Origin of the sequence: Pseudomonas sp. BNK-15 (assembly GCF_047456105.1) — a bacterium.
Taxonomy (GTDB): Bacteria; Pseudomonadota; Gammaproteobacteria; order Pseudomonadales; family Pseudomonadaceae; genus Aquipseudomonas; species Aquipseudomonas putida_E.
Window position 1 is genome coordinate 5,588,766 of the sequence record NZ_CP179898.1, and the last position, 56,773, is coordinate 5,645,538.

Below are 56,773 nucleotides of genomic sequence, written 5' to 3' on the forward strand. Positions count from 1 at the left end.
GATTCTGCGTACGTGCATCGTGGTTCCTCTTGGCAAACGGCTGCCCGGCGAGGGCCTGCGCCCCCGCCGGTACAATCAGGGGCGAATGACGAAATTGCCGAAACCACCTTTGCGGTTCTCGATACCGCTGATCGCTTCGTTCACGTCCTCTAGGGCAAAAACGCTGTGTTCGAAGAACGACAGATCCAATACACCAGACTCGACCATGTCAGCCATGGCTTGGCCCTGGGCAGTGGTAAACCAGGCTGAACCGCTGATCTGGATGTCGTTGTCCATGATCCAGTGCAAGTCGATCGGGACGTCGCCGGCGATGGCGCCGATATTGACCAAGTGACCACCCCGGTGCACCGACTTCAACGCTTGCAACAAGCTCTCGTGCGGAGCACCAGGGCCCAGTGCATCGATGGCCACGTCAACGCCCTCCCCCTGAGTGATTTCGTGTACCCACTGTTGGGTGGGCACGGTACCCAGGGTATGGATTTCGATACGACCTGGCGAAGCCAAGTCTTTGACTTTCTGGAACAGTTCCTGATTGCGGGCGGTGCCGAGGATCTTGCGCGCGCCCATGGCCAATGCCAGCGCCACGGCTCCTAGGCCCAGGGTACCGCTGATACCGTTGATCAGCACAGTGGAGCCCGGGCCGACGTTCGCCCGCTGCAAGGCCTTGTAGGCAGTGCCGAGGTAACCTAGCCGCGCAGCGGTTTCGAAGCTGAGGTTGTCAGGCAGTTTCACCAGACTGTATTGGGGCGCCGGGATGTACTCGCACAAGCCACCATAAGGATAGTCCTCGAACATGCGCGGACTTTTCGGGGTGAAGCCGAAGTAGCCGTTGAAGGTGTAGGCCGTACAGCCGATGGAGTTCCCGGCACGGCAGGCCCGGCACGAACCGCAATGGCGCCCGGGGTTCACATAGACCCTATCGCCCACCTTGAAGTCGTACACCTGCTCACCCACCGCCTCAACCACACCGGCCGGATCGAGGCCAAATACGGCCGGCAGTTTGGGCAGCGGATTCTGTGGGAACCACTTGACCCAGTTGGTCAGGATGTTGTGCAGGTTAGGCACGATGCCACAGGCCTTGACCTTCACCAGCACTTCAGTAGGTCGAATCTGCGGCACGGGCAGTTGCTCGATGAGCATGGGTTTGCCGCCTTCGTACAGGCGCGCGGCGCGCATCGTTTTTGCAGTCATGCTGTTCTCCAACACGTATTGTTTTTGTAGTGGTCTTGAAACTTTGGGCCAACCGTATCGCCAAGGTCTCAGCGCAGTCCGTCCTCGCCCTTCACATCAGCTGCAGCCAGCCCGCCAATCCGCGCGTGGATGCGCCCTCCCGTGGCCATCGCCAGGCCGTAGGCGATCTCATTGCGCCGCGGCCCGTCCCAGATAGTCATCTCCGCCACACCGAAATGGCTGCGTACGTACGCCGCCTGAATGTGCCCCAAAGGAATCATCAAACGCGAACCCAACCCGGCAACGCTCTTGGCAGATGGCACGATCGCCTTAGGGTTACCCATTGCCTCGCGCATGGCCCAGCCTCCCGCTTCATGCCACAGCGCACCGTGCTCGAGCTCGCCATCTTCGCCAACAATCGCACCTTTGCCATAAGCCTGCACACGCGAGACACCGCCCAAGGCTGTCAACAGGCGCTCTGACAGTTCGCTGCCCAGCGCACGCAACTGGGTCATGAACGCCAGCAGGTCCTCCTCATGGCGACCAGCGAAGGGGTTCTCCACCACTGCCGTGGCCACAGCAACCAGCAACGGCTCGGCGGCTACCACCCCACCCTCGTGATGCACTTCCTCGATGTCCAGTTTGATTTTGCGGATTTTCACCAACGACATGCTCGATCTCCGAAAGAGGCCCGCCGGGAAGAAGTTGCTGAGCGGACTTCCACAGTATGCATTTTCTGATGTATGGTGCAAGAAATTATGTTTTATGCACAAAAAAGGAAGCGCTACCGATGAAACTGATCTCCTATCGATACAACCACCAGCCCCACTTCGGGGCGGTGGTGGACGAGCATGTCATAGAGCTGACCGCGCATTTCAGAGGTATCCACGACCTGGCAACGCTGCTGGCCGATGACAAGCTGCTGGCCCAGGCGCGCGCGCATGTTGCGAGCGCCGCTGCGGACTATCCGCTGAGTGCCGTGCAGTTGGAGCCGGTGATCCCCGCGCCTGGGAAGATCATCTGCGTGGGCATCAACTATGTTGCGCATGCCGCAGAAGCCGGTCGCAAGGTCGGCGAGCACCCGGTGATCTTCCAGCGCTTTGCCGAGACCCTACTGGCCCACGGCGAACCGCTGCTGCGCCCCAAGGTGTCCGAAGAATTCGACTTTGAAGCGGAACTGGCGGTAGTGATCGGAAAAGGGGGCGCACACATTGCGCCCGAGGACGCCATGCAGCATGTTGCCGGCTACACCTGCTTCAACGACGCCAGCGTGCGCGACTGGCAGTTCCACACACACCAGTACGGCATGGGCAAAACCTTCCGCAGCACCGGCGCCCTTGGTCCATGGCTGGTGACCGCCGACGAGATTGCCGACTATCGCCAACTGCAGGTTCACGGCATTCTCAACGGTGAACAGATGCAGGAAGGTTCACTCGCCGAACTGGCTTTCGATATCCCCAACCTGATCGCCTATGTCTCCAAGGCTCTGACTTGGAACCCGGGTGACATCCTCGCAACCGGCACCCCCAGCGGCATCGGTTTCAAACGCACGCCGCCGGTGTTCTTGCGCCCAGGTGATGTGTTCGAGGTGGTCATTTCGCAGATCGGTACTCTGTCCAACCCGGTAGCCGACGAAGCCTGAAACGCGCCGACAATTACAATAAGAGGGGAATTTCAATGAACACCTTACCGCGCATCAACTTCACCCATACCGGTACCTTCTGCGCCGACCTGGACAACATGGTCGAGTTCTACTGCAGCAAGCTGGGCTTCATCGTCAGTGACAAAGGTGTCGCCTCTACCGGCCACCGCCTGTTCTTCATGACCCAGAACCCCGAAGTGCACCATCAACTCGTGCTGTTCGATGGCAAACCGGTGGATCTGCCCTTCAACCCGATTAATCAATTGTCGTTCCTGCTGGACACCCTCGAAGACCTGCAACGTTACTACCAGTTCGCGAAGGCCAATGGCATCGGGCCAATCGATCAGGTCGATCACGGCAATGCCTGGTCCATGTACTTCAAGGACCCCGAAGGCAATCCGATCGAGATGTATGTCGACGCGCCCTGGTACACCAGCCAGCCTTGCCGCGAACCGCTAGACCTAGAGCAAGATGCCGACCAGATCAAGGCCCAAACCTTGGCCATGTGCCAGCGGCGCCCAGGCTTCCTTACCCGTGAGCAGTGGATGGCCTCGATCGCCGAGCGCATCGCCGAACAGCGCACCCGCTGGTAATCACCTGGCGCGGCCTGCTCCGGCAGGTCGCTCACTCATGGGTCAAGAGTCACGCCATGCACAAGAATCTGATTGCAGGACAGTGGTACACGGGTAGCGGGGTACGTGGAAACGTCAACCCCTCAGACCTCGACGACACGGTCGGCCTGTACGCTCAGGCGAGCCGTGACGACACCCTGGTGGCTATTGCAGCCGCCCAGCAGGCACAACCGCGCTGGGCCGCATGCACACCACAGCAACGCGCCGATGCACTGGACTTCATCGGCAGCGAATTGCTCGCACGACGCGAAGAACTCGGCCATTTGCTGTCTCGCGAAGAAGGCAAGGTGCGCTCAGAGGGCATCGCGGAAGTGACGCGCGCCGGGCAGATCTTCAAGTACTTCGCCGGGGAGGCGCTACGCATCCGCGGTGAACACCTGGCGTCCACACGCCCCGGCATCGAAGTGGACATACGCCGCCAGCCGGTGGGCGTCGTAGGCATCATCACGCCGTGGAACTTTCCCATGGCGATCCCCGCCTGGAAGATCGCTCCGGCCCTGGCGTACGGCAACAGCGTGCTGTTCAAGCCCGCTGACCTGGTACCAGGTAGCGCCTGGGCTCTGGGTGAAATCATCAGCCGCGCCGGTCTTCCCGACGGCACCTTCAACCTGCTGATGGGGCGTGGCAGCGTAGTCGGCCAGGCTCTGCTGGAGAACCCGCTGGTCAATGCCATCAGCTTTACCGGCTCGGTGGACACCGGTCGTCTGCTGATGCAGACCGCCGGAGCTCGTTTCGCCAAGTTGCAACTGGAAATGGGTGGCAAGAACCCGCTGCTGGTCATGGCCGATGCCGATCTGGATCAGGCAGTGCAGTGCGCTATTCAAGGTGCGTACTACTCCACCGGCCAGCGCTGCACGGCGTCGTCACGGTTGATCGTCGAAAAAGCCATCTACCCCGCATTCACTGCGGCGCTGGTCGAGCATTTGAATCATCTGCGAATCGGCCATGCTCTGCACGCGGACAGTCAGATAGGCCCGGTGGCCGAGGCTGCGCAACTGGAACAGAACCTCGAATACGTGGCGACCGGCCGCCAGGAAGGTGCGCGCTTGATATTTGGCGGGGAGCGGCTGCAACGCGACACCGCCGGTCACTTCATGAGCCCTGCCCTGTTCGTCGACGCCAGCGCCGAGATGCGCATCGCCCGCGAGGAAATCTTTGGTCCGGTGGCCTGCGTCATCCCCGCCGACAACTACGAGCACGCACTGGCTCTGGCCAACGACAGCCCGTTCGGCCTGTCGGCGGGTATCTGCACCACCTCGCTCAAGCACGCCAGCCACTTCAAGCAGCACATGCAAAGCGGCATGGTTATGGTCAACACGCCAACAGCTGGCGTCGACTATCACGTGCCCTTCGGCGGCTGCAAAGGCTCCAGCCATGGCCCGCGCGAGCAAGGTAGCTACGCCGCCGAGTTCTTCACCACGGTCAAAACAGCCTACACCCAGGCCTGAAACCCACAACAATAAAGGTGGAACACACAATGGTTTACGATCTGATCATCGTCGGCATGGGCCCGGTAGGCGCTACGGCGGCCAACCTGGCCGGCCTCTGGGGGTTGAAGACCCTCGCTTTGGACAAGGCTGAAGGTATCTACGAGAACCCCCGGGCTATGGGCCTGGACCACGAGGTCATGCGCGCCTTCGACAACATCGGTCTGGCCGACAGGATTGCCAGCCATGTCATGCCATACCGCGCCTCGCACTACCTGAGCAGCGGCGCGCGCCTGATCAAGCGCATCGACGCAGCCAAGCCACCCTACCTGCTGGGCTGGTCGCCCAACTACGTGTTCTCCCAGCCGCCGGTGGAGCGAGCCCTGCGCGCACGTATCGAAGACTTCAATAGCGTCGAGATACAACTGGGTTGTGAAGTGCTCGAGATCGAGCATGGCTCACCAAGCCAGGTGCGCCTCCGTGATCGGGATGGTCGCGAGCGCCTTTGCAGCGCGCAATACATACTGGCATGCGATGGCGGTACCAGCCCCCTCCGTACCCGGCTGGAACTGCCAATGGATGACCTGGCATTCGACGAGCCCTGGCTGGTAGTGGATGTAATGCTCAAGGATGGTGCCGGTGCCGACTTGCCCGAAACCAATATTCAGTATTGCGAAGTCGAGCGCCCCTGCACCTTCGTGGTCGGACCCGGGCGGCACCGTCGCTGGGAGTTCATGATCAACCCGGACGAATCCCCGGCCGAGATCGCCAGACCGGAGTCGATCCAGCGGCTGATCTCGCGCTGGCTACCGGCGGGTGACTACGACATCTGGCGCGCTTCGAGCTACCGCTTCCACGCCCTGATCCTCCAGCGCTGGCGATACGCGCAAACATTCTTCCTCGGTGATGCGGCGCACATGACCCCGCCTTTCCTCGCCCAGGGCATGTGCCAAGGCATTCGCGACGCCATGAATCTGATCTGGAAACTTGCCTTGGTCCAGCGCCAACTGGCGTCGCCGTCCATTCTCGACAGTTATGAGGTCGAACGCGCGCCCCATGTACGACGCACGACGGAGGTGGCCAAGACGTTCGGTCAGACTATCTGCGAGCGGGATGCCCAACGTGCCGCCGAGCGCGATGAACGTCTGGAAGAGCAATTGCGCCTGCGCCCGAACGGGACCGTGACGCGGCAATCGCTGATTCCAGGCTTAAGTGGCGGCCTTATCGATACCTCGGTAGGCGCAGGCGAACTGTTCCCGCAGCCAAGGGTGCGCAATGCAAACGGAGAAACGGACCTGCTCGACCGATTCACCGGACAGACACTGCGTCTAGTGCTTGGCGCCGAACCGATCGATTCGGATCTGCTCGACTCGCTTCAGCAAGCGTGTGCTCCGCTGCCTGTGAGCGTCATCCAACTTTCGCAAGCACCCGCCACCAACGATGTCCCCAGCCATCACTACAACGAACAGGACGATGTACTGGGTACATGGATGCGCGAGCGCGACTGCAGCGTAGTTCTGGTACGACCAGACCATTACGTCTACGGCACAGCGGTCGATACCGAGCAGGCCCTGGCACTGGTGCAACGCCTGCGCGCAGCGTTGGACGCCTGAAACAAGGGGGCCCCGTGCAGCCACGACCTGCACGGAGCCCCCTCTGGCTGACAGCTTGTCACTGCAGCGTGGAGTGCTGCCCCAGCACCGCATCGGTAACCCGCGCCAGGGTCTCACCGATATGACGCCCCAACAGATTGAGCGCCTTTTCACTTTCACGGGCCAACACCGCGTCCATCAACTGCTTATGCTCGTCGTTCTTGTGACGCTCGACGGTGCGACGCTGGGCCGAGAAACGACGATAACGCTCGGCACGATCGAACAGCGAGTCGATGGTGCGCAACAATAACGAGGACCGGCACGCAGAGAACAAGGCAAAGTGAAACGCCTTGTGCCGCTCGGACCAATCGTCATTCAGCGCCACTGGCAGGCTGCCCAACTTCTTCTCGACCAGGCACAGGCGATGATAAGCCCCCAGCACATCAGCCTCCCAGGCATCGTCGCCGTGAGCGATGGCGTCAGCCAACGCCTCGCGCTCCAGCAGGCTGCGCAAGTGAGTGATTTCCTCGAAATCCTTGACCGTCAATTCAGCGACCCGAAAACCTTTGTTCTCGTTGGCATCGACGATGCCCTCCTGGGCCAGACGGTTGAGCGCCTCACGAATCGGTGAGCTGCTCAGGCCATAGGCCTTGGACAGCTCGGCCACCTTGAGTTTTTCACCAGGTGCCAGTTCGCAACAGATGATCGACTTTTTCATCTGCTGGAGTGCGATCTCGATCAATGATCCGCTGTGATTGCTAAGCATGTGTAAGGTCCAATGAATGTTGCACTATTCAGGATTTTATGCGCAAAAATATCTTTGTGCAATTTCAGTCTGTCCGCTGATCGAGCCTGAAGTACCCGAGAATACTGCGCATCTCTTCGCCGAGGCGTTGCATGTCACGGCTGGCGGCAGCCATCTGGTCGTTGCTGATTTCATTCTGTTGCGCCGTTTCGCGCACATTCAGCATGCTCCTGCCAACCACTTGGGCAATTTGGCATTGCTCCTCGGTCGCAGCAGCGATCTGCTGGTTTAGCCCGTGCATGATCGCCAGCTGCTGCGCAACCTGTGCCAGTGCAGTACTGGCATCTGCCGACAACTGCTGAGCGAACACGGCCTGGTCTCGGGCATCCGCGATTCCGATGACCGCATCCTGCGTCTGGCATTGCAAAGACTCGGTCAGCGTACCGATTTGCGCAGCCGCCTCCTGGGTACGGTTGGCCAGGTGTCGCACTTCGTCAGCCACCACCGAGAAACCACGCCCTTGCTCTCCCGCCCGCGCCGCTTCGATGGCTGCATTCAGCGCCAGCAGGTTGGTCTGTGCGGCCAGGGTATGGATCACTTCGAGTACCGTACCAATACGCAGGCTTTCGGCTTCCAGACGCTGCATGGCCTGGGTCGCACTGTCCATCTTCACCGTCAGTTGTCGGGTTTGGACGGCGACCGCTTGGACATCCCGCTCCCCGGTTTCGTAGCCGCTGCGGGCCGCCTGCGCCGACTGCAAGGTGCTTTGGGTGTGCAGGACAACCCGCTCTAGGCTGGCATTCACCTGTTGCATCGCCTCTGCTGTCCCCCCGGCCTCAAGCGACTGCACGCGGGCCGACTGGCTAGCCTGTTCACTCACCTGCAGCAAGCAGTCGCTGGCCTGGCTCAATTGCTGACTACCAGCATCAATGCGCGAGAGGATGCCATGCAGGCTACGCGACATATCCTGCATGGCCTGTAGCACCTGCCCAAGCTCGTCCCCTCGGCGTACATCGACGCTTCGCCCCAGGGTGCCGGCGGCGACATCGGTAGCCACCGCAGCGGTGTAGCGCAGCGGCGCAACGATGCTTCGGCGGATCAGCACTGCCGCGCCCGCGCCCAACAGCAACGCCAACACCGTCATCGCGGCTAGGCCAACGTACGCTTCCCGCTGCAATTGATGCTGCCCCGCCACCAAATGCGTCTGCCGGGCCTCGAACGCACTCAGCATCTGCCCAGCAATATCATCCATGCGCTGTTCACCGAGACGGCTTTGCTCGGCCAGCAAGCGGAACTCGTCGAATGCCTGACGATAGTCCGAAAGCGACACCAACGCTGCCTCGAGGGTTTCCTTCTGCACACCGCCAGCACCAGCCGCCACAGCCTGAGTGGACGATTGCAGGTCGTTCATCTGCAATTTCCACTGGTCATGGCGTGCCTCTCCCGGGGCGGCGACATAGGCCCATTCGCTCCCACGCACGGCCATCAATTTGCGCATCAACGCCATCGCGCTATCAGCCATGTTGACCAATTCCAGGCTGGCCTGGCCGCCCGCCAATTCCTGCCCCAGCGCCTCCAGCAAGTCTTGCTGCACCGCTTCGAAGCCGACCCGTGCGTCCTCGGCACGCGTCGCCATCACCCCCTGGGCGGCGGCCGCACGTTGCCGAGCGATGCTGAAGGCACGGAACTGCGAGGTGTAGTCCCGGCTTGGCTGAAGCACATCAGCGTCATCCACCAATTCACGCGACAAAGCCTGGGTCACATCCTGCATTCCCTGCTCCACGTTGGCCGTGGCCGTACTGTCGGGGTTAGTGCGATAGGTCTTTTCCGCAACTCGGGATAGCAGCACAGCGACGTGCAAATCACTCACGCCGATCAAGCGCGCCTCGCCCTCCAATACCGTGCGCAAGGTCAAAGTCGCCGTGCCGGCTAGGACAACGGTGAGGCCGCAGAGCAGGCTGAATCCCGTGACCAGCAGGGCGTTGATGGAAAGAGGACGACGTGGAGTGGAAGGTTGAGTCGCTCGCATTGGGGGATTCTCGGCAGATGGTACGGATGCCGCGCATCGTGGGCATCGGCAGGGGCGTGCTTTTTTCTTGACTTTAAAAAAGTACAGATTTAATTTTTGTGCACAAAGTGTTTTTTGAGGCAGAATAAAATGAATCACGCACAAAACAAAAAATCAATCCTTGTTCGCCCCGCCAGTCTCCAGGAGTGACGCCCATGCCCGTCAAAGCCGTACTGGATCGCCATCAAGCGGAAACGCTGCTGGACGCTGCCGAGCAGGAAGCACAACGCAATGACTGGGCGGTGTCGATCGCCGTGGTGGATGACGGTGGGCACCTGCTCGCCTTCCGACGTCTGCAAGGCGCTTCAGCCTCTTCGACGCAGCTCGCAATAGACAAGGCCCGCTGCTCAGCCCTGACTCGCCGCCCTACACGCTTCTTCGCCGAAATGATCAACGCCGGCCATCTGGGCGTGAACACCCTGCTCGGCATCGTCGCGATGGCCGGCGGGGTGCCGGTGGTCATTGAGGGCGATGTGGTAGGCGCGATCGCCGCCAGCGGTGTGAAAGCCGAGTTCGATGCCCAGATCGCCAATGCCGGCATCGCCAGCCTAGCGACAGCGCCTGGAACCGTTTAACCCCCCCTCACTTGCCCTCAGGAGTATCACCTGATCACTGCTGCCTAGCGCCGCCACTGCCGTAAATCGATTCGCGCCAACAACAATAAAAAGCAGAAGAGGTTTCCATGAAAATGCCGCATTGCCGCCCCGGCCGCCCGGTGCGCCTCAACCGTTTGACCGGTTCCATGGGCGCCGCCCTGGCCTTGTGCAGTTCGTTCAATGCCTCGGCGTTCCAGTTCGAGACAGGTATTCCCGAACTCACCACCCGTTGGGACAACACCCTCAAGTACAGCAATGCCTTCCGGCTCAACGGTCGTGACGACAATGTCGCGGCCGGGCCAGGAACGTCAGTGCCCAATCCCAACGTCGACGATGGTGACCGCAACTTCAGCAGCGGCCTCATCTCCAACCGCATCGATTTGCTATCGGAACTGGACATTCGTTACAAGGACGTGGGCGCTCGTCTGAGCGGCGCGGCCTGGTACGACTCGGTGTACAACGACAGCAATGACAACGACTCCGCCGCCACGGCGAACGCGCTGTCGGTGCGTAACGACCACTTCACCGATGACACCCGGAAGCTGCACGGGCGCAAAGGCGAATTACTCGATGCATTCGTGTACGGCGCCCGCGATATCGGCAACACGCGCCTCTCGGGACGATTGGGCCAGTTCACCCAGATCTATGGCGAGAGCCTGTTCTTCGGCGCCAACGGCATTGCCAATGCACAGTCCACGGTAGACCTGGTCAAACTGCAGTCGGTGCCTGGCTCGCAATTCAAGGAAATTCTGCTGCCGACAAAACAGGTTTCGGGCAACTGGCAACTCACCGATACCATCAGTGTTGGCGCCTACTACCAGTTCGAGTGGAACAAGACTCGCCTGCCGGGCTCGGGTAGCTACTTCAGTGCCGGTGACTTCGTCGGCGACGGTGCCGAGAGCGTGTACTTCCCCACCGGCCGCCTGACCCGCGGGGCCAGCATCAACGCCAAGGACTCGGGGCAGTTCGGCGCACAGTTCAAGTTCAGCCTCGACGACTGGGAATTTGGCCTGTATGCGGCCAAGTACCACGAGAAGACCCCGATCTTCTACTTCCGCCCTGCCGCACTGATACCGGGCAACGACGACAGCTACGTCAACGTCTACGCCGAAGACGTGAAAGTGTTCGGCGCAAGCTTCAGCACCCTGGTGGGCGAGGCCAACGTGGCTGGTGAAGTGTCGATGCGGGTCGATACCCCGCTCGCCCCCACTGGCGGCGTGGTAATTGCCGGCATGGGCGCCGACAACGACAGCCATGCGGCCTATCCGGTGGGCAACTCGCTGCACGCGCAGGTGTCGATGATCAACGTCTTCGGCGGCAACGCGCTGTGGGATGGCGCCTCCCTGGCCGGTGAGCTGGCGTTCAATCGCCGCTTGAGCATCAAGAAAAACGCCGACCAACTCGACCCCAACACCACCCGCGATGCCTATTCGCTGCGCTTCACCTTCGAACCGCAGTACTTCCAGGTGCTTCCGGGGGTGGATGTGCAACTGCCGATCACCGTCGGTTACACGCCCTATGGCCGCTCTTCGGTCACCCCGCTGGCATTCGCACCTGAACATGGCGGCGACATCACCCTGGCGCTGAAAGCCGACTACCAGAAGACCTGGTACGCCTCGCTCAGCTACACCAATTTCTTCGGTGATGGCGGCCCGATCATCGACCAGAACAATGCCTACACCTTCAAGCAGACCCTCAAGGACCGAGACTTCGTCGCCTTCTCGATCCAGCGTACGTTCTGATAGCCGCCTTGTACCGGAGACTTACCATGAAACAGCATGCCCCCCTCTTGTCCCTACTGACTGTACTCAGCCTGGCCTGCGGTCATGCCATCGCGGCCGTCAGCGCCGATCAGGCCAACACTCTCAAGACCACACTGACCCCGATGGGCGCGCAGAAAGCCGGCAACGCCGACGGCAGTATCCCAGCCTGGACCGGTGGCCTGACCAAGGACGTGCCTGGCGCCAAATTCGGTGACGTGCCGGCCGACCCATTCCCGGGCGAGAAGCCCGTGCTGCAGATTACCGCCCAAAATGCCGCGCAATACGCCGACAAGCTCAGCGAAGGTACCCGTGCCCTTCTGCAGCAGTACCCCGACACCTTCCGGGTCGATGTCTACCCGACTCATCGCACGGCGGCCGCGCCTGATTGGACCTACGCCAATACCCTAAAGAACGCCACCGACTGTCAACTGATCGAGAATGGCTTATCGGTCAAAGGTTGCTATGGCGGCGTCCCCTTCCCAATCCCGGCCAACGGCAACGAGGTGATCTGGAACTTCCTGCTGCGCACCGAGGCCGAGTCGATCCAGCACGGCTACCGCAATATGATCGGTAATGCCGATGGCAGCCGTACCCTGGCCAGCCGCGGGGTGGAGAACTGGCAGTACCCGTACTACTACAAGGACGGCAATGCACAGAGCTGGCCCGGGCAATACGTACTGCTGCGTTTCCTCACCACCGAACCGCCGTTCAAGGCCGGCGAGTCACTGGTCACCCATGACAGCATCGACGCCGCCAGCCCGCGCGAGGCCTGGCAGTACCTGGTAGGACAACGGCGGGTACGGCGCGCGCCGACTGTGGGCTATGACACCCCAGACTTCGTCGCCTCCGGGGCCAACTACTTCGATGAAGTGCATGGTTTCATCGGCCATCCCGACCGCTACCAGTGGAAGCTAATCGGCAAGAAAGAAATGTACATCCCCTACAACCTCAACGCTTTCCACGCAGCCAAGCCGGACGAGGTTTACACCGAGAAGACCCTCAATTCGGACAAGATGCGCTGGGAGCTGCACCGGGTCTGGGAAGTTGAAGCAACAGTGGCGCCGGGCAAGCGCCATGCAGTGCCTAAGCGGCGCTTCTACATCGACGAAGATAGTTGGACGGTGTCGCTGGTCGATGGCTATGACGCCCAAGGCAAGCTCTGGCGCGTCACCCAGGCACTGCCGTTTGTGGTCCCGGCGATCCCGGCGGTGGTGGTCAAGCCAGTGGTCATCTACAACCTGCAAGCGAAAACCTACAGCATGGTTCAGGGACTTAACGGCGAGACCTACCAGGTCATCGCGCGCAAGCCTGAGAACTTCTTCACCGGCAATGCCGTGGCCGCAGGCTCCGTGCGCTGAGCCTGGCCCCCGCGTTAACCGAGGCGGGCCCCGGCCCGCCTCTACCGTCGATTGTCGAGGTTCAGATGGCTATTACAAAAACGCTCCATGCGCTATGCCTGCGCTTGCCCCTGGCGGCCTCCATGCTGGGCACCCTCCCCGCCACTGCGGCAGCGCTGGACGCCCCGCTGTACCAACGCCCGGCGCTGCACAGCGAACTGGCCGCCCGCTCGCTGATGCTGGATGTCACCCGCGCCGGCCGCGACCTGGTGGCCGTAGGAGAGCGCGGTTTCATCCTGCGCTCACAGGACAATGGCCAAAACTGGCAACAAGTACCTTCGCCGGTCAGCGTCACCCTGACCCAGGTGACCTTCCCTACGCCGTCGCAAGGCTGGGCAGTAGGCCATGCTGGAATCATCCTACATAGCGACGATGCCGGTCGCAGCTGGACCACGCAACTCGACGGCAGCCAGGCCGCGCAACTGGCGCTGGATGCAGCAACCGCGGCATACGCCGAGCACCACGACACCGAGCACCAGCAACGCCTCGAAGAAGCTCGCCAACTCGTGGACGACGGGCCCGACAAGCCCTTGCTGGCCGTGCACTTCTTCGATGCCCAGCGCGGCCTGGCAGTCGGCGCCTACGGGCTGGCATTGGCCACCACTGACGGGGGCAGGCACTGGCGCTCGGTCAGCCAGCAGCTCGACAACCCATCGGCCCTGCACCTCTACGACATCCTCGACCTCGACGGCACGCTGTTCATTGCCGCAGAGCAAGGCCTGCTGTTGCGCTCAACCGACCAGGGCGAGCACTTCAGCGCGGTGCAAATCCCCACTTCCGGCACACTGTTTGGCCTGCTCGCCAGTGAGGACAACTCACTTCTGGTGTTTGGTCTGCGCGGCAAGATTCTGCGCTCCGACGATCGCGGCAACAGCTGGCAGGCCGTCGACAACGACCAACCAATCACCCTCACCGCAGGCGCGCGAGGAAGCGATGGAACATTGCTGCTAGTCGATGAAACCGGCCGCGTGCTCAGCAGCCAGGACCAGGGCCGGCATTTTCGCGCTAGCGGGAGCAACGCCAGCTCACTCACCAGCCTGAGCGAAACCGCAGATGGCCGCTTCATGTTGAGTGGCGTGCGCGGGCTTACCCCTTTCTCCCTGCAAGATGGACAACGGAGCAGTGCCCGTGAACAGTAAAGTGACCGCGCCGCACAACGACGCTCTTATCGACCTCAAGACCTTCGACAAGCAGTCCGGCAGCCTGGTCGAGCGCTTGCTGTTCAATCACCGCGGCCTGGTTGTCGCATTGTGCCTCCTGGCCAGCGCTTTGCTGGCCTGGCAGGCGACCGGCCTGCGCCTAAGCGCGGCCTTCGAGAAGATGATTCCGGTTGGGCATCCGTACATCGAGAACTACTTCAAATATCGCGGCCAGCTCGGCGAAGGTGGCAATACCCTGCGCATCGCACTAAGCAGCAAGAATGGAACCATCTACGATGCCGACTACCTGGATACCCTCAGGCGTCTCAACGACGAACTGTTCCTGCTCGAAGGGGTCGACCGTCCCTACATGAAGTCGCTGTGGACCCCTGCCACCCGCTGGATCGGCGTCACCGAAGAAGGTTTCGACGGTGGTCCGGTCATTCCCGACGACTACGACGGCTCCGGTACAAGCATCGAAGAGGTGCGCCAGAACGTCGAGCGCTCTGGCGAAATCGGGCGGCTGGTCGCAGCCAACATGCGCTCCAGTGTGATTCTGCTGCCCTTGCAAGACACCAGCGGCGAAGGTGCCACGCCACTGGATTACCATGCGCTGTCACAACGCCTAGAACAGTTGCGTCAGCAATACGAAGGCGACAAGTATCAGATCGTCATCACCGGCTTCGCCAAGGTCGTGGGTGACCTGATGGACGGCCTGTTGCTGATGCAAGCGTTCTTCGCCGCCACCCTGGTGATTTGCGCCCTGGTGCTATTCTGGTACACCCGCTGTCTGCGCAGCACCCTGCTGGTGCTGTCCTGCTCGGTGATCGCGGTCGTCTGGCTCCTGGGGTTGCTGCCGACTTTGGGCTATGCACTGGACCCGTATTCGATCCTGGTGCCCTTCCTGGTGTTCGCCATCGGCCTGAGCCATGGTGCGCAGAAGATGAACGGCATCATGCAGGACATCGGCCGCGGCGCCGACAAACTGGTCGCCGCCCGCTTCACCTTCCGCCGCCTGTTCCTTACCGGCCTGATGGCGCTGATGGCCGATGCCGTCGGTTTCGCGGTACTGATGATCATCAATATTCCGGTTATTCAGGACTTGGCCGTGACCGCCACGATAGGCGTCATGGTGCTGATTCTGACTAACCTGGTGCTGCTGCCGATCCTGCTGTCATTCACTGGTGTGAGCCAAGCAGCCGCCAAGCGCGAGGCCGAAGCCGAACAACTGGCCCTGAGCGACAAGCAGCACCGCCGCCACCCGCTGTGGTCGTTCCTGGACCGCTTCACCGAGTTGAAGTGGGCGCGCTGGGCCATCGGGATCGCCGCTTTGCTGGGCACTGCGGGTTTTGCTATCAGCCTGCATGTCAAGGTGGGCGACCTCAGCCCGGGTGCACCGGAGTTGCGCGCCGACTCACGCTACAATCGTGACAATGCCTTTATGGTCGGCAACTACGCCGCCAGCAGCGACAAGTACGTGGTCATGGTAAAAACACCGCCGTTCTATTGCGCCAACTACGAGACCCTGGTCAGCGTGGACGCATTAGAGGCACGCTTGCTGCAGTTGCCCGGCGTAGTATCCACCACCTCTCTCGCGGCCCTGAGCAAACAGGCGGCCGCCGGTATGAACGAGGGTAGCCTGCGCTGGTACGAGATTCCCAAGAACCAGGGGCTGTTAAACGCGATCATCACCCGTGCCCCGCGCGAACTGTTCAACCAGAACTGCGACCTGCTGACCATCAATGTTTTTCTCAGTGACCACAAGGCCGACACGCTGACGCGGGTGGCACAGACCGTCGACCAGTTTGCCGCGCAATACAATACCCCGCAGCTTCAGTTCATGTCGGCGGCCGGCAATGCTGGCATCGAAGCCGCGACCAATATCGTGGTCAAGCGCGCCAACCTGCAGATGCTGCTGATGGTCTATGCCGCAGTGATCGTGCTGTGTTTCATCACCTTCCGCTCCTGGCGCGCCGTAGTGTGCACAGTGCTGCCACTGATGCTCACCTCGGTATTGTGCGAGGCGCTGATGGTGGGCCTGAACATCGGACTCAAGGTTGCCACGCTGCCGGTCATTGCCTTGGGAGTGGGCATCGGCGTGGATTATTCCTTGTACGTGCTGAGTATCACCCTGGCCAATCTGCGCAAGGGTGACAACCTCTCCAACGCCTACTATGCCGCTCTGTTGTCCACTGGCAAGGTGGTGGTGCTGACCGGCGTTACGCTAGGGGTGGCGGTGGCGACTTGGGTGCTGTCACCGATCAAGTTCCAGGCGGACATGGGTATCCTGCTGGCCTTTATGTTCGTGTGGAATATGCTCGGCGCACTCATTCTTACTCCGGCACTGGCGCGGATTTTCTTCAAACCCACTCCGCAAACTGTCTCGGTGTGAGCACTCGACACAATTACTTCCATGGCGCCTTTCTGGGCGCCATATTACTCTCGATTATCCTCCAATGAGCGGTTGCCGATATTGAGGCTAGTAAAGACAGTAGAGATACGCACTGCTCTGACGGCGAGTTTATCGCAGAATTGGCACCCTAGCGAAACGGAGTAACTAAAAAGCATTGCAAGCTCTTCCGAGATGAAGAAATCACCGGGATGGCCCCATAGGTGTTCATACTATATTACAAAGACGAAAAACCTTAAAACTCAAAATATTAATGCAGCTAAAGTGTAGCCATCCATATTAAAGCGTGGGCAAACAGAAACCGTATTTTCCGAAAAACAAGGCCAGACAACTTATACAATCAATTGACGAAAAGCATCAGAAACCTCCTCGAAAAGATAGGTACTTTTTCGAGCAGGGCAGAAGTAGGAGTGTTTTCTGAGATCCAGAATTTCCGATGCCCATAACAAGTCCAGTCACGGTTAGGTGACTGGACTCATTGAATTTGTTTGGTCGGGAGGAAGGGATTCGAAAATTCGCGCCCTTGCTCACTAGCAGGAGAGAGTGGGCAACAGACAAGCTATGCTGATCGTCGCCCTCGCGTCAATGAGGACAAGATTCTCTCAAAATTTTCCGCCTGCACAACATCTACTGGGGCACGCCCTCTCAGCCTATCGTGAGGTTCACTAAGCAGACCGTAGACCTCCCAAGATTCCAGCTGAGGCAAAGACTTGAAGATGGCGAGAACCAGTTTGTGCTTCAGCGGGTCCAGCTGCCAGTCAGGAATACGCTGACCTCGATTACCCAAGCTAAGCGACAGCAGGCGCCGCGCCTTGATATCACGGTTAATTTGATCCCGCGATTTCCCTGCTAGCCGTGCAAAAGTCAGGAGAGGTAAATTGGTCGCGGCTTCGTAGATTTCAAGCATCTCTGCACGCTCTCTTTGGATATCAGAAACCTGCCGAACAGCAGACACCTCCGATGCGCCGAATCGATCTGCTAACGCCTTGTTGCCTTCAACGGCTAGTGAATGCATGCCGCTGCGTACGGGAGCGAGAGGTAAATTCTGCAGCCCAAGCGACAACTGCGATACCCCTTCCAACTGAATAGTTAACGGCGAGCACGCCGCCTTGGCGTGTCCCTGCACCCAGAGATCTAACCGATTGGCCCAGTCCTGCATCATCGTACGCCGTTGCTCGACGTACTCTGCATGGTTGTACGCCGAACTCACCTTGTCCGGATCAGCATGTGAAAGCTGCGCGTCGATCCAGATTTTCGGATAGCCGATCTCGTTGAGCGCCGTTGAGATCGTCGCCCTCACTCCGTGTCCCGTGAGCCGATCAGCAAAGCCCATACGTCGCAAGGCACTGTTCAGCGTGTGCTCGCTGATGCGTTTGCTCAGATCGCTTCGATGGGTGAGTAGATGCCGTTGTGCCGGTACTACCTGATCGAGCAACACCCGCACGACCTCGGCCGCCTGGATAGACAGCGGAACGATGTAGGGCGGCACCTTGGCGGTTTGCCGACGCGTTTTGCGCATCTTGAGCTGGAGCTGCTTGACCACTTCCGGCGGAATGATCCAGAGGCGGCGCTCCAGATCGAACTGATCGGGCGTCGCCAGGCGTAATTCACCGGTACGGACTCCGGTCAGCAACAGCAAGCGAATACCGAGCTGCGTCTGCTGCGAGCCGCGGAACGCACGCAGTTTGCCCAGCAAGTGCGGAAGCTCCTCCATGCGCAGATACGGATTGTGCTCCACCGGCGGCTTGGGCACCGCCACCACATCCAGATCTGCGGCAGGATTGTGCTCAAGGCCCGCTATGCGTACCAGTGCGTAGCGGAACAACTGATTGAGCCAGGTCCGGCACTTTTCCGCAGTCGTGAAGGCCTTCCGGCATTCGATACGACTGAGCAGGTCCATGAGTACATGCCGATTGATTTCATGGATCGACTGCTCGCCGATGTAGGGCTGAATGTCTTTGGCAAAAATGCGCAGGATCTGCGACAGCGTGCTTTGTCGCCCTTCTTTGAGACTCAGCCGGCGAAAGGCAATCCACTGCTCGAACACCGCATCGAAGGTTTGATCATTGGCAAGGCGCACAGCTACACGCTGTTGCTTGCGCTGTTCACTGGGATTGGTGCCCCGAGCAATTAGCGCTCGCGCTTCGTCACGCCGCGTCCGCGCGTCACGCAGCCCCACTTGAGGGTAACTGCCGAAGGACATGCGCTTCTGCTTGCCTTCCCAATAGAAGCGAAAATGCCAGAGCTTTGCGCCCTGGGCCGTGACGTGAAGTATCAGACCATCATTGTCAGCAAGCGTGTAGTCCTTGCCGGTGACTCGGGCATGCCGAATCGCCATTTCCGAAAGAGCCATGGTGACCTCCTGAACCTGCCGGAAGCCAAATGCTCATCTCGTCACCGATCCTGCTCCATCGATAAACCGAATTGGGGTCTATCCCATTCTGGCCTCAAATCTGGCCTTAAAATGCGCGGCTACCCCGGTTTTCGGTGGTTTTCGCTGGAACGAAAAAAGGGCCTTTCGGCCCTTTTTTCAACGACTTACAGACTTCCATGGAACTCTGTAGGTCTATAACTGGAGCGGGAAACGAGACTCGAACTCGCGACCCCGACCTTGGCAAGGTCGTGCTCTACCAACTGAGCTATTCCCGCGTCGTGATGGGTGCCATTCTAGCGATATCTAAAACGGCGTCAACCCCTTGATTCAAAAAAGTTTTATTTTTGTTCCGAACCTTCACGCAGGTGCGGCCAGGCGGCCAACAGGTAATGGGCCATGGACCACAGCGTCAGCGCAGCGGCAACCAGCAGCAACCCGTAGCCCAGAATCACCCAGAAGGTCACCAGCGGCGGGTTGGCCAGCAAGATGATCAGCGCCAGCATTTGCGCTGCGGTTTTCCACTTGCCGAGGTTGGACACCGCCACATGCGCCCGCGCCCCCAGTTCAGCCATCCACTCGCGCAGGGCCGAAACGACGATTTCGCGGCCGATGATCACGGCGGCCGGCAGGGTCAGCCAGAAGTTGGCGTGCACCTGCACCAGCAGCACCAGGGCTACGGCGACCATCAGCTTGTCGGCCACAGGGTCGAGGAACGCGCCGAACGGCGTGCTCTGCTGCAGGCGACGGGCCAGGTAGCCGTCCAGCCAGTCGGTGGCGGCGGCGATGGCGAACACCGTGCTGGCGGCCATATAGCTCCAGTGATAGGGCATATAGAACAGCAAGATGAAGATCGGAATGAGCAGGACGCGTAGAACGGTGAGCAGGTTTGGAATATTCATCGGTACGACTGGCTGCGGGTTGAGCCCGCATTCTACTCGCTATGCAGGCTGGCATAAATCGACTCGGCAAGCTTTTTACTGATGCCGGGGGCTTTGGCGATTTCATCGATACTGGCGCGGTTGAGCTCCTGCAGGCCGCCGAAATGTTTCAGCAGGTCGCGGCGGCGCTTGGGCCCTACCCCGGCAACGTCTTCCAGGCTGGACACACGGCGGGCCTTGCCGCGGCGGGCGCGGTGGCCAGTGATGGCAAAACGGTGAGCTTCGTCGCGGATCTGCTGGATCAGGTGCAGCGCCGGGTTGTCGCCCTTGAGGGTGAACTCGTGCGCCACGTCATTGAGGTAAAGGGTCTCGAAACCGGCCTTGCGGGTCACGCCCTTGGCCACACCGAGCAGGGTCAGGTCGGTGAAGGCCAGCTCCTGCATCACTTCGCGGGCCATGTTCAGCTGGCCCTTGCCGCCGTCCACCAGCAGCACGTCAGGCAATTTGCCCTCGCCGTCCTTGATACGCCCGTAGCGGCGCGTCAGAGCCTGGTGCATAGCGGCGTAGTCGTCGCCGGCGGTCACGCCTTCGATATTGAAGCGACGGTAATCGGACTTGAGCGGGCCTTCGGGGCCGAATACCACGCAACTGGCTACCGTCGCCTCGCCGCTGGAGTGGCTGATGTCGTAGCACTCCAGGCGCTGGGGCACTTCGTCCAGGCCCAGCACCTCGGCCAGGGCCTCGAACCGCGAAGCCATGTGCTGGCGGTTGGCCAGGCGGGCATTGAGCGCCTGTTCGGCGTTGGTCACCGCCAGTTGCTGCCAACGGGCACGGGTGCCACGCACGCGGTGGCTGATGGTCAGCTCGCGGCCGCGCAGGGTTTGCAGTGCCTCGCTGATGGCAGCGAAGTCCTCGTGCACCACGTTGACGATCAACTCACCCGGCAATTCGCGCTCGGCATTGCCCAGGTAGTACTGGGACAGGAAAGCGGCCATCACTTCGGCCACCTCTTCTTCAATACCGACCTGCGGGAAGAAGTTCTTGCTGCCCAGCACCCGCCCACCGCGCACGCTGATCAGGTGCACGCAGGCGCCACCGGGGTTGACGAAGGCGGCGACCACATCCACATCACCAGACCCGCCTTCCATGTATTGCTGGTCCTGGACCCGGCGCAGCAAGGCGATCTGGTCGCGCAGCTCGGCTGCCTTCTCGAAGTTCAAGGCCATCGCGGCCTTTTCCATCTCGGCATTGAGCTCATTGCCCAGTTGCTGGCTGCGGCCCTCGAGGAACATCACCGAATGGCGCACGTCCTCGGCATATTCCTCTGCGTCGACCAGCCCCACACACGGCCCCTTGCAGCGCTTGATCTGGTACTGCAGGCATGGGCGGGTACGGTTGGCGTAGTAGCTGTCCTCGCATTGGCGTACCGAGAAGGCTTTTTGCAGCAGGCTGAGGCTTTCGCGGATGGCCCCGGCGCTGGGGTATGGCCCAAAGTAGCGCCCCTTGGCTTTTTTCGCGCCACGGTGAATGCCCAGCCGTGGGAATTGGCCGTCGGACAAAAACACATACGGGTAGGATTTATCGTCGCGCAGCAGAATGTTGTACGGCGGCCGCCACTGCTTGATGAGGTTCTGCTCGAGCAGCAGCGCCTCGGTCTCATTGGCGGTGATGGTGGTTTCGACCTGGGCGATGCGCCCTACCAGCGCAGCGGTCTTGGGCGCCAGGCCGGTCTTGCGGAAATAGCTGGCCAAACGCTTCTTGAGGTTCTTGGCCTTGCCCACATAGAGCAGCCGAGTCTCGCTATCGAACATCCGGTAGACGCCCGGGCGAGCGCTACAGGTCGCCAGGAACGCGCTGGCATCAAAGACTTGGGACATGAGGTTCAGAGGCTTGCGTCGACCATACCGTGGCGAACGGCCAGCAAGGTCAGTTCGACGTCGCTGGTGACCGAGAGTTTTTCAAAGATACGATACCGGTAAGTATTGACGGTCTTGGGCGACAGGCACAACTTGTCCGAGATGAGCTGAACCTTCTGGCAACCGACGATCATAAGGGCGATCTGGATTTCCCGCTCCGACAGGGCGTCGAACGGCGAACCTTGCGGCTGGAACGACTTGAGCGCCAGTTGCTGGGCAATCTGCGGGCTGATGTAACGCTGCCCGGCAAACGCCAGGCGGATCGCCTGGACCATCTCGTCCAGCCCCGCGCCCTTGGTCAGGTAGCCGGCTGCCCCGGCTTGCATCAGGCGCGTGGGGAACGGGTCTTCTTCACACACGGTCACGGCCACCACCTTGGTGTCAGGGTGGCTGCGCAACAATTTGCGGGTAGCCTCAAGGCCACCGATACCAGGCATCTTGACGTCCATCAGCACGACATCCGGCTTGAGCTCCCGGACCAGCTTGAGCGCCGACTCGCCCGAATCCGCCTCCCCCACTACCTGCAAGCCGTCGATATCGGCCAGCATGCGTGTAATACCGGTTCGCACCAGATCGTGGTCGTCGACCACTAGGACCCTAATCAAGCAGACACCTCGTCAACAGGGCGATTGGATCCCGCCACCTTAACAAAATTTTTCAAACCGGGCCTAGCGTAAAACTTCCTTCGGAAATGTCCTACGCTCACGCCACTGTGGCCGCATCGCATCACTGCGGCCTGCATCGCCCATCAGGCGCTCAAGCAAATGCGCAAACGCCGCTTTGTCGTCGGCCGCCAGGCGCCTGAACGCAGCCACTAAACCGGTTTCATCCGCCGTCAGGCATTCCAGCGGCGCCGGGGTGCGCACACCGCTGAGCACATAGAGCGCGTCGACTCCTCTGGCCGTCAGGGCAGCCAGGTAATCGACCCTCGGTGTGCGCTCGCCACTTTCATATTTGCCCTGGGCATTGGGCTCGACGCCGCCGATATCACCAAACACCCGCTGGGTCATCCCCAGCCGTTCACGCTCTTCCCTAAGACGCGTACCGAGCCCATTCATACTGATGCTTCTCCTGCTTCCCTAGCCATCGTCGGATACTGCTCACAACCCTGTGGGCTCTTGCAGACTGCTCGGTCACTATGCCCATCGCACGCCGGGGTCGCAAGCCAGTATTGAGCCAGCACCTAGGGCCGCAAGCTCGATCAGCAAAGATCAGGCGACCACCTTCTGCATACGCACATAACACTCATCCTCGCCCATTTCGACAAACCCCTGGCGCCGGTACAGCCGCCGCGCCGGGTTGCTCTTGAACACCATCAAGCGCAGCAACGGCAGCCTCTGCTGCGCCGCCTTGGCAGCCAGCGCTTGCAGCACCCAACTGCCAATCCCTTGCCCGCGATGCTCAGGCAGCAGGTGCAGCTCGCGAATGAACAATGCCTGACGGTCCTTGCTGAGGCTGCAGAAGCCCAGCACGCGGTCCCCGTCTACGACCAGCCACTGCTCCCGCCAATCCCAGGCCTGATCGAACGCTTCTTCGATCCACAATAGATCGAACTCCCGGTAGTACGCCAGCATGGCCCGACGCGTGAGGTCACGGGCGAAGGTACGGTGGGCGTCGGTGGCAGGTATCAGCTCAATGGGCATCACACACCGTCCAGGTGCACAACCAACGGTGACCGGGCAGCTCGCGCTTGCAGCGGATCATGGGGCTCTCCTGCCGTTGTCAGCTCACCTGGCCATGGGCCTTGAGCTTGAGCTTGTCGGTATCCACACGGACGAACACCGAATCGGCGCAGACGGTCAGCACATCCCCCGCCCAGACCTCGCAGACTACCCGTGTCTTGCGCCCGACTTCACCTTCCACACGCGCCTTGAGCAGCAGCTCGACACCCATGGGTGTGGGCTTGAGGTAGTTCAGGCCCAGGCTGCCGGTGACACAGTCGATACGCGGCAGGCTGCCGGGGGTACGCCCTTCGGCCCGGTAGTGGTAAGCCATGGCAGCCCAGTTGGAGTGGCAATCGACCAGCATCGCCAGCAGGCCGCCGTAGACGAGCCCCGGCCAGCCGGTGAAGGTGGTGTCGGGCGTGTGACGGCACAGCAGATGGGTACCGTCGGCGTCCCAATGGCTCTGCACATGCAGGCCGCTGGGGTGGGCAACGCCGCAGCCGTAGCAAATGCCGTCGGGTGCGGCCAGTGCCTGCAGGGAGAGAGCTTGTTCGGTCATACGCTTCCTGTGCTTTTTGGAATGGGAAGGGATGCAAGCTGCATGGTAGCGCCGCGTTGGGCATGGGCCAATGAAAATGCGGGGCGCAAAGCGCCCCGCAAGGGTCAGGCAGGCTGCGCCACCGCCCTGGCACGCCGCTGGGTCAGCGAAACCAGCACGATGAACAACGTCACCCCGGCCGTCATCAGCGTCTCATAACGGTACGCATCACTGAACAGCATGTAGCCCAGTACCATCACGATGGTGCCGATCACCAGCCAGGTCAGCCAGGGGAACAACCACATCTTCAACTCCAGCGGCCGCCCCTCTCGATCAGCCCGGGCCCGCATGCGTAGCTGCGAGACGGCAATCACCAGGTACACCAGCAAGGCAATCGCACCGGTGGTCGACAGCAGGAAGCCGAACACCTTGCCGGGGAATACGTAGTTGACGAAGCAGCCGGCAAAGCCTGCCAGGGTCGAGAGGATAACCGCCACCGTCGGCACGCCGGCACCGGAGATACGCTTGGTCATGCTCAGTGCCTGGCCGCGGGCACCCAGGGAATACAGCATCCGCGAAGCAGTGTAGAGGCCGGAGTTCATGCAACTGGTGACCGCCACCAGCACCACCAGGTCGACCAGCAGTTTCGCCCCGGGCACATTCAGCACCTCAAGTACCCGCTGGAACGAGCCCACGGCCTTGAGTTGCGGATCGTTCCAGGCCACCAGCGACACCACCAGGAAGATCGAGGCCAGGTAGAAGATCGCGATGCGGTACACCACCAGGTTGGTGGCGCGGCGGATCTTGTCTTTCGGGTTGGCGGTCTCGTCAGCGGCAATGGTGACGATCTCGGCGCCGAAGAACGAGAAGATGGTGATCAGCACGCCACCGAGCACCGTACCGAAGCCATTGGGCATGAACCCGCCGCTGTCCCAGAGCCGGCTCACCCCTGAGACCTCGGCCAGCGGCCAGAAGCCGAACACAGCCAGGCTGCAGACCACGATGAAGGCAATGATCGCGATTACCTTGACCAGGGCAAACCAGTACTCGAACGCACCGAAGTTCTTCACGCTGACCAGGTTGGTGCCCGACAGCAAGAACATGATCAGGAAGGCGAACAGCCAGGACGGTACCGCCGGGAAGTAGGCATGCAGGATGTCAGCCCCGGCGATGGCTTCGACCGGGATGATCAGCACCCAGAACCACCAGTACAGCCAGCCGATGGTGAACCCTGCCCAGGGGCCGATGGCCTCGGAGGCGTACGTGGAGAAGGAGCCGCTGTTGGGGTTGGCGATGGCCATTTCGCCAAGCATGCGCATCACCAGCAACACCAGCAGGCCAGTCATGGCGTAGGAGATGAGAATGGCCGGGCCAGCGGTGGCAATGGCGTTGGAGGAACCGATGAACAGGCCGGCGCCAATGATGCCGGCAATGGAAATCATCGACACCTGACGGGAGGTCAGGCCGTGCTGCAGGGAACGCTGTTTCTTGTTTTCTAGCGAAGCCATGGAGAACCCTCGAATGGGTCGGCCGCCGCAGGGACGGCTGAAAAAGTTGGAGCAGAATTCTTGTAAGTCGTGATGTTCTTTTTTCTTGTTTTGAAGTCGCCGGCGGTGCACTTGCCTCCTCTTCGCAGTACCGGTTGTAATCGTTGATCCAGGTCAGTATTAATCTATAGGGCGAGGTCAACAAACGACCTTTTCGAAGCACATGATTCCAATATGGAATGAACTCCTTCCTTTTTTGCTCGGTACGCGCCTGCCATGTCCAAACGCCTGATGCCCTCGACTACCGCCCTGCAGTGCTTCGAAGCGGCCGCCCGCCACCTGAGCTTCACCCGGGCGGCACAGGAACTTCACCTGACCCAGAGCGCCGTCAGCAAGCAGGTCGCGCAACTTGAAGAAATGCTGGCGCACTCGCTGTTCCAGCGCATTCGCCGGCGCCTGCACCTGACGCCGGCGGGCGCCCTGTACCTGACCGAAGTGAACAAGATCCTTAACCAGATCGACATTTCCAGCCGCTACATCCTCAGCTATGGCGACGAAACCGAAGTGCTGCGCATCGCCACCCAGCCCACCTTCGGTGCGCGCTGGCTGGTGCCCAGGCTCAAAGGCTTCGGTGACCGCTACCCGCGCATCCACCTGGACATCCGCAACGAACTGGAGCCGTTCGACCTGGTGCAGGCCAAGGCCGACATCGCCTTCTTTTTCGGCCAGGGCACCTGGCCAGGGGCGACCTGCATCGAACTGTTCAGCGAAGAGGTGGTGCCGGTGTGCGCCCCGCAGCTACAGGCCAGGCACCGCTTCGACAGTGCCCAAGCCCTCACCGAACACCGCTTGCTGCAATGCGCATCACGCCCGGAGGCCTGGCACGAATGGTTTCTGGGGCTGGGCCTGCACAGCCAGAACAGCTACCACGGGCCGCGCTTCGACACGTTCTACCTGTGCATCCGTGCGGCCATCGCCGGTTGCGGCATCGCCCTGATCCCGCGCTATCTGGTGGCCGAGGAGTTGAGCGAAGGCAAGCTGGTAGTGGCGTGGGACCACCCGGTGGCGAGCAATGGCCGGCACTTCATCGCCCATGCCGAGCATGCGGCAGAGGTGCCGAAGATCAGGGCCTTCGTGCAGTGGATTGGTGAACGCGTGGCAGAGGGAGATTGACCAAGTTCGCGAATCCAGGGAATGAACGCAATCGAATAATTCGTTTGCGGAACAACACTTCGGCGCGCTTCGATATTAAGAAACTCGAACAAGGTCCGCGTGCCCATGAATCTGGAAAGTATCAGCCAATCCATTGCCATCGTTCATCCGATTACACTTTCCCATGGCCGTAATGCCGAAGTCTGGGATACCGACGGCAAACGTTACATCGACTTCGTCGGCGGCATCGGCGTGCTCAACCTGGGCCACTGCAACCCGGCCGTGGTCGCGGCCATCCAGGCCCAGGCCACGCGCCTGACCCACTATGCTTTCAACGCGGCGCCTCACGGCCCTTACCTGGAGCTCATGGAGCGCCTGCGCGCGTTCGTGCCGGTCAGCTACCCGCTGGCCGGCATGCTTACCAACAGCGGCGCAGAAGCGGCGGAAAACGCCCTCAAAGTCGCCCGCGGTGCCACCGGCAAGCGCGCCATCATCGCCTTCGATGGCGGCTTTCATGGCCGCACCCTGGCAACCCTGAACCTCAACGGCAAGGTCGCCCCCTACAAACAACGGGTCGGTGAACTGCCGGGGCCGGTGTACCACCTGCCCTACCCCAGCGCCGACACCGGCGTCACCTGCGAGCAGGCGCTCAAGGCCATGGATCGCCTGTTCAGCGTCGAGCTGGCAGTAGAGGACGTGGCGGCGTTCATCCTGGAGCCCGTGCAAGGTGAAGGTGGCTTCCTCGCCCTGGACCCGGCCTTTGCCCAGGCGTTGCGCTGTTTCTGCGACGAGCGCGGGATCCTGATCATCATCGACGAGATCCAGTCGGGTTTCGGCCGCACCGGCCAGCGCTTCGCCTTCCCGCGGCTGGGCATCGAGCCAGACCTGCTGCTGTTGGCCAAGAGTATCGCCGGCGGCATGCCGCTGGGGGCGATGGTCGGGCGCCAGGGGTTGATGGCGGCGCTGCCCAAGGGCGGCCTCGGCGGAACCTATTCGGGCAATCCGATTGCCTGTGCAGCGGCGCTGGCGAGCCTGGCGCAGATGACCGATGAGAACGTCGCCACATGGGGCGAGCGCCAAGAGCAGGCCATCGTCCGCCGGGTTGAACGCTGGCAGCAACGCTTCCCGTTCATCGGGCGCCTGACAGGCGTCGGCGCAATGCGCGGGATAGAGTTCGTCAATGCAGACGGCAGCCCTGCACCCGCTCAGTTGGCCAAGGTCATGGATGCAGCAAGGGCAAAAGGCCTGTTGCTGATGCCCAGCGGCAAGGCGCGACACATCATTCGCCTGCTGGCGCCACTGACCATCGAAGCCGAGGTGCTCGAAGAAGGGTTGAACATCTTCGAGCAGTGCCTGGCCGAGTTGAACTGAGGCTTACAGGCCCAGCTCTTCCGGGGTGAGCATGTCAGACTCGAAAGCGATCCAGCCGCCTTCGAGTTCGGCGTGGCCGTTGACGATCGGACCGTAGTAGGTCAGGCCGTTCTCCAGCGTCACGCAGATATGCGTGGCCGGCTTTTCCGGAGCCGCGAGCGTGCCGACGAAATGCACCTTCTTCAGGGTTTCGGTCACGGCTTCCAGGCCAACACGCATGCTGGGGTTTTCCGAGGCCTCGATATCGCCCCCACGGTCTTCGGCGCTGATGGTGACGGTGGCGGTGTACGGGAACTGGGTGCTCAAGCGGGGTTACCTCGGTGTTGGATGCAGGCTTGCGGGCGCGTAGAGTACGGCAGCTGTGCGCAGTTGTCTCTAATGGCCTCCCCCGCCCTGATCTGTTAGGGTGCCCGCCGATGCACGCCACACCACACGAGGACACCGAGTGAGCGCCGAAGAACCCCTGATCGCCGACCTGTTCGAGGTCGACAAACGCCTGACCCTCAAGCCCGTCGTGGATTTCAACGCTTACCTGCGCAACGCCTTCGGCGAAGGCCCGTGCCGCTGCCACCGCTGCACCGAAGGTGGCGACGAAAGCACCTATACCCACGCCCACAGCTTCACCCTCGATGGTCGCCAATGGCACCGCCGTTTCGCCACCACAGCCGGCAGCGACGTGGCGCAGGTACTGAAAAAAGCCTGGTTGTCGTACACCAAGGCTGACCTGAACCCGGTCGGTGCCCTGGACCTGGCCACCCTCAAGACCTTCACCGAAGCGGCTCTGCACGAGCGCCTGCTGGCCCTGCTGCCCGCCAGCGGCGTTGCCCGCGAAGTGGACGGCCAGTGGCTGCTGCAAGCCCAGGCCGACTGACGGCCCGGCGGTAAAGCAGGATTCTCCCGCTCTGCTACCTTGGGAGAATCCGCTCATCCGCAGGTAGTCCGTCATGGCCCGCACAACGCCCATCGAGCTGTACCGCAACATTGGTATCGTCGCCCACGTGGATGCCGGCAAGACCACGACCACCGAGCGCATCCTGTTCTACACCGGGGTCAACCACAAGATGGGCGAGGTGCACGATGGCGCCGCGACCATGGACTGGATGGCGCAGGAACAGGAACGCGGCATCACCATCACCTCGGCGGCGACCACGGCCTTCTGGCAGGGCTCGACCAAGCAGTTCGCCGACAAGTACCGTTTCAACATCATCGATACCCCCGGCCACGTCGACTTCACCATCGAGGTGGAACGTTCGCTGCGCGTGCTCGATGGCGCCGTGGTGGTGTTCAGCGGTGCCGACGGGGTAGAGCCGCAGTCCGAGACGGTGTGGCGCCAGGCCAACAAGTATCACGTCCCGCGCCTGGCCTATATCAACAAGATGGACCGCCAAGGCGCAGACTTCCTGCGCGTGGTCAAACAGATCGACAAGCGCCTGGGGCATCACCCAGTACCCATCCAGCTGGCCATCGGCAGCGAAGAGAACTTCATCGGCCAGATCGACCTGGTGAAGATGAAGGCGATCTACTGGAACGACGCAGACCATGGCACCACCTATCGCGAAGAAGAAATCCCGGACGAACTCAAGGCACTGGCCGACGAATGGCGTGCGCACATGGTCGAAGCGGCGGCCGAGGCCAATGATGAGTTGACCACCAAGTTTCTCGATGGCGAGGAGCTGAGCATCGACGAGATCAAGGCCGCCCTGCGCCAGCGCACCATTGCCAACGAAATCGTGCCGACCATCCTTGGCTCCTCGTTCAAGAACAAAGGCGTGCCGCTGATGCTCGATGCGGTGATCGACTACCTGCCCGCGCCCTCCGAAATCCCGGCAATCAAGGGCACCGACCCGGACGACGAAGAGAAACACCTGGAGCGCCACGCCGACGACAACGAACCGTTTTCGGCCCTGGCGTTCAAGATCGCGACCGACCCGTTCGTCGGCACGCTCACGTTTGCCCGGGTGTACTCCGGGGTGCTCAGTTCCGGCAACGCAGTGCTCAACTCGGTCAAAGGCAAGAAGGAGCGCATCGGCCGAATGGTGCAGATGCACGCCAACCAACGTGCAGAAATCAAGGATGTATGCGCCGGCGACATCGCCGCCCTGATCGGCATGAAGGACGTGACGACCGGCGACACGCTGTGCGACATGGACAAACCGATCATCCTCGAGCGCATGGACTTCCCGGACCCGGTGATCTCCGTGGCCGTAGAACCCAAAACCAAAGCCGACCAGGAGAAAATGGGCATCGCCCTGGGCAAGCTGGCCCAGGAAGACCCCTCGTTCCGCGTGCGCACTGATGAGGAGACCGGCCAGACCATCATTTCAGGCATGGGCGAACTGCACCTGGACATCATCGTCGACCGCATGCGGCGTGAGTTCAACGTCGAGGCCAATATCGGCAAGCCCCAAGTGGCCTACCGCGAGAAGATCCGCAACACCTGCGAGATCGAGGGCCGCTTCGTTCGCCAGTCCGGCGGGCGCGGCCAGTATGGGCACTGCTGGATCCGCTTTGCACCGGGCGATGAAGGCAAGGAAGGCCTGGAGTTCATCAACGAGATCGTTGGCGGTGTAGTACCCCGCGAGTACATCCCGGCGATCCAGAAAGGCATCGAGGAGCAGATGAAGAACGGCGTGCTTGCCGGCTACCCGCTGATCAGCCTCAAGGCTGCGGTGTTCGACGGCTCCTATCACGACGTCGACTCCAACGAGATGGCCTACAAGATCGCCGCTTCCATGGCCACCAAGCAGCTTTCGCAAAAAGGCGGAGCGGTGTTGCTGGAGCCGGTAATGAAGGTCGAGGTGGTCACGCCCGAGGAATACCAGGGCGACATCATGGGCGACCTGAGCCGGCGCCGCGGCATGATCCAGGATGGCGACGAGACCCCTGCCGGCAAGGTGATCCGTGCCGAAGTGCCGCTGGGAGAAATGTTCGGCTACGCCACCTCGATGCGCTCAATGACCCAAGGGCGGGCCAGCTACACGATGGAGTTCACCCGTTATGCCGAGGCGCCGGCGAGCATTGCTGACGGCATTGTGAAGAAGAATCGCGGGGAGTGAAGCCGCGAGGGCTATGCCGGCGATAGGGCCAGCACAGCCCCCGCAAAAACTCAGTGCTGCTCGCCTGCCCGCTTCAACAGTTTCTTGCAGCGCTCGGACAGATGCACCACCCGCAGCTGCTTGCCCGCCTTGGCATACCGCTCGCGCAAGGTCTTCAACGCAGCAATTGCCGAGTAATCGACGAAGCTCACGTGCTGACAATCCAGGGTAACCTTGGCCGGGTCACCCGCAGGGTCGAACTGGTTGAGAAACGGCGTGACCGAGGCGAAGAACAGCGTGCCATGCACCTGGTAATGCTTGACCCCCTCGGCGTCTTCATGGCTGTCGGCATACAGCTCCCGCGCATGCTGCCAGGCAAAATTCACCGCCGCGATGACAATGCCGAACAGTACGGCCGTGGCCAGGTCGGTGAACACGGTGACCACCGTCACGGCAATGATCGCCAGCACATCGCTCACCGGCACTTTGTGCAGCACGCGCAAGGACGCCCACGCGAATGTCTGCTGGGCGACCACGAACATTACCCCGACCAGCGCCGCCAACGGGATACGCTCGATCAGCGGCGACAGGAACAGCACGAACAGCAGGATCATCACCCCCGCCACCACGCCGGACAGCCGGCCGCGGCCATTGGAGCTGAGGTTGATCACCGTCTGGCCGATCATCGCGCAGCCGCCCATGCCACCGCACAAGCCGGAAACCATGTTGGCTGCACCCAAGGCCACGCACTCGCGGTCCGGGTAGCCGCGGCTCTCGGTGATCTCGTCGGTGAGGTTCAGGGTCAGCAGGGTCTCCAGCAAGCCGACCATGGCCATCAGCACCGCGTAAGGGGCGATGATCTTCAGCGTTTCAAGGTTCCAGGGCACATCCGGCAGGGCCAGCGTCGGCAGCCCACCAGCAATGTGCGCCATGTCGCCAAGGGTGCGGGTTGGCAGGTCGAGCAGGTACACCAAAAGGCCAACGCCGAGGATCGCCACCAGCGCTGGCGGCACGGCGCGGGTCAGCTTTGGCAGCACGTACACCACCAGCATGGTCAGTGCCACCAGGCCGATCATCAGCCAAAGGGGCGTGCCGCTGAGCCACTGCTCACCCGTCTTGAAATGCTCCAGCTGGGCCATGGCGATGACGATCGCCAGGCCGTTGACGAAGCCAAGCATCACCGGGTAGGGCACCAGGCGCACCAGCTTGCCCAAGCGCAGCAGGCCGAACAGGATCATCACCACACCGCCCAACAGTACGGTGGCCAGCAGGTACTGCGCACCGTGCTGCACCACCAGAGCAACGATCACCACCGCCATCGAGCCGGCAGCACCGGAGATCATGCCCGGGCGGCCGCCGAACAGCGCGGTGAGGGTACAGATGATGAAGGCGCCGTACAGGCCCATCAGCGGGTTTAGGTGCGCCACCAGGGCGAAAGCGATGCACTCGGGCACCAGAGCGAATGAAGTGGTCAGGCCGGCGAGCAGGTCGGCGCGAAGTCGGGCGGGTTTCATGGGTGTCCTGTGATGCAGGGCCAGGCGGCCGGTACTGAAAACAATCGAAGGGCGGGATGTTACGGAATTTGTCTGGCAGTGACCACCGCGAGCGGGCCAGCCCTAGCCGCGCGCCAGCCACTCGGCCATTGCTACATCCTCCAGAGCGTACTCGCCGCGATTGGCCTTCCACACCAGCTCCTTTTCCCGCAGGGCATCCAGGGCTTTTTGCACATTAGGTGTGGTGGCGTTGGCTTCGGCAGCAGCCTGTTCCAGCTTGCGATTGACGTCGATGAAGGTCTGTTCGGTGAAGGGCGAGAACGGCTGCCGGGCCCGCGTGCGCTCGGCCATCACTGCCAGCACCGCCTGTTGCAATGCAGACAGCTCGTTCCAGGCACTTTCGTAGTCGCTCCACACCCCGGCCTGATGGTTCAGCGCACCGGTGCGCAGCAGCTCGCCAAGGTTGCCTGCCTCGCCCAGCCCGATACTCACCTCGGTGAGCAACTTGCCGAGCATCTCCGGGCGCCGCCCAACACGCTCAAAGGCATACTCCAGGTCCTCGGCCTTGAACTGGTTGCTGGCCGCCAGACGGCCATTCCAGACACCGGTCACGAAGTCGACGAAGTCCCGCCCCAACAGCGGAAACGCAGTGATGCTGGCGCCATAGAATGGCTGCTTGCTCTTGAGCACCAGATTGGCCAGCTTGTCCCGGCTGGACCCGGTAAACACCAGGCGCAGGCCATCGGGGCGGTCACCCCGGTTGAGGTGATCGCGCGCCGCCTTGAGCGCGAACATGGCGTTCAGCCCACCCTCGCTGTTGAGGGCATGCTGCGCCTCATCCACCACCAGCACCACCATTTGCCCGCACACCTGATGCAGCACCGCAAGTGCCTGTGCCAGTGTGGTACCGGCGGGCAGTTGCGGGCGGGTGAAATCCCAGCTGAGCGTACGCAGCAGGTTGATCTTGTCGATACCCGCCTTCTTCGCGGTTTTGGCCAAGGTACTTTCAAAACGCGCCAGAGCGCTGCCGATGGCACCGCTGATCAACTCGGCAGGGTCGGCATCACGGTCAGACCACAGGTCGACATACACCGGCAGCCAGCCACGCTCCAGGCAGGCTGGAATGAAGTCGTTATTCAGGAAGGTGCTCTTGCCCGTGCGCCTTGGTGCAGCGAGGAACATACCCGAGCTGTAGTCGACGAACGATTCGCCGGCCAGGTCCCGTACCAGGGCTTGAGCCAACTGTTCGCGGCGGAAGATCGGGCGGGCAAGGCTCATGTCAATATCCTTAATTATCCAGATGACTATAATTTATATCTTATAGAATAAAAGCAGGATAAAAGACACCTTGTGATGGACAACCGGCACGAGTCGCACAATTTTGCCATCATGTTGATTCCACCTGCGGAGATCATGGACATGGCGCTACGCCCCTTTCTAACTTCCCTGCTGCTGGCCGCCAGCCTGGCCGCCCAAGCCGCCACCGAAGTGCTGCCGCTGCAGCACCGCAGCAGCGCCGAACTGCTGCCCGCCGCCCAGTCGTTCATTGGCAAGGACGGCAGCGTCAGCGCCTTCGAGAACAAGTTGATCGTCACTGCCAGCCCCGAACGCGTAGACGACCTGCGCGCCCTGCTGCAACAGCTGGACACTGCGCCCAAGCGCCTGATGATCAGCGTCGACAACAACGACAGCAACTATCAGGACAACCGTGGCAATGCGCGCATCATCCATTACGGCACCAGCAACCGGGATGGTGGCCTGCAACAGGTCCAGGCCAGCGAAGGCCAACCGGCGCTGATCCAGGTCGGCCAGAGCATCCCGGTCACCAGTACCAGCACCGACGGCTATGGGCGCATCCAGAGCAACACCGAATACCGTAATGTGACCCAGGGTTTCTACGTGACCCCAAGCCTGATCGGCGAAACCGTTCGCCTGCAAATAAGCACCAATAATGACCGAATGAGCCATGAACGTGCTGATGTAGTGAAAGTACAAAGTACCGACACGACGGTCACCGGCAAGCTCGGTGAGTGGATTACCCTGGCTGGGTTCAACCAGCAGAGCCAGGCCGATCTCAGCCCGTCAAGCCGCACTTACAGCACCCAACGGGGTGAAAACATGACTTTACGTGTCAAAGTCGACCTTCTCGACTGATCCCAGGCAAATCAAGGCCTCGACCAAAGGCCTTGAAACTGACCAGCAAGTCGCATTAGACCAAAGATGTAGTAAGCCCAAAAAAGCACTACAAAACATTTGACAGGCTCTTTTTCCCAAGGGCATGATGGCCTCGCTCCCGCTAATCAGGGGCCCTGGCAAGGGCCTTCGAGGCGCCCTCCTCCCACCCTTGGAGGCACCTCGTGTCTATACGGCCCACAAGGCGGTTCGACGGGATTGCGACTGCAACGAAGAAGTTGTCCCGAGGGACGGAAGCGCATCACCGCAGTTCTGGCAATCGCGTAGCACCGCAGCAAGGCATCCACGAGCCGACCTGCCGGCGCATGCCCTCGCCCAGACTGCAACTCCTTCCCCCTTCGAGCCTTCGCGTTCGCCGCCGCACTCCCCCGAACAGGACAGCCGCCACACCCCTGATTCGCTTCGTGAGCATCAGCACAATTACCCCAAGATCGATGCGACGAGGTTTATTTCCATGGCACTGACACGCGAACAGCAAATTGCAGCCCTCGAGAAAGACTGGGCCGAAAACCCGCGCTGGAAAGGCGTGACCCGTACCTACACCGCCGCCGATGTCGTTCGCCTGCGTGGCTCCCTGCAGCCGGAGCACACCCTGGCCCGCCTGGGTGCAGAAAAACTGTGGAAGCTGGTCACCGAGGGTGCCCACCCGTCCTTCCGCCCAGAAAAAGATTTCGTCAACTGCATGGGCGCCCTGACCGGCGGCCAGGCAGTGCAGCAGGTCAAGGCCGGCATCCAGGCCATCTACCTGTCTGGCTGGCAGGTGGCCGCCGACAACAACTCGGCCGAGTCCATGTACCCTGACCAGTCGCTGTACCCGGTCGACTCCGTACCGACTGTGGTCAAGCGCATCAATAACTCGTTCCGCCGCGCCGACCAGATCCAGTGGAAAGCCGGCAAGAACCCGGGCGACGAAGGCTACATCGACTACTTCGCGCCAATCGTGGCGGACGCTGAGGCCGGTTTCGGCGGCGTGTTGAACGCCTACGAACTGATGAAGAACATGATCGAAGCGGGCGCCGCCGGCGTGCACTTCGAAGACCAGCTGGCCTCGGTGAAAAAGTGTGGCCACATGGGCGGCAAGGTTCTGGTACCTACCCAGGAAGCCGTGCAGAAGCTGGTTGCAGCGCGCCTGGCCGCTGACGTATCGGGCGTACCGACCATCATCCTGGCCCGTACCGACGCCAACGCCGCCGACCTGCTGACCAGCGATTGCGACCCGTACGACCAGCCGTTCGTGATCGGTGAGCGTACCCGTGAAGGCTTCTACAAGGTCCGCGCCGGCCTCGACCAGGCCATCGCCCGCGGCCTTGCCTACGCGCCGTACGCCGACCTGATCTGGTGCGAAACCGCCAAGCCAGACCTGGACGAAGCCCGCCGCTTCGCCGAAGCGATCAAGAAGGAATACCCGGACCAACTGCTGTCGTACAACTGCTCGCCTTCCTTCAACTGGAAGAAGAACCTGGACGACGCCACCATCGCCAAATTCCAGCGCGAGCTGTCGGCCATGGGCTACAAACACCAGTTCATCACCCTGGCTGGTATCCACAACATGTGGCACGGCATGTTCAACCTGGCGCACGACTACGCCCGCAACGACATGACCGCCTACGTGAAGCTGCAAGAGCAGGAGTTCGCCGACGCCAGCAAAGGCTACACCTTCGTGGCGCACCAGCAGGAAGTGGGCACCGGCTACTTCGACGACATGACCACCGTGATTCAGGGTGGCGCATCGTCGGTGACGGCGCTGACCGGTTCGACCGAGGAAGAGCAGTTCCACTGATAGTGGTTTGCTGCTGAAGAAAGGGCCCGGGGCTTGTGAAAGCCCCGGGCTTTTTAGTTCAGGTTTCTGGTTGTTTTCAGAAAATCGGTTTTCCCCGGCTCGAATGAGCCCACGCAGGCCTGAAACCTTCATGCCAGAGGGGTTTCGGCATTGCGCTGCAGCAGCGCCAAGAGCGATGACAGGTGTAGCAGCCGTTATGAGAATGACGCACGTCACATCGCACTGACTTTTCTTTCACTCAATTTTCACGGCACCAAGCAGAGACTAAAGCTATCCCTACGTGATAGACGCTCCTTTGCCCGCCCCTCCCGGCGGGCTTTCTTTTGCTCACGATTTGCAGTGGCTTGTCTCATCGCCCATTGCACCGTCCATTTCAAAAGCGCTACCCATCCGCGCACCGCAATAACTGGCAGATAGCCAAACCGGGTCAAATCTCTTTCCCGGCCGGGTCACACTGTCTGCTACTGAACCTTCATGGCTTTGCGGGCTCAGTTGTGCAGACAGCGCTCGCGCCATCTAGAAAGGGATTTGCAATGGGACATGCTCCAGCCGCCGCCCTACCAAGGGTTCGCATCGAACGTGAGCTGAGCCTGCGGGCTGTGCTCACCGGCGCGGTGCTGGGCATTTTGCTCACGCCTTCGAATGTCTATGCCGGGCTCAAGATCGGCTGGTCATTCAACATGTCGATCATCGCTTTGCTGGTCGGCTTCGCCCTGTGGCAGGGTATCGCGGGCCGCAAGAAGGAGCGGCCCGTTTGGACGTTGCACGAAAGCAACATCAACCAGACTGTGGCGTCGGCCGCCGCTTCCATCATTTCCGGCGGGCTGGTGGCGCCGATCCCGGCCTATACGCTGCTCACCGGCCACCAACTGGACCCGCTGCCGATGATGGCCTGGGTTTTCTCGGTAAGCTTCCTGGGCATCTGGATCGCCTGGTATCTGCGCCCCGCCTTGCTCAACGACCATGACCTGAAGTTCCCCGAAGGCATGGCGACCCTGGAAACGCTGCAGCAGATTTACCATCATGGGCGCGAAGCCATGTCTCGCATCAAGGTTCTCTGCGGTGCCGCGCTGCTGTCAGGGCTGGTGAAGTGGATTGACGGCTTCGTCTGGGCGATACCACGCTGGGCACCCACGCCTGCGCTCGAGCGCCTGACCTTTACTGTCGATCCTTCGCTGTTGCTCATCGGTTTTGGCGGCATCATCGGCATTCGAGTTGGCCTGACGTTGCTGTTCGGCGCCGCACTGGCTTGGGGCGGGCTAGCGCCGTGGCTGATCGACCACACATTGGTAGTGATCGACCCGAACGCCAGCGGCCCCCAGTTCGCGGCGCTGGTGGAGTGGCTGTTGTGGCCGGGCGTAAGCCTGATGGTCTGTGCGACCCTGACTTCATTGGCAGTTCGTCTGTTCCGAGTGTCACGGCGGTTGCCTGCAAATGCGCTTGCACACCGGGCGCCGCGCGCCAGAATACGCTTGTCGCCAGGGCCTGCATCCGGCCTGCTGCTATCCGTCGCTCTGGTCGTCGCCCTGCAGGCGCTGCTGTTCGGGATCGACTGGTGGATGGCGTTGTTGAGCATTCCTTTGGCGATTTGCCTTGCCGTCGTCGCCGCGCGCGTCGTGGGGGCCACCGGCATCGCACCGATTGGCGCGATTGGCAAACTGTCGCAGCTCGGCTTCGGCCTAATCGCCCCGGGCCAGGTGGCCATCAACCTGATGAGCGCCAATACGGCGGGTGGCGCAGCCGGGCAGTCCACCGACCTGATGAACGACTTCAAGGTTGGCCTGGCGATCGGCGCGACCCCGCACAAGCAACTCGTTGCCCAATGCATCGGTATTTTCATCGGCAGCGTGGTCGGCGTGCTGGTTTACCTGATGCTGATACCGGATCCGCAGGCCATGCTGCTTACCGAGCAGTGGCCTGCCCCGGCTGTCGCGACCTGGAAAGCGGTGGCCCAGACGCTGACAGTTGGGCTGGGAGCACTATCGCCGGAGATTCGCTGGGCGATTTTGGTCGGCAGCGTTGTAGGCGTGCTGTTGGGCACGCTGGACAGCCTGCTACCGCAACGGGCGGCCCGCTGGCTGCCGAGCACCGCCGCACTGGGGCTGGCATTCATATTGCCGGCGTCGATCGCGATGATGATGGGGTTTGGCGCAGTACTTACCTGGCTGGTCAACTGCCGATGGCCGAGCGTCACGGAGCGCTTTGCGATCACAGCGGCAGCTGGGTTGATTGCCGGTGAAAGCATCACGGGCGTAGGGGCATCGTTCTGGGAGATGCTACGGACGCTGTAGCTGTACGAAACAGCGTCGCGAACACGGCATGAGGCATGCGCTTGTACCTTTGGCTGCCCTGAGTAAAGGTCAGTTCTGGGTCCGGCTGGTTTCTGTTTGTGTTCGGAAATCAGATTTTTTCCCTTTCTTGTAGTCCATTTCCCAAACATACTTCAGCCGCCTGTTTTCCGTTGCGGTCGCCCTGCTGGCGCTCTAGTCTCGGCCTGTTGCTGCACATCAGCGACATGGCTTTGACAGGCCGCGACGGTATTTGGCATACAGCTATCTTTATGGCGGCTGTACGTGTGGGCACGCTTGCGTGCGCCGGAACTTGCCAATTCCACCGGTCTGTCAACCCACGTACCGCTGCCACCCTTCTGTTTGACAGCAGAGAGGTCGCCGCACTTACAAGGAATTGGATAATGTTAAAGATAGTCCCCGATCCACCCCACGCCCTTCACTCTCTCGAAGATACGCTCATCCAGGCCGCAGACTTCGCTAACTGCGCGCTAGCCGTTACGCATCAGGCGATACTGGTTCAGCCGCGGTCGCCTGCGTCGGCCCTGATGATGGCGTCGACACATGAACTCGAGTCGCTGCGTGTGCTGCTCGAGGCGGCATTGATTCAGGTCCAGATGCCGGCTGAGCCGCGAACACTGCACTAAATCGATAACCCTGTGTTGCCTGGGCTGGCTCTATCGCTGGCAAGCCGGCTGCCACAGGTGCGCGGCATTGAGTGAGGCCGGTGTCGCGACAAAGGGCGCAGCTTACCCGCGAAGGTGCCCGCCCAGGCCCTGGATGCTTGGGAGAGATCAATGACTAGCGATGAGCCGAACGTAAAAACCACTGTAGGCAAGACCACGTTCTTTCAAGGTGAAAACCAGACCCATCCACTGTTTCGCATCGAAGCCGGCATTCCCTGCCAAGATGCCCGGGAGCAAGCTTCGGAACTGATGGGTTATGTGCGGGAACTGACGGTCATCGGCGTGATGGATGAGAAACCGATGATGGTCTGGGCGGCGCATTACCTGAGTGCGTTGGCCAAGGCGCTGATGGATGATGCCGAGTTGGGGATGATGCGCTGATATCCTGATGTGCCAGGCGGTACGCCAAATGCGTCCGCCTCCGCAATGAAATGGCTGTATTGGCAGCCTCAAGCTCTGTAAATGAGCGTAACTGTAGATGCCAATGGATACCAGGCGCGATACCGGTTTGTCTTTGTGTCAGAAAATCAGATTTTTTCCCTTTCTTGTAGTCCATTTCCCAAACATACTTCAGGCGCCTATTTTCCGTTGCGGTCGCCCTGCTGGCGCTCTAGTCTCGGCCTGTTGCTGCACATCAGCGACACGGCTTTGACAGGCCGTAACGGTTTAAGCACATGGCTTTCCTTCTATGGTGGCTGTGCGTGGGGCACGCTTGCGTGCGCCGGAACTTTGCTTATTCCGCCGGTCTGTCAACCCACGTACAGCTGCCACCCTTCTGTTTGACGGCGGCGAGGTGACGGCATCCATAGAGGTAATAAGCGATGTTGAAGATGGTTCCCGATCCACCCCACGCCCTTCACTCTCTAGAAGATACGCTCATCCAGGCCGCAGACTTCGCTAACTGCGCGCTAGCTGTTACGCATCAGGCGATACTGGTTCAGCCGCGGTCGCCTGCGTCGGCCCTGATGATGGCGTCGACCCATGAACTCGAGTCGCTGCGTGTGCTGCTCGAGGCGGCATTGATTCAGGTCCAGATGCCGACTGAGCCGCGAACGCTGCACTAAATCGATAACCCTGTGTTGCCTGGGCTGGCTCTATCGCTGGCAAGCCGGCTGCCACAGGTGCGCGGCATTGAGTGAGGCCAGTGTCGCGACAAAGGGCGCAGCTTATCCGCGAAGGTGCCCGCCCAGGCCCTGAAGGCCTGGGAGAGATCAATGACTTGCGATGAGCCGAACGTAAAAACCACTGCAGGCAAGACCACGTTCTTTCAAGGTGAGAACCAGACCCATCCACTGTTTCGCATCGAAGCCGGCATTCCCTGCCAGGATGCGCGTGAGCAAGCTTCGGAACTGATGGGCTATGTGCGGGAATTGACGGTCATCGGTGTGATGGATGAGAAACCGATGATGGTCTGGGCAGCGCACTACTTGAGTGCGTTGGCCAAGGCGCTGATGGATGATGCCGAGTTGGGGATGATGCACTGATTCCCTGACGTGCCAGGCGGTACGCCAAATGCGTCCGCCTCCGCATTGAAATGGCTGTATTGGCAGCCCCCAAACTCTGTAAATGAGCGTAACTGTGGATGCCAATGGATAACAGGCGCGATACCGGTTTGTCTTTGTGTCAGAAAATCAGATTTTTTCCCTTTCTTGTAGTCCATTTCCCAAACATACTTCAGCCGCCTGTTTTCCGTTGCGGTCGCCCTGCTGGCGCTCTAGTCTCGGCCTGTTGCTGCACGTCAGCGACATGGCTTTGACAGGCCGTAACGGTATGTAGGTAGGCAGCGCCTTCAATGGCGGCTGTGTGTGGGGCACGCTTGCGTGCGCCGGAACTTCCTATGTCCGCCGGTCTGTCAACCTGCACACAGCTGCCACCCAAACTGTTTGACAGCAGGATAGGTGCGCTTCCTTTGGAGATATAGGAATGTTAAAGATAGTCCCTGATCCACCCCACACCCTTCACTCTCTCGAAGATACGCTCATCCAGGCCGCAGACTTCGCTAACTGCGCGCTAGCCGTTACGCATCAGGCAATGCTGGTTCAGCCGCGGTCGCCTGCGTCGGCCCTGCTGATGGCGTCGACACATGAACTCGACTCGCTGCGTGTGCTGCTCGAGGCGGCATTGATTCAGGTCCAGATGCCGACTGAGCCGCGAACGCTGCACTAAGTCGACAACCCTGTGTTGCCTGGGCTGGCCCTATCGCCGGCAAGCCGGCTGCCACGGGTGCGCGGCATTGAGTGAGGCCGGTGTCGCGACAAAGGGCGCAGCTTACCCGCGAAGGTGCCCGCCCAGGCCCTGGATGCTTGGGAGAGATCAATGACTAGCGATGAGCCGAACGTAAAAACCACTGTAGGCAAAACCACGTTCTTTCAAGGTGAAAACCAGACCCATCCACTGTTTCGCATCGAAGCCGGCATTCCCTGCCAGGATGCGCGTGAGCAAGCTTCGGAACTGATGGGCTATGTGCGGGAATTGACGGTCATCGGTGTGATGGATGAGAAACCGATGATGGTCTGGGCAGCGCATTACCTGAGTGCGTTGGCCAAGGCGCTGATGGATGATGCCGAGTTGGGCATGATGCGCTGAGAAAGAGGCACGACACGAGATGTGTAGACAAAGCATTTCCCGCCTTTAACTTAAAGGCCCACGCCTATCGGCATCCCCAACCCCAGAAACGCAAAAGCCCCGAATAATCGGGGCTTTTGCTGAGAATATGGCGGAAGCGTAGAGATTCGAACTCTAGGATAGTTGCCCATCGACGGTTTTCAAGACCGTTGCCTTAAACCACTCGGCCACGCTTCCAGCTCGTTTTGCGGCCGCCATAATACCGTAATGAAACACGCTGTCAAACTCTCTATGTCGCCGGTTGCAGGAGCTCTGATAGACTCCTAGCATCTGAACGTTCCAAAACCACAGGTTTACCAAGGAGTGTCGCCATGCGCGAACAGGATTATGCCGTACACAGCGGCCAACAGGTCGAGCAGCGCGAGGTCAGCAAGGTCCTGCGCAACACCTACAGCCTGCTGGCACTCACCCTCGCCTTCAGCGGTGTCATGGCTTTCGTTGCCCAGCAGATGCGTGTCGGCTACCCGAACATCTTCGTCGTGCTGATCGGCTTCTACGGCCTGTTCTTCCTCACCAACAAACTGCGTGATTCGGTCTGGGGCCTGGTTTCCACCTTCGCTCTCACCGGCTTCATGGGCTTCATCCTCGGCCCAATCCTCAACCGTTACCTGGGCATGGCCGGTGGCGCTGAGGTGGTCAGCTCGGCCTTCGCCATGACGGCCCTGGTGTTCGGTGGCCTGTCGGCTTATGTGCTGATCTCGCGCAAGGACATGAGCTTCCTCAGCGGTTTCATCACCGCCGGCTTGTTCGTCCTGCTGGGCGCCGTAGTAGCAAGCTTCTTCTTCCAGATCAGCGGCCTGCAACTGGCGATCAGCGCTGGCTTCGTGCTGTTCTCGTCGGTCTGCATCCTGTTCCAGACCAGCGCGATCATCCACGGCGGTGAGCGTAACTACATCATGGCGACCATCAGCCTGTATGTCTCGATCTACAACCTGTTTGTCAGCTTGCTGCAACTGTTCGGCATCATGGGTCGCGACGACTGATACCGGTTGCTTGAGCCCGTTGAAAAAGCCCGCTTCGGCGGGCTTTTTTGTGGGTATGTGCAGGCCTGTATGCTGTAGCCCGCCCTTTCTGTGCCGGCTGACCTAAAAGTCAGGTTATTACCCGAATGCTCGCCGATCTTGCTGCCATCGTGCGCGCCACTACCGCAATCCCCCTTCACCCCGTAGAATGCGCTCCTTTTTTCTTCCGGGGCAGCTTCACCGATGAGCTCACACGAACACAGCCCGGGCGCGGATGCGCCTGCCAACGAACTGGTGCTTGGCCTCGAGGACAAGCCACGGCTGCTTATCGGCCTGCTGGCGGCGCTGCAGCACCTGCTGGCGATCATCGTGCCGATCGTGACCCCAGGCCTGCTGATCTGCCAGGCGTTGGGTGTTTCGGCGCGTGATACCAACCTGATCGTGTCGATGTCGCTGGTCATCTCGGGTATCGCCACCTTCGTGCAGTGCAAGCGGTTTGGGCCGTTTGGCGCGGGCTTGCTGATCGTGCAGGGCACCAGCTTCAACTTTGTCGGCCCACTGATTGCCGGTGGTGCGCTGATGGTCAAACAGGGTACGCCTGTCGAAAGCGTGATGGCAGCGATCTTCGGCGTGGTGATCGCCGGCTCGTTCGTCGAGATGGGCGTGTCGCGCATCCTGCCCTTCGTCAAGCGTCTGATCACGCCGTTGGTGACGGGCATTGTGGTGCTGATGATCGGCCTGACCCTGATCAAGGTCGGTTTGATCAGCATGGGCGGCGGCTTTGGCGCCATGGCCAATGGCACCTTCGCCAATGGTGAGAACCTGCTGCTGTCGGGCGTGGTGCTGGCAATCATCGTCATCCTGAACCGCATCCCGGTGGTGTGGATGCGCAGCTGCGCCATCGTCATCGCCCTGGCGGTGGGTTACGCCCTGGCGGGTTACCTCGGCCGGCTGGACTTCACCGGCATGCATGAAGCTGCACTGTTCCAGGTACCGACGCCGCTGCACTTTGGCCTCGGTTTCTCGTGGGCGCTGTTCATCCCGATGCTGGTGATCTACCTGGTGACCTCGCTCGAAGCCATCGGCGACGTTACAGCCACCAGCAAGGTCTCGCGCCAACCGGTCGAAGGCCCGGTGTGGATGCAGCGCATCAAGGGCGGCGTGCTGGTCAACGGTGCCAACTCGCTGCTGGCGGGCCTGTTCAACACCTTCCCCAGCTCGATCTTCGCGCAGAACAACGGCGTGATTCAGCTGACCGGCATCGCCAGCCGTCACATCGGTATCTGGATTGCCGTGATGCTAGTGGTACTGGGCTTGTTCCCGAGTGTTGCCGGCGTGATTCAGGCTGTGCCTGAGCCTGTGCTGGGCGGCGCGGCCATGGTCATGTTCGGTGCCGTGGCCGCTTCGGGCATCAACATTCTGGCCAGCACGCGCCTGGACCGCCGTGCACTGCTGATCATCGCCGTGTCGTTGGCGTTGGGCTTGGGCGTGGCCCAGGTTCCGGAGTTCCTGGCGCACATGCCGGCGGCCATTCGCAACGTACTGGAGTCGGGCGTTGCCACCGGTGGCATCTGCGCCCTGGTGCTGAACTGGTTCCTGCCAGAGAGCAAGGAACACGCCTGATAGCCCCTCCCCGGCCAACCAGCCCGCGCCCACCCGCGCGGGCTTTTTGCTTTATCATGGCCGCATTCCTTTACACGAGTTGCCCATGAAATTCGCTATCGCGGTTTTTTCCCCGGCCCATGCGCCCTCCTCGCGGCGCGCCTTGCGCTACGCCGAGGCGGTGCTGGCCGGCGGGCATGAGATTGCCCGGTTGTTCTTCTATCAGGACGGTGTTCACAGCGCCTCGGCCAACGTGGTCGCGCCCCAGGACGAACAGGACATCGCCGCCCAGTGGCGCGCTTTTGTCGAGCAGCACCAGCTGGACGCCGTGGTGTGCATCGCCGCTGCCTTACGCCGCGGCGTGCTCGACGAAGCCGAAGCCGGCCGCTACCAGCGCCCGGCGGTGAACCTGCCCAAACCGTGGGAGCTGTCCGGCCTGGGCCAATTGCATGAAGCGGCACAGCTGGCCGACCGCCTGGTCTGCTTTGGAGGCGATTGAAATGGCCAAATCCCTGTTGATCATCAGCCGCCAGGCGCCCTGGACCGGCCCGTCTGCCCGCGAAGCGCTGGACATCGCATTGGCCGGCGGCGCTTTCGATCTGCCACTGGGCATGCTGTTCCTCGATGACGGCGTGTTCCAGCTTGCCCCTGATCAGCAACCGGTTGCCGTGCAACAAAAGAATCTGGCCGCCAACCTGCAGGCACTGCCGATGTTCGGTGTGGAGGAGCTGTTCGCTTGCCAGCACAGCCTGGCCCTTCGCGGGCTTGCTGCCGACACCCTGGCCCTGCCCGTTGAGGTGCTGGACGACGCGGCCCTGAAGGCACTGATTGCCCGTTTCGACCAAGTGGTGACGCTCTGATGCCGACCTTGCATGTGATATCCCACTCGCCCTTCGGCGATGATCGCCTGGGCAGCTGCCTGCGCCTGCTCGGCGACGAAGATGCCTTGCTGCTGTGCGGCGATGCGGTTTATGCCCTGCGTGACGGCAGCGAACCACAGCGCCTGCTGCAGGCGGCAGCGCTGGAACAACGCCTGTTCGCCCTCGACGAAGACCTGCAGGCGCGCAGCGTCAGCAGCGGGCTGGCAAAGGCCGTGGACTACCCAGCGTTCGTCGCGTTGTCGTTGCACTATGACAAGGTCAACAGCTGGCTATGAACACCCTGACCGTAGACAACCAGGCAATCGCCCTGGACAAGGACGGCTTTCTGGTCGACCTGCAAGACTGGTCCCACGCCGTCGCCGAGGCACTGGCCGCGCGCGAAGGCATTGCCCTGACCGCCGAACACTGGGAAGTGCTGGAACTGCTACGCCAGTTCTATGAGGAATTCCAGCTGTCTCCGGCCACCCGCCCGCTGATCAAGTACACCGCGCTAAAGCTGGGCCCTGAAAAGGGCAACAGCCCGCACCTCAACCGCCTGTTCAACGGCACCCCCGCCAAACTCGCCGCCAAGCTGGCGGGCCTGCCCAAGCCGACCAATTGCATATGACAGACGCTCGCCCGCTCACCCTTCAAACCCCGGCCGAACACCCGTTCGCCGAATTCGTGCGCATCCTTGGCAAAGGCAAACGCGGTGCCCGCAGCCTCACCCGTGAGGAAGCCCGAGCCGCCATGGCCCTGCTGCTTGAAGGCAAGGTTGAAGACACTCAGCTCGGTGCCTTCCTCATGTTGCTGCGGCACAAGGAAGAGAGCGCCGAGGAGCTGGCCGGCTTTACCGAGGCCCTGCGCGCCCAACTGCATGCACCACGCATCGCTGTCGACCTGGACTGGCCCAGCTATGCCGGCAAGAAGCGCCACCTGCCCTGGTTCCTGCTGGCCGCCAAATGCCTGGCCGCCAACGGCGTGCGCATCCTGATGCACGGTGGTGGCGCCCACACCGCCGGGCGCATGTACACCGAGCAATTGTTGGCCCTGCTGGACATTGCGCTGTGCCGCGATTGGTCTGCTGTCGAGCAAGCACTGGACCAGCAACGCCTGGCGTTTTTCCCGCTGCACGATTGGGCCCCGCAACTGCAGCGCATGATTGACCTGCGCAACATACTTGGCCTGCGCTCCCCCATCCATTCGCTGGCCCGCGTGCTCAACCCGCTGAGCGCCCGCTGCGGCCTGCAGAGCATCTTCCACCCCGGCTACCAGGCCGTACACCGCGAGGCCAGCCGGCTGCTGGGTGACCATGCGGTGGTCATCAAGGGCGATGGCGGCGAAATCGAAGTCAACCCGGATGTCATCAGCCACCTGTACGGCACCAGCGCAGGTGAAAACTGGGACGAAGAGTGGCCGGCGCTGAGTGAGCGGCGCCATGTAAAACCTGCAAGCCTGCAGCCCGAACAACTGCTGGCGGTTTGGCGTGGCGAGGCTCAGGACAGCTATGGGGAAATGGCCGTGGTGGCGACCATGGCCCTGGCGTTGCGCGGCTTGGGGCAGGACCGGGAGCAGGCGTTCGCGACCGCACGCGGCTATTGGGGCGCTCGAAACCAATCGAATAACTAGATCATTTTTGCGCAGTCTTTGCGCTATTTATTCGAACGCTTTGCCCTAGACTGGGCTCCAACGACAAACAACTTTGTTCCGAGGAGCTCACCATGGGCCTTTTGATCGACGGCCGCTGGCACGACCAGTGGTACGAAAACGGCAAGGATGGCGCCTTCAAGCGCGAGAACGCCCAGCGCCGCAATCAGTTGCCCGCCCCCGAAGCCGGTCGCTACCACCTGTATGTGTCGCTGGCCTGTCCATGGGCTCACCGCACCCTGATCGTGCGTGCGCTCAAAGGCCTGGAGCCGCTGATCGATGTGTCGGTGGTCAGCTGGCTGATGCAGGAAAACGGCTGGACCTTCGACCAGCAACAGGGCTCCACGGGCGATCACCTCGACGCCCTGGAATTCATGCACCAGCGCTATACCCAAGATGACCCGCACTACACAGGCCGCGTGACCGTGCCCGTATTGTGGGACAAAAAGGAAAAGCGCATCGTCAACAACGAGTCGGCGGAGATCATCCGTATCTTCAACAGCGCCTTCAACGAACTGACAGGCAATACCCTCGACCTGTATCCGCAGCCGCTGCGCCCGACCATCGAAGCGCTCAATGCACGCATCTACCCAGCGGTGAACAATGGTGTTTACCGTGCAGGCTTCGCCACTACGCAAGAAGCCTACGAGGCTGCGTTCGACGAAGTGTTCAACGAGCTGGACTACCTGGAAGCGCTGCTGGACCGCCAACGTTACCTGGCAGGCGAGCACCTGACCGAGGCCGATGTGCGCCTGTTTACCACGCTGGTGCGCTTCGATGCGGTGTATCACGGCCACTTCAAGTGCAACCTGCGCCGGTTGAGCGACTACCCGAACCTGTCAAACTGGCTGCGTGAGCTGTACCAGTGGCCGGGTGTGGCGCCGACGGTGAACATGGAGCACATCCAGAAGCACTATTACATGAGCCACAAGACCATCAACCCGAACGGAATCGTGCCCAAGGGGCCGCTGCAGGACTTCAACCTGCCGCATGATCGGGAGCGGTTGCCAGGCAAAGGGATCTGGGGCTGAGAAAGTTGGGGCTGCGTTGCAGCCCATCGCCGGCAAGCCGGCTCACACAGGGTGGTGAGCTGCGCAGTACATGTGGGAGCCGGCTTGCCGGCGATGGGCCGCAAAGCGGCCCCGCTATTACTGGTCTTGCTGCGAACCTTCGAACCAGGCCAGCTTTTCGCGCAACTGCACCACTTCCCCGACAATCACCAGGGTCGGCGCATGTACTTCATGCTCGGCCACCAATGCTGGCAGGTCGGCCAAGGTGCCAGTGAACACCCGCTGATTGCGCGTAGTCCCCTGCTGCACCAACGCCGCAGGCGTGCTCGATGCACGCCCATGGCGAATCAGCTCGGCGCAAATGGTCGGCAACCCTACCAGGCCCATGTAGAACACCAAGGTCTGGTTCGGCGCCACCAGGTCATTCCAAGGCAGGTTGCTGGTACCGTCCTTGAGGTGGCCGGTCACGAAACGCACCGACTGGGCATAATCGCGGTGGGTCAGCGGAATGCCACCATAGGCAGAGCAACCACTGGCCGCGGTAATACCGGGCACCACCTGGAACGGGATGCCATGCTCGGCGAGCTCTTCGATCTCTTCGCCACCACGGCCGAAAATGAACGGGTCGCCTCCCTTCAGGCGCAACACGCGCTTACCCTCGCGGGCCAGGTCGACCAGCAGCCGGTTGATCTGGTCCTGCGGCACGGCATGCTCGGCGCGGCGTTTGCCGACGTAGATGCGTTCGGCATCGCGGCGGCACATTTCAATGATTGCCGGCGCCACCAGGCGGTCATACAACACCACATCGGCCTGCTGCATCAGGCGCAAGGCACGGAAGGTGAGCAAGTCCGGATCACCCGGCCCCGCCCCCACCAGATACACCTCACCACCCTGCTGCACCGGCGCACCGTCGACCATGGCCTGCAACAGCCGCTCGGCCTCGGCACCCTGCCCGGCCAGCTGACGCTCGGCGATCGGGCCCTGGAACACGGTCTCCCAGAAGCCGCGCCGCTGATTGACATCCGGGTACAGCGCCTTGACCTTGTGCCGGAAGCGCGCCGCCAAGGCGGCCAGTTCGCCATAAGTGGACGGGATCCAGGTTTCCAGCTTGGCGCGAATCAGGCGCGCCAGCACCGGGGCGTCACCGCCGCTGGATACCGCAACCACCAAGGGCGAACGGTCGACAATGGCCGGGAAGATCACCGTGCACAGGGCCGGTGCATCCACCACGTTGACCGGCACGCAAAGCGCCTGCGCATCCGCCGACACCTGGGCATTGAGCCCGGGATCGTCGGTGGCTGCGATCACCAGGCGGCAGCCGACCAGGTCGGCCGCCTGATAACCACGCACCAGGACCTCACCGCCACCTTCACGGGCCAGCGCAGCCAGTTGGCCGTCGACCTCGGGCGCCACCACCCGCAGCGCGGCGCCAGCATCGGCTAGCAGGCGCGCCTTGCGCAAGGCGATCTCGCCGCCGCCGACGACCAGCACGCGGCCGCCCTGCAGCTTGTGGAACAGCGGCAGGTAATCCATTTAGCGGATGACCTCGACACCGCCCATGTAGGGCTTGAGCACTTCCGGCACACGGATGGAGCCATCGGCCTGCTGGTAGTTTTCCAGCACAGCGACCAGGGTACGGCCTACGGCCAGGCCCGAGCCATTGAGGGTGTGCACCAGCTCCGGCTTGCCGGTTTCCGGGTTGCGCCAGCGGGCCTGCATGCGGCGCGCCTGGAAGTCACCACAGTTGGAGCAGGAGCTGATCTCGCGGTACTTGTCCTGGCTTGGCACCCACACTTCCAGGTCGTAGGTCTTCACGGCGCCGAAGCCCATGTCACCGGTGCATAGGGCCAGTACGCGGTAGGGCAGCTCCAGCAGCTGCAACACGCGCTCGGCGTTGGCGGTGAGGCCTTCCAGGGCTTCCATGGACTTGGACGGCTCGACCACCTGGACCATCTCGACCTTGTCGAACTGGTGCTGGCGGATCATGCCGCGCGTGTCACGGCCCGAAGCGCCAGCCTCACTGCGGAAGCACGGGGTGTGGGCGACCAGCTTGAGCGGCAGCTGCTTGGCGTCGATGATCTCGCCGGCCACCAGGTTGGTCAGCGACACTTCAGCGGTCGGGATCAGGTAGAAGTCGGCTTCGCCTTCGCGGGTGATCTTGAACAGGTCCTCCTCGAATTTCGGCAGCTGGCCGGTGCCCTGCAAGGCCGGAGCCTGGACCAGGTAGGGGGTGTAGTGTTCTTCGTAGCCATGCTCACCGGTGTGCAGGTTGATCATGAACTGCGCCAAGGCACGGTGCAGGCGGGCAATCGGGCCGCGCAGCACGGCAAAGCGGGCGCCCGACAGCTTGGCAGCTGCTTCGAAGTCCAGGCCACCGCTGATCTCGCCCAAGGCGACGTGGTCCTTGATTTCAAAATCGAATGCCCTCGGCGTGCCCCAACGGCGCACTTCGACGTTGTCGTCCTCACTGGCACCGACCGGCACGCTAGCGTCCGGCAGGTTGGGGATGGTCAGGACAATGCCATCCAGTTCGGCCTGGATGCCGTCCAGCTCGACCTTGCCAGCGGCCAGCTCATTGGCCATGCGTTCGACGTCAGCCATCAGCGGCGCGATGTCCTCGCCCTTGGCCTTGGCCTGGCCGATCGATTTGGAGCGGGCGTTACGCTCGGCCTGCAGCTGCTCGGTGCGGGTCTGCACCGCCTTGCGGCGCTCTTCCAGCGATTCGATGCGCGCGACATCCAGGCTGAAGCCACGGGAGGCGAGGCGGTCCGCCACTTCCTGAAGTTGGCCGCGTAACAGTTTGGAATCGAGCATGTCGTTCTCTCGTTATGTGTGTAGGTTGGTTCAGAGTCGGGTCAGGGACAGGCCGGCCCAGGTGGCCAGTAGCCCGCCCATCACGCTAATACCGGTATAGCCCACGGCCAGGGGCGCTTGCCCACTTTCCATCAGGCGCACGGTATCGAGCGAAAAAGAGGAAAACGTCGTCAGCCCACCGATGAAGCCGACGATAAGGCCAAAGCGCAGGAACAGCCCATGGAACAGAGCGCTCACGGCTTTCTCCGTTGACGCGGGCTGCTGCGATCAAGGTCGGCCAGGTGACGCAGTTTCTCGCCGATCTTCAGCTCGAGCCCTCGGGGCACGGGCTGATAATACTGGCGTGGCTCGAGCTGATCGGGGAAGTAATCTTCACCCGCAGCATAGGCATCGGGCTCGTCGTGGGCATAGCGGTACTCCTCGCCGTAGCCGAGCTGCTTCATCAGCTTGGTCGGGGCGTTGCGCAGGTGCAGGGGCACCTCCAGCGAGCCGTGCTCGGCGGCTTCGCGCAGGGCAGTCTTGAAGCCCATGTACACGGCGTTGCTCTTTGGCGCGCAGGCAATATAGGTAATGGCCTGAGCCACCGCCAGCTCGCCCTCAGGGCTGCCCAGACGCTCCTGCACGTCCCAGGCCGCCAGGCACAGGCTCAGGGCCCGCGGGTCGGCGTTGCCGATGTCCTCGCTGGCCATGCGCACCACGCGGCGGGCAATGTACAGCGGGTCGCAGCCGCCATCGAGCATGCGCGCGAACCAGTACAGCGCGGCGTCCGGGTTGGAGCCGCGCACTGACTTGTGCAGGGCGGAAATCTGGTCGTAGAAGGCCTCGCCGCCTTTGTCAAAGCGCCGGCGGCTGTCACCGAGCAAGCTCTGCAGCAGGTCTACGCCAATCTCGCCGCCATCTTCGGCCAGGTCCGAGGCGTTTTCGAGGAAGTTGAGCATGCGCCGGCCATCGCCATCGGCGGCGGCCATGAGCATCTTGAAGGCGTCGTCGCCCACGCTCAGGTTGCGCTTGCCCAGGCCGCGTTCTTCTTTGAGTGCGCGGTCGACCAGCTTGCGCAAGGCAGGCTCGTCCAGGCTCTTGAGCACATACACCCGCGCCCGCGAGAGCAAAGCATTGTTCAGTTCGAAGGACGGGTTCTCGGTGGTGGCGCCGATGAAGATCAGCGTGCCGTCTTCGACAAAGGGCAGGAAGGCATCCTGCTGGGACTTGTTGAAGCGGTGCACCTCATCGACGAACAGGATGGTCCGGCGGCCATACTGGCCGGCCTGCTGCTTGGCCACCTCGACGGCCTGGCGGATTTCCTTGACCCCCGCCAGTACCGCAGAAACCGTCTCGAAGTGCGCATCGCAAAACTGTGCCAGAAGCCGTGCGAGCGTGGTCTTGCCCACGCCCGGCGGCCCCCAGAAGATCATCGAGTGCAGCGCACCCTGCTCCAGCGCCTCACGCAGCGGTTTGCCACGCGCCAGCAGGTGCTCCTGGCCGACATACTCGTCCAGGTTGGACGGGCGTAGCCTGGCAGCCAGGGGCTGGGCAACGGGTTCGCTTCGAAACAGGTCCATGGTGCGCTCTGCTTACTCCTTGATGACGTCCGCGCCTTTCGGGATGTCGAACTTGAAGGTGCTGTCCGGCACCGCCTGGTTGGCCTTGACGCCATTGAACAGGATGTTGGTGCGCTGGCCGACGCTGTCGATCAGCTGCATGTCGTTGATCAGGCCACGGCGGAACGACACGCGCAGCGAATCGAACAGGGTGTCCTTGGTCGTTGGCTTGAGGGTGAAGTCCATCACTTCGCCCTGCTCCTTGGAGGTGATGTCGAAGCTCTGGCTGATCTTCGACACGTCACCGGACAGCAGCAGCGCCGGGGTCTGGTTCAGGCGCACATCGAGTTTCTTGATGGTGGCCTGCTCCAGGTCAGGGTCCCAGAGGGTGACGTTCTTGCCGTCGGACACCACCACCTGCTCCTGAGGAGCATCGGTGTGCCAGTAGAACAGGCCCGGGCGCTTGACCGTCATCTTGCCGGTTGTCTCCTGCAGGCTGGTGCCGCCGGCATCCAGGGTCAGCTGGGAGAAGTTGGCCTCGATGGTCTGCGACTTTTCCAGCAACTGGGTCAGGCGCTGCACGTCCTGGTCACCAGCGTGAGCCGACAGTGTGGCCGATAGCGAACCCAGGGTCAGGGCAGAAACCAACAGCATGCGAATCGCGCGCATGTTAATCCTCATTGAGCATTTAAGAAGCCGGGCGCCACCGTCGGCGCCCGGCAAGGTGTTCATCAGTCGCGCGGGCCACCCGGGGCAATCACTTCCCGCGAGCCGTTGCTGTTCATTGGGGTGACCACGCCGGCCATCTCCATCGCCTCGATCATGCGCGCGGCGCGGTTGTAGCCGATCTTCAGCTTGCGCTGCACGGCCGAAATCGACGCCCGACGGCTTTCGAGGACGAATTGCACCGCCTCATCATACAGGGCGTCGCTTTCCGAATCCTCGTCGCCGCCACCGCCACCACCGCCTTCGAAGCCGCTGCCAGCTTCCTCGACGCCGTTGAGGATGTCGTCGTTGTAGTCTGGTGCGCCACGCAGCTTCCAGGCTTCCACCACGCGGTGCACTTCATCGTCGGAGACGAATGCGCCGTGTACCCGGATCGGCAGGCTGGTACCTGGCGGCATGTAGAGCATGTCACCGTGGCCGAGCAGCTGCTCGGCGCCACCTTGGTCGATGATGGTGCGCGAGTCGATCTTGCTCGACACCTGAAACGCCATGCGGGTCGGGATGTTGGCCTTGATCAGGCCGGTGATCACGTCCACCGATGGGCGCTGGGTGGCGAGGATGAGGTGAATACCGGCGGCCCGCGCCTTCTGGGCGATACGGGCGATCAGCTCTTCGACCTTCTTGCCGACGATCATCATCATGTCGGCGAATTCGTCGACCACCACCACGATGGTCGGCAGGGTCTTCAGGGCCGGCGGCTCGTCTTCCATGCTCTCGCGGCGGAACAGCGGATCGTGGATGATCTCGCCAGCCTCCTGGGCATCCTTGATCTTGCGGTTGAAGCCGGCCAGGTTACGCACGCCCATGGCCGCCATCAGTTTGTAACGCCGCTCCATCTCGGCCACGCTCCAGCGCAGCGCGTTGGCGGCGTCCTTCATGTCGGTGACCACCGGGCACAGCAGGTGCGGGATGCCTTCGTAGATCGACAGCTCGAGCATCTTTGGGTCGATCATGATCAGGCGCGCGTCTTCAGGGCCGGACTTGAACAGGATCGACAGGATCATCGCGTTCACACCCACCGACTTACCGGAGCCGGTGGTACCGGCCACCAGCAGGTGTGGCATCTTGGCCAGGTCGGTGATCACCGGCTTGCCGCCGATGTCATGGCCCAGGGCCAGGGTGACGGGCGACTTCTGCTCGTCGTACTGCGGCGTCGACAGCACCTCGGAGAAGCGCACCATCTGCCGGTTTTCGTTGGGGATCTCGATACCCACGGTGGTCTTGCCGGGTATGACCTCGACCACCCGCACACTGGTCACGGCCAGCGACCGCGCAAGGTCCTTGGCCAGGTTGGCGATGCGGCTGACCTTGACCCCGGCCGCAGGCTGGATTTCGTAGCGGGTAATGACCGGGCCCGGGTGGATGGAGTCCACCGAGACTTCGACGCCGAATTCCTTGAGTTTGATTTCCAGCAACTGACCGACGCCGGCCAGGGATTCTGGCGAATACTCGATCTTCTTCTGCTCGGCCGGGTCGAGGATGGAGATGGACGGCAAGGTACCTTCCACGGCGCTGTCGACGAACAGCGGCGCCTGCTTTTCCTTCATCACCCGCTTGCTCGGCTCCACTGCCTTGGCCGGCGCTGCCGGCGGCATGATCACAGGGGCAATCGAGGGTTCACGTGGGACAACAGTCTCGCGCGGGGCAATGGGTTCGCGCTGGGCTACGACAGGGCGCGCGGGCGGCTCATCGCGCTCACCGATGCGCTCGCGCAGTTGCGCCTTGGCCGGTTCGCGTTTATCGGCAGCCGCCGGCGCCGCGTCGAACCTTGGTTCGTCCACCTCGCGCAGCTGCGCCTCCAGGCGTTTGCGCTCGTTGCGCGCCTCCCACCAGCGATTGGCCGCGCCTTGCACGAGCTCGAACAGGTCGAGGGTGATCTTGCCGGTCATGTCCATCACCTTGAACCACGAGAGGTCGGTGAACACGGTCAGGCCGAACAGGAACAGGGCGATGAACATCAGCGTGCTGCCCTGCACGTTGAGCAGGTTGCGCGCCAGGTCGCCGAGGCTTTCGCCCAAGGCACCACCGGCGGAGAACGGCAGGCTCGCCGGGGGGTGGAAATGGATATGCGCCAGAGCGGCACCCGACAGCACCAGGAACACCAGGCCGATGAGGCGCCAGGAGAACAACCAGCCGCTCCACTGCCAGGGTTGATGGCGCTCGCGGAAGATCTGCCAGGTTTTGATGGCCAGCAGTAAAGGGAAGATGTAGGCGAAGTAGCCCAGCACCATGAACATGATGTCGGCGAAGTACGCACCGGCACGCCCGGCAGCGTTCTGCACCTGGTCGACGTTGCTGGTGTGGCTGAAGCCTGGGTCGGAGGTATCGTAGGTCAGCAGCGCCATCCACAAGTACAGGCACAGGGCGCCGACAGCGATCAACGCACCTTCCTTGAGGCGGTAATGCAGCTGCTGCCGCCACAGGGGCACAGGCAGAGGAGCTGGAGTTGCGGTGGATTTCTTCAAAACGCGTCTATTCCTGCGCGTGCTGCGCGTCCAGTAGTGATTGGCCGATAACGGGCCAATGAACCACTACTTTTAACATTACTGCCCGCCGGCCGCCATGGCGGCACGCCCTATGGCGTTTGGGTGGGGGCGACTTTCGTATAGGTGCAATTTGAGCATGCATTTTCTTTTGTGACAAAGGCTTATGCTGTGTTTTTGCACAGGTGTGACAGCAAATGTGCCAGATGGTGCCTGCAGCCTAACGAATGTGTAGGAAATTGCCGACCATATCGCCTGACTGAACGCACACGCAGGCAGGCCTGGCCCCACATGGGCCAGCATTGACCCAAAGCGCCCTCCTTGCCATGCTGCCCCTCCCCTCCCCCACCGCACGATAGACCATGCTCACCTGGCTGACTCGCGACTCGCTGACCTTCCCACCCCTGGAAAAGGCCCTGCAGGATCCTAACGGCCTGCTCGCCGCTGGTGGCGACCTGAGCCCCGAGCGCCTGGTGCAGGCCTATCGCCATGGCTGCTTCCCGTGGTACCAGGACGGCCAACCCATCCTCTGGTGGTCGCCCAACCCTCGCACCGTTCTGTTCCCGGACGAGCTGCATGTCTCGCGCTCGCTGGCCAAGCTGTTGCGCCAGGGGCGCTATCAGGTCAGCTTCGACAGCGACTTCCCCGCCGTGATCGACGCCTGCGCGGCACCGCGTGACTACGCGGACGGCACCTGGATTACCGACACCATGCGCAACGCCTACTGCGAGCTGCACCGGCGCGGTATCGCCCATTCGGTGGAGGTGCGCCACAACGGCGAACTGGTGGGCGGCCTGTACGGCCTGGCCATGGGGCGGTTGTTTTTCGGCGAGTCGATGTTCAGCCGCGCCGACAATGCTTCCAAGGTCGGCTTCGTGACCCTGGTCAAGCACCTGCAAGAGGCGGGCTTTGTGCTGATCGACTGCCAGATGCCGACCGAACACCTGCATAGCCTGGGCGCCCGCGCCATCAGCCGCGCCAGCTTCGCCGATTACCTAGCCCACCACCTCGACCAGCCCAACAGTGCCAGCTGGCGCAGCTAGGCGAGTTCCGAGAGCTGGCTTACACTT

The 56,773-nt window shown here is 61.6% G+C and carries 52 protein-coding genes, 2 tRNA genes and 2 pseudogenes (1 of these 56 running past the window's edge); 31 read left to right on the top strand and 25 right to left on the bottom strand.

What is annotated here, in order from left to right; all coding sequences use genetic code 11:
• The 3 genes from ACMGF5_RS25795 to ACMGF5_RS25805 form a co-directional block, all read right to left on the bottom strand.
• On the bottom strand, positions 1–18 hold the start of the coding sequence (locus ACMGF5_RS25795) for a cupin domain-containing protein (protein ID WP_414157462.1). Its footprint begins 522 nt before the window's first position; the window shows 18 of its 540 coding nt (coding positions 1–18); the start codon lies at positions 16–18; its stop codon lies off the left edge, out of view.
• Between the two features lie 57 nt (positions 19–75).
• Positions 76–1,191, bottom strand: coding sequence for an alcohol dehydrogenase catalytic domain-containing protein (locus ACMGF5_RS25800; protein ID WP_414157463.1), 1,116 nt, complete (start codon positions 1,189–1,191; stop codon positions 76–78).
• A gap of 68 nt (positions 1,192–1,259) precedes the next feature.
• A complete protein-coding gene (locus ACMGF5_RS25805; protein WP_414157464.1) occupies positions 1,260–1,841 on the bottom strand; it encodes an amino acid synthesis family protein in 582 nt (193 codons plus the stop codon).
• 119 nt (positions 1,842–1,960) lie between these two features.
• On the opposite strand from ACMGF5_RS25805, the gene ACMGF5_RS25810 reads away from it, so the two are divergent.
• Genes ACMGF5_RS25810 through ACMGF5_RS25825 form a run of 4 tightly spaced genes read left to right on the top strand, consistent with a single transcriptional unit; the run spans position 1,961 to position 6,484 of the window.
• A complete protein-coding gene (locus ACMGF5_RS25810) occupies positions 1,961–2,812 on the top strand; it encodes a fumarylacetoacetate hydrolase family protein (protein ID WP_414157465.1) in 852 nt (283 codons plus the stop codon).
• 35 nt (positions 2,813–2,847) lie between these two features.
• Positions 2,848–3,405 carry a VOC family protein gene (locus ACMGF5_RS25815; protein WP_414157466.1) on the top strand — a complete coding sequence of 186 codons (558 nt, stop codon included), beginning with the start codon at positions 2,848–2,850 and terminating at the stop codon, positions 3,403–3,405.
• 56 nt (positions 3,406–3,461) lie between these two features.
• Positions 3,462–4,892 (top strand): aldehyde dehydrogenase family protein, encoded by a 1,431-nt coding sequence (locus tag ACMGF5_RS25820; RefSeq protein ID WP_414157467.1) that lies wholly within the window; start codon positions 3,462–3,464, stop codon positions 4,890–4,892.
• A 29-nt stretch (positions 4,893–4,921) separates the two neighbouring features.
• On the top strand, positions 4,922–6,484 hold the full coding sequence (locus ACMGF5_RS25825) for a bifunctional 3-(3-hydroxy-phenyl)propionate/3-hydroxycinnamic acid hydroxylase (protein ID WP_414157468.1): 1,563 nt from the start codon (positions 4,922–4,924) through the stop codon (positions 6,482–6,484).
• Between the two features lie 58 nt (positions 6,485–6,542).
• Here the strand turns inward: ACMGF5_RS25825 and ACMGF5_RS25830 are convergent, their stop codons facing one another.
• From ACMGF5_RS25830 to ACMGF5_RS25840, 3 genes and pseudogenes are all read right to left on the bottom strand, one after another.
• Positions 6,543–7,229, bottom strand: a complete 687-nt coding sequence (locus ACMGF5_RS25830; protein ID WP_264312418.1) for a GntR family transcriptional regulator — start codon at positions 7,227–7,229, stop codon at positions 6,543–6,545.
• A gap of 64 nt (positions 7,230–7,293) precedes the next feature.
• Complete coding sequence (locus ACMGF5_RS25835) at positions 7,294–8,181, bottom strand: methyl-accepting chemotaxis protein (protein WP_414157883.1); 888 nt, start codon at positions 8,179–8,181, stop codon at positions 7,294–7,296.
• Positions 8,167–9,237, bottom strand: a pseudogene (locus ACMGF5_RS25840) (HAMP domain-containing protein); the annotation flags it as partial. The gene ACMGF5_RS25835 and the pseudogene ACMGF5_RS25840, both read right to left, overlap by 15 nt.
• 194 nt (positions 9,238–9,431) lie before the next feature.
• Between ACMGF5_RS25840 and ACMGF5_RS25845 the strand changes: the two are divergent.
• The 5 genes from ACMGF5_RS25845 (at position 9,432) to ACMGF5_RS25865 (ending at position 16,563) form a co-directional block, all read left to right on the top strand.
• Complete coding sequence (locus ACMGF5_RS25845; protein ID WP_264312416.1) at positions 9,432–9,851, top strand: GlcG/HbpS family heme-binding protein; 420 nt, start codon at positions 9,432–9,434, stop codon at positions 9,849–9,851.
• Between the two features lie 167 nt (positions 9,852–10,018).
• Entirely contained in the window at positions 10,019–11,614 is a 1,596-nt protein-coding gene (locus tag ACMGF5_RS25850) for a DUF1302 domain-containing protein (protein ID WP_414157884.1), read from the top strand.
• Between the two features lie 26 nt (positions 11,615–11,640).
• Positions 11,641–12,993, top strand: a complete 1,353-nt coding sequence (locus ACMGF5_RS25855) for a DUF1329 domain-containing protein (RefSeq protein WP_414157469.1) — start codon at positions 11,641–11,643, stop codon at positions 12,991–12,993.
• A gap of 65 nt (positions 12,994–13,058) precedes the next feature.
• Positions 13,059–14,171 (top strand): WD40/YVTN/BNR-like repeat-containing protein, encoded by a 1,113-nt coding sequence (locus ACMGF5_RS25860; RefSeq protein WP_414157470.1) that lies wholly within the window; start codon positions 13,059–13,061, stop codon positions 14,169–14,171.
• Positions 14,161–16,563 (top strand): efflux RND transporter permease subunit, encoded by a 2,403-nt coding sequence (locus ACMGF5_RS25865; RefSeq protein ID WP_414157471.1) that lies wholly within the window; start codon positions 14,161–14,163, stop codon positions 16,561–16,563. The genes ACMGF5_RS25860 and ACMGF5_RS25865 overlap by 11 nt, the downstream gene beginning before the upstream one ends.
• A gap of 577 nt (positions 16,564–17,140) precedes the next feature.
• On the opposite strand, the gene ACMGF5_RS25870 is transcribed toward ACMGF5_RS25865, so the two are convergent.
• From ACMGF5_RS25870 to ACMGF5_RS25910, 9 genes are all read right to left on the bottom strand, one after another.
• Positions 17,141–18,934, bottom strand: a complete 1,794-nt coding sequence (locus ACMGF5_RS25870) for a tyrosine-type recombinase/integrase (protein ID WP_414157472.1) — start codon at positions 18,932–18,934, stop codon at positions 17,141–17,143.
• A gap of 220 nt (positions 18,935–19,154) precedes the next feature.
• Positions 19,155–19,230: transfer RNA gene (locus tag ACMGF5_RS25875), tRNA-Gly, on the bottom strand.
• Between the two features lie 63 nt (positions 19,231–19,293).
• A complete protein-coding gene (pgsA, locus tag ACMGF5_RS25880; RefSeq protein ID WP_046785681.1) occupies positions 19,294–19,854 on the bottom strand; it encodes a CDP-diacylglycerol--glycerol-3-phosphate 3-phosphatidyltransferase in 561 nt (186 codons plus the stop codon).
• A 32-nt stretch (positions 19,855–19,886) separates the two neighbouring features.
• Positions 19,887–21,710, bottom strand: a complete 1,824-nt coding sequence (gene uvrC / locus ACMGF5_RS25885; protein ID WP_115274360.1) for an excinuclease ABC subunit UvrC — start codon at positions 21,708–21,710, stop codon at positions 19,887–19,889.
• Between the two features lie 5 nt (positions 21,711–21,715).
• Complete coding sequence (uvrY, locus tag ACMGF5_RS25890) at positions 21,716–22,354, bottom strand: UvrY/SirA/GacA family response regulator transcription factor (RefSeq protein WP_012315215.1); 639 nt, start codon at positions 22,352–22,354, stop codon at positions 21,716–21,718.
• 63 nt (positions 22,355–22,417) lie between these two features.
• Positions 22,418–22,807 carry a helix-turn-helix domain-containing protein gene (locus ACMGF5_RS25895; protein WP_237858902.1) on the bottom strand — a complete coding sequence of 130 codons (390 nt, stop codon included), beginning with the start codon at positions 22,805–22,807 and terminating at the stop codon, positions 22,418–22,420.
• Positions 22,808–22,960: 153 nt separating this feature from the next.
• Positions 22,961–23,392, bottom strand: coding sequence for a GNAT family N-acetyltransferase (locus ACMGF5_RS25900; protein ID WP_237858904.1), 432 nt, complete (start codon positions 23,390–23,392; stop codon positions 22,961–22,963).
• Between the two features lie 79 nt (positions 23,393–23,471).
• Positions 23,472–23,972, bottom strand: coding sequence for a PaaI family thioesterase (locus tag ACMGF5_RS25905; RefSeq protein ID WP_237858906.1), 501 nt, complete (start codon positions 23,970–23,972; stop codon positions 23,472–23,474).
• Positions 23,973–24,076: 104 nt separating this feature from the next.
• Entirely contained in the window at positions 24,077–25,459 is a 1,383-nt protein-coding gene (locus ACMGF5_RS25910; protein ID WP_119687444.1) for an amino acid permease, read from the bottom strand.
• 255 nt (positions 25,460–25,714) lie between these two features.
• On the opposite strand from ACMGF5_RS25910, the gene ACMGF5_RS25915 reads away from it, so the two are divergent.
• On the top strand, positions 25,715–26,611 hold the full coding sequence (locus ACMGF5_RS25915) for a LysR substrate-binding domain-containing protein (RefSeq protein ID WP_012315221.1): 897 nt from the start codon (positions 25,715–25,717) through the stop codon (positions 26,609–26,611).
• A gap of 105 nt (positions 26,612–26,716) precedes the next feature.
• Positions 26,717–27,961, top strand: coding sequence for an aspartate aminotransferase family protein (locus ACMGF5_RS25920; RefSeq protein ID WP_414157473.1), 1,245 nt, complete (start codon positions 26,717–26,719; stop codon positions 27,959–27,961).
• A 3-nt stretch (positions 27,962–27,964) separates the two neighbouring features.
• On the opposite strand, the gene ACMGF5_RS25925 is transcribed toward ACMGF5_RS25920, so the two are convergent.
• Entirely contained in the window at positions 27,965–28,267 is a 303-nt protein-coding gene (locus ACMGF5_RS25925) for a hypothetical protein (protein ID WP_012315223.1), read from the bottom strand.
• A gap of 139 nt (positions 28,268–28,406) precedes the next feature.
• On the opposite strand from ACMGF5_RS25925, the gene ACMGF5_RS25930 reads away from it, so the two are divergent.
• Together ACMGF5_RS25930 and fusA are read left to right on the top strand one after the other, a co-directional pair.
• Entirely contained in the window at positions 28,407–28,832 is a 426-nt protein-coding gene (locus ACMGF5_RS25930; protein ID WP_125923938.1) for a hypothetical protein, read from the top strand.
• 73 nt (positions 28,833–28,905) lie between these two features.
• Positions 28,906–31,017, top strand: coding sequence for an elongation factor G (gene fusA, locus ACMGF5_RS25935; protein WP_046785674.1), 2,112 nt, complete (start codon positions 28,906–28,908; stop codon positions 31,015–31,017).
• 50 nt (positions 31,018–31,067) lie between these two features.
• Here fusA and ACMGF5_RS25940 read toward each other — a convergent pair whose 3' ends face one another.
• Both ACMGF5_RS25940 and ACMGF5_RS25945 read right to left on the bottom strand, forming a co-directional pair.
• Complete coding sequence (locus tag ACMGF5_RS25940; RefSeq protein ID WP_115274354.1) at positions 31,068–32,510, bottom strand: SulP family inorganic anion transporter; 1,443 nt, start codon at positions 32,508–32,510, stop codon at positions 31,068–31,070.
• A 102-nt stretch (positions 32,511–32,612) separates the two neighbouring features.
• Entirely contained in the window at positions 32,613–33,767 is a 1,155-nt protein-coding gene (locus ACMGF5_RS25945; RefSeq protein WP_046785672.1) for a hypothetical protein, read from the bottom strand.
• Between the two features lie 141 nt (positions 33,768–33,908).
• On the opposite strand from ACMGF5_RS25945, the gene ACMGF5_RS25950 reads away from it, so the two are divergent.
• The 9 genes from ACMGF5_RS25950 (at position 33,909) to ACMGF5_RS25990 (ending at position 42,022) form a co-directional block, all read left to right on the top strand.
• Positions 33,909–34,643, top strand: a complete 735-nt coding sequence (locus ACMGF5_RS25950) for a secretin N-terminal domain-containing protein (protein ID WP_039603676.1) — start codon at positions 33,909–33,911, stop codon at positions 34,641–34,643.
• A 493-nt stretch (positions 34,644–35,136) separates the two neighbouring features.
• The gene (aceA, locus tag ACMGF5_RS25955) at positions 35,137–36,462 is read left to right on the top strand and encodes an isocitrate lyase (protein WP_012315229.1); all 1,326 of its coding nucleotides are present in this window, start codon (positions 35,137–35,139) and stop codon (positions 36,460–36,462) included.
• Positions 36,463–36,995: 533 nt separating this feature from the next.
• Positions 36,996–38,753 (top strand): OPT family oligopeptide transporter, encoded by a 1,758-nt coding sequence (locus ACMGF5_RS25960; protein ID WP_119687449.1) that lies wholly within the window; start codon positions 36,996–36,998, stop codon positions 38,751–38,753.
• Between the two features lie 401 nt (positions 38,754–39,154).
• Positions 39,155–39,397 (top strand): hypothetical protein, encoded by a 243-nt coding sequence (locus ACMGF5_RS25965; RefSeq protein WP_039604129.1) that lies wholly within the window; start codon positions 39,155–39,157, stop codon positions 39,395–39,397.
• A 150-nt stretch (positions 39,398–39,547) separates the two neighbouring features.
• On the top strand, positions 39,548–39,817 hold the full coding sequence (locus ACMGF5_RS25970) for a DUF3077 domain-containing protein (RefSeq protein ID WP_012315232.1): 270 nt from the start codon (positions 39,548–39,550) through the stop codon (positions 39,815–39,817).
• A 440-nt stretch (positions 39,818–40,257) separates the two neighbouring features.
• On the top strand, positions 40,258–40,500 hold the full coding sequence (locus tag ACMGF5_RS25975; RefSeq protein ID WP_115274350.1) for a hypothetical protein: 243 nt from the start codon (positions 40,258–40,260) through the stop codon (positions 40,498–40,500).
• Positions 40,501–40,650: 150 nt separating this feature from the next.
• Positions 40,651–40,920 carry a DUF3077 domain-containing protein gene (locus ACMGF5_RS25980; RefSeq protein WP_414157474.1) on the top strand — a complete coding sequence of 90 codons (270 nt, stop codon included), beginning with the start codon at positions 40,651–40,653 and terminating at the stop codon, positions 40,918–40,920.
• Positions 40,921–41,359: 439 nt separating this feature from the next.
• Positions 41,360–41,602 (top strand): hypothetical protein, encoded by a 243-nt coding sequence (locus ACMGF5_RS25985; RefSeq protein ID WP_231386172.1) that lies wholly within the window; start codon positions 41,360–41,362, stop codon positions 41,600–41,602.
• A 150-nt stretch (positions 41,603–41,752) separates the two neighbouring features.
• Positions 41,753–42,022, top strand: coding sequence for a DUF3077 domain-containing protein (locus ACMGF5_RS25990; RefSeq protein ID WP_012315232.1), 270 nt, complete (start codon positions 41,753–41,755; stop codon positions 42,020–42,022).
• A gap of 128 nt (positions 42,023–42,150) precedes the next feature.
• On the opposite strand, the gene ACMGF5_RS25995 is transcribed toward ACMGF5_RS25990, so the two are convergent.
• A tRNA-Ser gene (locus ACMGF5_RS25995) sits at positions 42,151–42,238 on the bottom strand.
• A gap of 134 nt (positions 42,239–42,372) precedes the next feature.
• Between ACMGF5_RS25995 and ACMGF5_RS26000 the strand changes: the two genes are divergently transcribed.
• The 8 genes from ACMGF5_RS26000 (at position 42,373) to ACMGF5_RS26035 (ending at position 48,163) form a co-directional block, all read left to right on the top strand.
• Positions 42,373–43,044, top strand: coding sequence for a Bax inhibitor-1/YccA family protein (locus ACMGF5_RS26000; protein WP_414157475.1), 672 nt, complete (start codon positions 42,373–42,375; stop codon positions 43,042–43,044).
• 222 nt (positions 43,045–43,266) lie between these two features.
• A complete protein-coding gene (locus tag ACMGF5_RS26005) occupies positions 43,267–44,646 on the top strand; it encodes a nucleobase:cation symporter-2 family protein (protein WP_046788253.1) in 1,380 nt (459 codons plus the stop codon).
• Positions 44,647–44,731: 85 nt separating this feature from the next.
• Positions 44,732–45,124 (top strand): sulfurtransferase complex subunit TusD, encoded by a 393-nt coding sequence (gene tusD / locus ACMGF5_RS26010; RefSeq protein ID WP_046788254.1) that lies wholly within the window; start codon positions 44,732–44,734, stop codon positions 45,122–45,124.
• A 1-nt stretch (position 45,125) separates the two neighbouring features.
• The gene (gene tusC, locus ACMGF5_RS26015; RefSeq protein WP_174142241.1) at positions 45,126–45,485 is read left to right on the top strand and encodes a sulfurtransferase complex subunit TusC; all 360 of its coding nucleotides are present in this window, start codon (positions 45,126–45,128) and stop codon (positions 45,483–45,485) included.
• Positions 45,485–45,781 carry a sulfurtransferase complex subunit TusB gene (gene tusB, locus ACMGF5_RS26020; RefSeq protein WP_281869155.1) on the top strand — a complete coding sequence of 99 codons (297 nt, stop codon included), beginning with the start codon at positions 45,485–45,487 and terminating at the stop codon, positions 45,779–45,781. Before tusC ends, tusB begins: the two co-directional genes overlap by 1 nt.
• A complete protein-coding gene (locus ACMGF5_RS26025; RefSeq protein WP_046788256.1) occupies positions 45,778–46,113 on the top strand; it encodes a TusE/DsrC/DsvC family sulfur relay protein in 336 nt (111 codons plus the stop codon). Before tusB ends, ACMGF5_RS26025 begins: the two co-directional genes overlap by 4 nt.
• On the top strand, positions 46,110–47,114 hold the full coding sequence (locus ACMGF5_RS26030) for a glycosyl transferase family protein (protein ID WP_115274338.1): 1,005 nt from the start codon (positions 46,110–46,112) through the stop codon (positions 47,112–47,114). Before ACMGF5_RS26025 ends, ACMGF5_RS26030 begins: the two co-directional genes overlap by 4 nt.
• A gap of 92 nt (positions 47,115–47,206) precedes the next feature.
• Positions 47,207–48,163, top strand: coding sequence for a glutathione S-transferase family protein (locus ACMGF5_RS26035; protein ID WP_046788258.1), 957 nt, complete (start codon positions 47,207–47,209; stop codon positions 48,161–48,163).
• A gap of 117 nt (positions 48,164–48,280) precedes the next feature.
• Here ACMGF5_RS26035 and cysG read toward each other — a convergent pair whose 3' ends face one another.
• The 6 genes and pseudogenes from cysG to ACMGF5_RS26065 form a co-directional block, all read right to left on the bottom strand.
• Entirely contained in the window at positions 48,281–49,675 is a 1,395-nt protein-coding gene (gene cysG / locus ACMGF5_RS26040; protein ID WP_115274337.1) for a siroheme synthase CysG, read from the bottom strand.
• Positions 49,676–50,956, bottom strand: a complete 1,281-nt coding sequence (serS, locus tag ACMGF5_RS26045) for a serine--tRNA ligase (protein ID WP_046788260.1) — start codon at positions 50,954–50,956, stop codon at positions 49,676–49,678.
• Between the two features lie 30 nt (positions 50,957–50,986).
• Positions 50,987–51,184: pseudogene (locus ACMGF5_RS26050) on the bottom strand (CrcB family protein); the annotation flags it as partial.
• A gap of 5 nt (positions 51,185–51,189) precedes the next feature.
• Positions 51,190–52,515: a replication-associated recombination protein A gene (locus ACMGF5_RS26055; protein WP_414157476.1), complete on the bottom strand. Its 1,326-nt coding sequence runs from the start codon at positions 52,513–52,515 to the stop codon at positions 51,190–51,192.
• Between the two features lie 12 nt (positions 52,516–52,527).
• A complete protein-coding gene (gene lolA, locus ACMGF5_RS26060) occupies positions 52,528–53,163 on the bottom strand; it encodes an outer membrane lipoprotein chaperone LolA (protein WP_414157477.1) in 636 nt (211 codons plus the stop codon).
• Between the two features lie 62 nt (positions 53,164–53,225).
• Positions 53,226–55,745, bottom strand: a complete 2,520-nt coding sequence (locus ACMGF5_RS26065) for a DNA translocase FtsK (RefSeq protein ID WP_371928080.1) — start codon at positions 55,743–55,745, stop codon at positions 53,226–53,228.
• A 320-nt stretch (positions 55,746–56,065) separates the two neighbouring features.
• Between ACMGF5_RS26065 and aat the strand changes: the two genes are divergently transcribed.
• Positions 56,066–56,746, top strand: coding sequence for a leucyl/phenylalanyl-tRNA--protein transferase (aat, locus tag ACMGF5_RS26070; RefSeq protein ID WP_046788263.1), 681 nt, complete (start codon positions 56,066–56,068; stop codon positions 56,744–56,746).
• The last annotated feature ends 27 nt before the right edge of the window (positions 56,747–56,773 follow it).

Coding starts and splice junctions, on each gene's coding strand:
- ACMGF5_RS25800 (WP_414157463.1), bottom strand. CDS start 1,191: ATGACTGCAAAAACGATGCGCGCCGCGCGCCTGTACGAAGGCGGCAAA.
- ACMGF5_RS25805 (WP_414157464.1), bottom strand. CDS start 1,841: ATGTCGTTGGTGAAAATCCGCAAAATCAAACTGGACATCGAGGAAGTG.
- ACMGF5_RS25810 (WP_414157465.1), top strand. CDS start 1,961: ATGAAACTGATCTCCTATCGATACAACCACCAGCCCCACTTCGGGGCG.
- ACMGF5_RS25815 (WP_414157466.1), top strand. CDS start 2,848: ATGAACACCTTACCGCGCATCAACTTCACCCATACCGGTACCTTCTGC.
- ACMGF5_RS25820 (WP_414157467.1), top strand. CDS start 3,462: ATGCACAAGAATCTGATTGCAGGACAGTGGTACACGGGTAGCGGGGTA.
- ACMGF5_RS25825 (WP_414157468.1), top strand. CDS start 4,922: ATGGTTTACGATCTGATCATCGTCGGCATGGGCCCGGTAGGCGCTACG.
- ACMGF5_RS25830 (WP_264312418.1), bottom strand. CDS start 7,229: ATGCTTAGCAATCACAGCGGATCATTGATCGAGATCGCACTCCAGCAG.
- ACMGF5_RS25835 (WP_414157883.1), bottom strand. CDS start 8,181: ATGCAGGATATGTCGCGTAGCCTGCATGGCATCCTCTCGCGCATTGAT.
- ACMGF5_RS25845 (WP_264312416.1), top strand. CDS start 9,432: ATGCCCGTCAAAGCCGTACTGGATCGCCATCAAGCGGAAACGCTGCTG.
- ACMGF5_RS25850 (WP_414157884.1), top strand. CDS start 10,019: ATGGGCGCCGCCCTGGCCTTGTGCAGTTCGTTCAATGCCTCGGCGTTC.
- ACMGF5_RS25855 (WP_414157469.1), top strand. CDS start 11,641: ATGAAACAGCATGCCCCCCTCTTGTCCCTACTGACTGTACTCAGCCTG.
- ACMGF5_RS25860 (WP_414157470.1), top strand. CDS start 13,059: ATGGCTATTACAAAAACGCTCCATGCGCTATGCCTGCGCTTGCCCCTG.
- ACMGF5_RS25870 (WP_414157472.1), bottom strand. CDS start 18,934: ATGGCTCTTTCGGAAATGGCGATTCGGCATGCCCGAGTCACCGGCAAG.
- pgsA (WP_046785681.1), bottom strand. CDS start 19,854: ATGAATATTCCAAACCTGCTCACCGTTCTACGCGTCCTGCTCATTCCG.
- uvrC (WP_115274360.1), bottom strand. CDS start 21,710: ATGTCCCAAGTCTTTGATGCCAGCGCGTTCCTGGCGACCTGTAGCGCT.
- ACMGF5_RS25895 (WP_237858902.1), bottom strand. CDS start 22,807: ATGAATGGGCTCGGTACGCGTCTTAGGGAAGAGCGTGAACGGCTGGGG.
- ACMGF5_RS25900 (WP_237858904.1), bottom strand. CDS start 23,392: ATGCCCATTGAGCTGATACCTGCCACCGACGCCCACCGTACCTTCGCC.
- ACMGF5_RS25905 (WP_237858906.1), bottom strand. CDS start 23,972: ATGACCGAACAAGCTCTCTCCCTGCAGGCACTGGCCGCACCCGACGGC.
- ACMGF5_RS25910 (WP_119687444.1), bottom strand. CDS start 25,459: ATGGCTTCGCTAGAAAACAAGAAACAGCGTTCCCTGCAGCACGGCCTG.
- ACMGF5_RS25915 (WP_012315221.1), top strand. CDS start 25,715: ATGTCCAAACGCCTGATGCCCTCGACTACCGCCCTGCAGTGCTTCGAA.
- ACMGF5_RS25920 (WP_414157473.1), top strand. CDS start 26,717: ATGAATCTGGAAAGTATCAGCCAATCCATTGCCATCGTTCATCCGATT.
- fusA (WP_046785674.1), top strand. CDS start 28,906: ATGGCCCGCACAACGCCCATCGAGCTGTACCGCAACATTGGTATCGTC.
- ACMGF5_RS25940 (WP_115274354.1), bottom strand. CDS start 32,510: ATGAAACCCGCCCGACTTCGCGCCGACCTGCTCGCCGGCCTGACCACT.
- ACMGF5_RS25945 (WP_046785672.1), bottom strand. CDS start 33,767: ATGAGCCTTGCCCGCCCGATCTTCCGCCGCGAACAGTTGGCTCAAGCC.
- ACMGF5_RS25950 (WP_039603676.1), top strand. CDS start 33,909: ATGGCGCTACGCCCCTTTCTAACTTCCCTGCTGCTGGCCGCCAGCCTG.
- aceA (WP_012315229.1), top strand. CDS start 35,137: ATGGCACTGACACGCGAACAGCAAATTGCAGCCCTCGAGAAAGACTGG.
- ACMGF5_RS25960 (WP_119687449.1), top strand. CDS start 36,996: ATGGGACATGCTCCAGCCGCCGCCCTACCAAGGGTTCGCATCGAACGT.
- ACMGF5_RS25965 (WP_039604129.1), top strand. CDS start 39,155: ATGTTAAAGATAGTCCCCGATCCACCCCACGCCCTTCACTCTCTCGAA.
- ACMGF5_RS25970 (WP_012315232.1), top strand. CDS start 39,548: ATGACTAGCGATGAGCCGAACGTAAAAACCACTGTAGGCAAGACCACG.
- ACMGF5_RS25975 (WP_115274350.1), top strand. CDS start 40,258: ATGTTGAAGATGGTTCCCGATCCACCCCACGCCCTTCACTCTCTAGAA.
- ACMGF5_RS25980 (WP_414157474.1), top strand. CDS start 40,651: ATGACTTGCGATGAGCCGAACGTAAAAACCACTGCAGGCAAGACCACG.
- ACMGF5_RS25985 (WP_231386172.1), top strand. CDS start 41,360: ATGTTAAAGATAGTCCCTGATCCACCCCACACCCTTCACTCTCTCGAA.
- ACMGF5_RS25990 (WP_012315232.1), top strand. CDS start 41,753: ATGACTAGCGATGAGCCGAACGTAAAAACCACTGTAGGCAAAACCACG.
- ACMGF5_RS26000 (WP_414157475.1), top strand. CDS start 42,373: ATGCGCGAACAGGATTATGCCGTACACAGCGGCCAACAGGTCGAGCAG.
- ACMGF5_RS26005 (WP_046788253.1), top strand. CDS start 43,267: ATGAGCTCACACGAACACAGCCCGGGCGCGGATGCGCCTGCCAACGAA.
- tusD (WP_046788254.1), top strand. CDS start 44,732: ATGAAATTCGCTATCGCGGTTTTTTCCCCGGCCCATGCGCCCTCCTCG.
- tusC (WP_174142241.1), top strand. CDS start 45,126: ATGGCCAAATCCCTGTTGATCATCAGCCGCCAGGCGCCCTGGACCGGC.
- tusB (WP_281869155.1), top strand. CDS start 45,485: ATGCCGACCTTGCATGTGATATCCCACTCGCCCTTCGGCGATGATCGC.
- ACMGF5_RS26025 (WP_046788256.1), top strand. CDS start 45,778: ATGAACACCCTGACCGTAGACAACCAGGCAATCGCCCTGGACAAGGAC.
- ACMGF5_RS26030 (WP_115274338.1), top strand. CDS start 46,110: ATGACAGACGCTCGCCCGCTCACCCTTCAAACCCCGGCCGAACACCCG.
- ACMGF5_RS26035 (WP_046788258.1), top strand. CDS start 47,207: ATGGGCCTTTTGATCGACGGCCGCTGGCACGACCAGTGGTACGAAAAC.
- cysG (WP_115274337.1), bottom strand. CDS start 49,675: ATGGATTACCTGCCGCTGTTCCACAAGCTGCAGGGCGGCCGCGTGCTG.
- serS (WP_046788260.1), bottom strand. CDS start 50,956: ATGCTCGATTCCAAACTGTTACGCGGCCAACTTCAGGAAGTGGCGGAC.
- ACMGF5_RS26055 (WP_414157476.1), bottom strand. CDS start 52,515: ATGGACCTGTTTCGAAGCGAACCCGTTGCCCAGCCCCTGGCTGCCAGG.
- lolA (WP_414157477.1), bottom strand. CDS start 53,163: ATGCGCGCGATTCGCATGCTGTTGGTTTCTGCCCTGACCCTGGGTTCG.
- aat (WP_046788263.1), top strand. CDS start 56,066: ATGCTCACCTGGCTGACTCGCGACTCGCTGACCTTCCCACCCCTGGAA.